The sequence below is a fragment of the Streptomyces silvae genome, assembly GCF_016745505.1.
Taxonomy (GTDB): Bacteria; Actinomycetota; Actinomycetes; order Streptomycetales; family Streptomycetaceae; genus Streptomyces; species Streptomyces silvae.
The window spans coordinates 1-57,254 of record NZ_JAERUC010000162.1; the positions used below are offsets into that span (position 1 = coordinate 1).

49 protein-coding genes and 2 pseudogenes (1 of these 51 running past the window's edge) are annotated in these 57,254 nt (G+C 71.4%); 30 read left to right on the forward strand and 21 right to left on the reverse strand.

All coding sequences use genetic code 11. From position 1 onward, the window contains the following. Positions 1 to 264 precede the first annotated feature (264 nt). Together afsR and JKV81_RS25495 are read right to left on the reverse strand one after the other, a co-directional pair. A complete protein-coding gene (gene afsR / locus JKV81_RS25490; protein WP_202077985.1) occupies positions 265 to 3,237 on the reverse strand; it encodes an SARP-family global regulator AfsR in 2,973 nt (990 codons plus the stop codon). 152 nt (positions 3,238 to 3,389) lie between these two features. After that, positions 3,390 to 3,593 (reverse strand): annotated as a pseudogene (locus JKV81_RS25495) (MurR/RpiR family transcriptional regulator); the annotation flags it as partial. A 7-nt stretch (positions 3,594 to 3,600) separates the two neighbouring features. On the opposite strand from JKV81_RS25495, the gene JKV81_RS25500 reads away from it, so the two are divergent. Continuing rightward, positions 3,601 to 4,425, forward strand: a complete 825-nt coding sequence (locus JKV81_RS25500) for an ABC transporter ATP-binding protein (protein WP_129265006.1) — start codon at positions 3,601 to 3,603, stop codon at positions 4,423 to 4,425. A gap of 146 nt (positions 4,426 to 4,571) precedes the next feature. On the opposite strand, the gene JKV81_RS25505 is transcribed toward JKV81_RS25500, so the two are convergent. Next, positions 4,572 to 4,775 carry a cold-shock protein gene (locus JKV81_RS25505; RefSeq protein WP_003967102.1) on the reverse strand — a complete coding sequence of 68 codons (204 nt, stop codon included), beginning with the start codon at positions 4,773 to 4,775 and terminating at the stop codon, positions 4,572 to 4,574. A gap of 298 nt (positions 4,776 to 5,073) precedes the next feature. Here JKV81_RS25505 and JKV81_RS25510 point away from each other — a divergent pair, with 298 nt between their 5' ends. The 4 genes from JKV81_RS25510 (at position 5,074) to JKV81_RS25525 (ending at position 10,043) form a co-directional block, all read left to right on the forward strand. Beyond that, positions 5,074 to 5,952, forward strand: coding sequence for a menaquinone biosynthetic enzyme MqnA/MqnD family protein (locus tag JKV81_RS25510; RefSeq protein WP_129265007.1), 879 nt, complete (start codon positions 5,074 to 5,076; stop codon positions 5,950 to 5,952). Between the two features lie 487 nt (positions 5,953 to 6,439). Further along, positions 6,440 to 8,116, forward strand: coding sequence for a serine/threonine-protein kinase (locus tag JKV81_RS25515; RefSeq protein WP_129265008.1), 1,677 nt, complete (start codon positions 6,440 to 6,442; stop codon positions 8,114 to 8,116). Positions 8,117 to 8,188: 72 nt separating this feature from the next. Continuing rightward, positions 8,189 to 9,388 (forward strand): cyclic dehypoxanthinyl futalosine synthase, encoded by a 1,200-nt coding sequence (mqnC, locus tag JKV81_RS25520; RefSeq protein ID WP_099173936.1) that lies wholly within the window; start codon positions 8,189 to 8,191, stop codon positions 9,386 to 9,388. 7 nt (positions 9,389 to 9,395) lie between these two features. After that, the gene (locus JKV81_RS25525; RefSeq protein ID WP_129265009.1) at positions 9,396 to 10,043 is read left to right on the forward strand and encodes an amidohydrolase family protein; all 648 of its coding nucleotides are present in this window, start codon (positions 9,396 to 9,398) and stop codon (positions 10,041 to 10,043) included. 22 nt (positions 10,044 to 10,065) lie between these two features. Here the strand turns inward: JKV81_RS25525 and JKV81_RS25530 are convergent, their stop codons facing one another. Next, positions 10,066 to 11,001 carry a DUF3152 domain-containing protein gene (locus tag JKV81_RS25530; RefSeq protein ID WP_202077987.1) on the reverse strand — a complete coding sequence of 312 codons (936 nt, stop codon included), beginning with the start codon at positions 10,999 to 11,001 and terminating at the stop codon, positions 10,066 to 10,068. A 244-nt stretch (positions 11,002 to 11,245) separates the two neighbouring features. Between JKV81_RS25530 and JKV81_RS25535 the strand changes: the two genes are divergently transcribed. Next, positions 11,246 to 11,938 (forward strand): demethylmenaquinone methyltransferase, encoded by a 693-nt coding sequence (locus tag JKV81_RS25535; protein WP_129265011.1) that lies wholly within the window; start codon positions 11,246 to 11,248, stop codon positions 11,936 to 11,938. Positions 11,939 to 11,959: 21 nt separating this feature from the next. Here the strand turns inward: JKV81_RS25535 and JKV81_RS25540 are convergent, their stop codons facing one another. After that, positions 11,960 to 12,478, reverse strand: a complete 519-nt coding sequence (locus JKV81_RS25540; protein ID WP_129265012.1) for a GNAT family N-acetyltransferase — start codon at positions 12,476 to 12,478, stop codon at positions 11,960 to 11,962. A gap of 97 nt (positions 12,479 to 12,575) precedes the next feature. Between JKV81_RS25540 and JKV81_RS25545 the strand changes: the two genes are divergently transcribed. Next, positions 12,576 to 13,859 carry a geranylgeranyl reductase family protein gene (locus JKV81_RS25545; protein WP_129265013.1) on the forward strand — a complete coding sequence of 428 codons (1,284 nt, stop codon included), beginning with the start codon at positions 12,576 to 12,578 and terminating at the stop codon, positions 13,857 to 13,859. Between the two features lie 64 nt (positions 13,860 to 13,923). After that, on the forward strand, positions 13,924 to 15,399 hold the full coding sequence (mptB, locus tag JKV81_RS25550) for a polyprenol phosphomannose-dependent alpha 1,6 mannosyltransferase MptB (protein WP_202077991.1): 1,476 nt from the start codon (positions 13,924 to 13,926) through the stop codon (positions 15,397 to 15,399). A gap of 107 nt (positions 15,400 to 15,506) precedes the next feature. Here mptB and JKV81_RS25555 read toward each other — a convergent pair whose 3' ends face one another. After that, a complete protein-coding gene (locus JKV81_RS25555; protein WP_129265015.1) occupies positions 15,507 to 16,325 on the reverse strand; it encodes a C40 family peptidase in 819 nt (272 codons plus the stop codon). A 777-nt stretch (positions 16,326 to 17,102) separates the two neighbouring features. Between JKV81_RS25555 and JKV81_RS25560 the strand changes: the two genes are divergently transcribed. The 15 genes from JKV81_RS25560 to recQ all read left to right on the forward strand — a co-directional run bounded on the left by JKV81_RS25560 (position 17,103) and on the right by recQ (position 35,254). Continuing rightward, entirely contained in the window at positions 17,103 to 17,462 is a 360-nt protein-coding gene (locus tag JKV81_RS25560; RefSeq protein ID WP_003992243.1) for an NADH-quinone oxidoreductase subunit A, read from the forward strand. Between the two features lie 18 nt (positions 17,463 to 17,480). After that, the gene (locus JKV81_RS25565; protein WP_069171248.1) at positions 17,481 to 18,035 is read left to right on the forward strand and encodes a NuoB/complex I 20 kDa subunit family protein; all 555 of its coding nucleotides are present in this window, start codon (positions 17,481 to 17,483) and stop codon (positions 18,033 to 18,035) included. Then, positions 18,032 to 18,748, forward strand: coding sequence for an NADH-quinone oxidoreductase subunit C (locus tag JKV81_RS25570; protein WP_202077993.1), 717 nt, complete (start codon positions 18,032 to 18,034; stop codon positions 18,746 to 18,748). Before JKV81_RS25565 ends, JKV81_RS25570 begins: the two co-directional genes overlap by 4 nt. Then, a complete protein-coding gene (locus JKV81_RS25575) occupies positions 18,748 to 20,082 on the forward strand; it encodes an NADH-quinone oxidoreductase subunit D (protein WP_202077994.1) in 1,335 nt (444 codons plus the stop codon). The genes JKV81_RS25570 and JKV81_RS25575 overlap by 1 nt, the downstream gene beginning before the upstream one ends. Positions 20,083 to 20,111: 29 nt before the next feature. Next, positions 20,112 to 20,942, forward strand: coding sequence for an NADH-quinone oxidoreductase subunit NuoE (nuoE, locus tag JKV81_RS25580; RefSeq protein WP_129267092.1), 831 nt, complete (start codon positions 20,112 to 20,114; stop codon positions 20,940 to 20,942). Continuing rightward, positions 20,939 to 22,315, forward strand: a complete 1,377-nt coding sequence (nuoF, locus tag JKV81_RS25585) for an NADH-quinone oxidoreductase subunit NuoF (RefSeq protein WP_202077995.1) — start codon at positions 20,939 to 20,941, stop codon at positions 22,313 to 22,315. The genes nuoE and nuoF overlap by 4 nt, the downstream gene beginning before the upstream one ends. Beyond that, positions 22,312 to 24,819 (forward strand): NADH-quinone oxidoreductase subunit G, encoded by a 2,508-nt coding sequence (locus tag JKV81_RS25590; RefSeq protein WP_202077996.1) that lies wholly within the window; start codon positions 22,312 to 22,314, stop codon positions 24,817 to 24,819. The genes nuoF and JKV81_RS25590 overlap by 4 nt, the downstream gene beginning before the upstream one ends. After that, a complete protein-coding gene (gene nuoH / locus JKV81_RS25595) occupies positions 24,816 to 26,234 on the forward strand; it encodes an NADH-quinone oxidoreductase subunit NuoH (RefSeq protein ID WP_202077997.1) in 1,419 nt (472 codons plus the stop codon). The genes JKV81_RS25590 and nuoH overlap by 4 nt, the downstream gene beginning before the upstream one ends. Further along, positions 26,227 to 26,823, forward strand: coding sequence for an NADH-quinone oxidoreductase subunit NuoI (gene nuoI / locus JKV81_RS25600; protein ID WP_099173922.1), 597 nt, complete (start codon positions 26,227 to 26,229; stop codon positions 26,821 to 26,823). The genes nuoH and nuoI overlap by 8 nt, the downstream gene beginning before the upstream one ends. Continuing rightward, complete coding sequence (locus tag JKV81_RS25605; RefSeq protein WP_129265019.1) at positions 26,820 to 27,686, forward strand: NADH-quinone oxidoreductase subunit J; 867 nt, start codon at positions 26,820 to 26,822, stop codon at positions 27,684 to 27,686. Before nuoI ends, JKV81_RS25605 begins: the two co-directional genes overlap by 4 nt. Beyond that, a complete protein-coding gene (gene nuoK / locus JKV81_RS25610) occupies positions 27,683 to 27,982 on the forward strand; it encodes an NADH-quinone oxidoreductase subunit NuoK (protein WP_099173920.1) in 300 nt (99 codons plus the stop codon). The genes JKV81_RS25605 and nuoK overlap by 4 nt, the downstream gene beginning before the upstream one ends. A gap of 12 nt (positions 27,983 to 27,994) precedes the next feature. Continuing rightward, positions 27,995 to 29,890 (forward strand): NADH-quinone oxidoreductase subunit L, encoded by a 1,896-nt coding sequence (nuoL, locus tag JKV81_RS25615; protein WP_202077998.1) that lies wholly within the window; start codon positions 27,995 to 27,997, stop codon positions 29,888 to 29,890. A 4-nt stretch (positions 29,891 to 29,894) separates the two neighbouring features. After that, entirely contained in the window at positions 29,895 to 31,466 is a 1,572-nt protein-coding gene (locus tag JKV81_RS25620) for an NADH-quinone oxidoreductase subunit M (protein ID WP_202077999.1), read from the forward strand. After that, complete coding sequence (nuoN, locus tag JKV81_RS25625) at positions 31,463 to 33,127, forward strand: NADH-quinone oxidoreductase subunit NuoN (protein WP_187281804.1); 1,665 nt, start codon at positions 31,463 to 31,465, stop codon at positions 33,125 to 33,127. Before JKV81_RS25620 ends, nuoN begins: the two co-directional genes overlap by 4 nt. A 117-nt stretch (positions 33,128 to 33,244) precedes the next feature. Next, positions 33,245 to 35,254: a DNA helicase RecQ gene (gene recQ, locus JKV81_RS25630; protein WP_202078000.1), complete on the forward strand. Its 2,010-nt coding sequence runs from the start codon at positions 33,245 to 33,247 to the stop codon at positions 35,252 to 35,254. Positions 35,255 to 35,301: 47 nt separating this feature from the next. Here the strand turns inward: recQ and JKV81_RS25635 are convergent. The 5 genes and pseudogenes from JKV81_RS25635 to JKV81_RS25655 form a co-directional block, all read right to left on the reverse strand. Continuing rightward, a pseudogene (locus JKV81_RS25635) lies at positions 35,302 to 35,427 on the reverse strand (GntR family transcriptional regulator); the annotation flags it as partial. Positions 35,428 to 35,583: 156 nt separating this feature from the next. Further along, the gene (locus JKV81_RS25640) at positions 35,584 to 36,246 is read right to left on the reverse strand and encodes a GOLPH3/VPS74 family protein (protein ID WP_129265023.1); all 663 of its coding nucleotides are present in this window, start codon (positions 36,244 to 36,246) and stop codon (positions 35,584 to 35,586) included. Further along, a complete protein-coding gene (gene fahA / locus JKV81_RS25645; protein ID WP_202078002.1) occupies positions 36,243 to 37,472 on the reverse strand; it encodes a fumarylacetoacetase in 1,230 nt (409 codons plus the stop codon). Before fahA ends, JKV81_RS25640 begins: the two co-directional genes overlap by 4 nt. A gap of 110 nt (positions 37,473 to 37,582) precedes the next feature. Then, positions 37,583 to 39,577 (reverse strand): CocE/NonD family hydrolase, encoded by a 1,995-nt coding sequence (locus JKV81_RS25650; RefSeq protein WP_129265025.1) that lies wholly within the window; start codon positions 39,575 to 39,577, stop codon positions 37,583 to 37,585. A 9-nt stretch (positions 39,578 to 39,586) separates the two neighbouring features. Further along, complete coding sequence (locus JKV81_RS25655) at positions 39,587 to 41,086, reverse strand: peptide MFS transporter (RefSeq protein ID WP_129265026.1); 1,500 nt, start codon at positions 41,084 to 41,086, stop codon at positions 39,587 to 39,589. 156 nt (positions 41,087 to 41,242) lie between these two features. On the opposite strand from JKV81_RS25655, the gene JKV81_RS25660 reads away from it, so the two are divergent. The 5 genes from JKV81_RS25660 to JKV81_RS25680 all read left to right on the forward strand — a co-directional run bounded on the left by JKV81_RS25660 (position 41,243) and on the right by JKV81_RS25680 (position 46,614). Further along, the gene (locus JKV81_RS25660) at positions 41,243 to 42,253 is read left to right on the forward strand and encodes a polyprenyl synthetase family protein (RefSeq protein WP_129265027.1); all 1,011 of its coding nucleotides are present in this window, start codon (positions 41,243 to 41,245) and stop codon (positions 42,251 to 42,253) included. A 199-nt stretch (positions 42,254 to 42,452) separates the two neighbouring features. Then, positions 42,453 to 43,679 carry a LolA family protein gene (locus JKV81_RS25665; protein ID WP_202078004.1) on the forward strand — a complete coding sequence of 409 codons (1,227 nt, stop codon included), beginning with the start codon at positions 42,453 to 42,455 and terminating at the stop codon, positions 43,677 to 43,679. 155 nt (positions 43,680 to 43,834) lie between these two features. Next, positions 43,835 to 44,833 carry an ABC transporter ATP-binding protein gene (locus JKV81_RS25670; protein ID WP_202078006.1) on the forward strand — a complete coding sequence of 333 codons (999 nt, stop codon included), beginning with the start codon at positions 43,835 to 43,837 and terminating at the stop codon, positions 44,831 to 44,833. After that, entirely contained in the window at positions 44,820 to 45,707 is an 888-nt protein-coding gene (locus tag JKV81_RS25675) for an ABC transporter permease (RefSeq protein WP_129265030.1), read from the forward strand. Before JKV81_RS25670 ends, JKV81_RS25675 begins: the two co-directional genes overlap by 14 nt. A gap of 241 nt (positions 45,708 to 45,948) precedes the next feature. Next, positions 45,949 to 46,614, forward strand: coding sequence for a TetR/AcrR family transcriptional regulator (locus JKV81_RS25680; RefSeq protein ID WP_202078009.1), 666 nt, complete (start codon positions 45,949 to 45,951; stop codon positions 46,612 to 46,614). Here JKV81_RS25680 and JKV81_RS25685 read toward each other — a convergent pair. From JKV81_RS25685 to JKV81_RS25695, 3 genes are all read right to left on the reverse strand, one after another. Beyond that, positions 46,607 to 47,152, reverse strand: coding sequence for a flavodoxin family protein (locus JKV81_RS25685; RefSeq protein ID WP_202078011.1), 546 nt, complete (start codon positions 47,150 to 47,152; stop codon positions 46,607 to 46,609). The two genes, JKV81_RS25680 and JKV81_RS25685, sit on opposite strands and share 8 nt — an antisense overlap. A gap of 124 nt (positions 47,153 to 47,276) precedes the next feature. Then, positions 47,277 to 48,086: an HAD-IIB family hydrolase gene (locus JKV81_RS25690; protein WP_202078013.1), complete on the reverse strand. Its 810-nt coding sequence runs from the start codon at positions 48,084 to 48,086 to the stop codon at positions 47,277 to 47,279. Positions 48,087 to 48,152: 66 nt separating this feature from the next. Next, a complete protein-coding gene (locus tag JKV81_RS25695) occupies positions 48,153 to 48,602 on the reverse strand; it encodes a VOC family protein (protein WP_202078015.1) in 450 nt (149 codons plus the stop codon). A 22-nt stretch (positions 48,603 to 48,624) separates the two neighbouring features. Here JKV81_RS25695 and JKV81_RS25700 point away from each other — a divergent pair, with 22 nt between their 5' ends. Beyond that, positions 48,625 to 49,257: a CGNR zinc finger domain-containing protein gene (locus JKV81_RS25700; RefSeq protein WP_202078017.1), complete on the forward strand. Its 633-nt coding sequence runs from the start codon at positions 48,625 to 48,627 to the stop codon at positions 49,255 to 49,257. Between the two features lie 30 nt (positions 49,258 to 49,287). On the opposite strand, the gene JKV81_RS25705 is transcribed toward JKV81_RS25700, so the two are convergent. The 4 genes from JKV81_RS25705 to JKV81_RS25720 all read right to left on the reverse strand — a co-directional run bounded on the left by JKV81_RS25705 (position 49,288) and on the right by JKV81_RS25720 (position 53,412). Then, positions 49,288 to 49,737: a hypothetical protein gene (locus JKV81_RS25705; protein ID WP_202078019.1), complete on the reverse strand. Its 450-nt coding sequence runs from the start codon at positions 49,735 to 49,737 to the stop codon at positions 49,288 to 49,290. A gap of 12 nt (positions 49,738 to 49,749) precedes the next feature. Next, positions 49,750 to 51,366: an FAD-dependent oxidoreductase gene (locus JKV81_RS25710; RefSeq protein ID WP_202078021.1), complete on the reverse strand. Its 1,617-nt coding sequence runs from the start codon at positions 51,364 to 51,366 to the stop codon at positions 49,750 to 49,752. 69 nt (positions 51,367 to 51,435) lie between these two features. Further along, positions 51,436 to 52,425, reverse strand: a complete 990-nt coding sequence (rarD, locus tag JKV81_RS25715; RefSeq protein ID WP_202078023.1) for an EamA family transporter RarD — start codon at positions 52,423 to 52,425, stop codon at positions 51,436 to 51,438. Positions 52,426 to 52,551: 126 nt separating this feature from the next. Then, entirely contained in the window at positions 52,552 to 53,412 is an 861-nt protein-coding gene (locus JKV81_RS25720) for an SDR family oxidoreductase (RefSeq protein ID WP_129265038.1), read from the reverse strand. 106 nt (positions 53,413 to 53,518) lie between these two features. Between JKV81_RS25720 and JKV81_RS25725 the strand changes: the two genes are divergently transcribed. Beyond that, positions 53,519 to 53,941, forward strand: a complete 423-nt coding sequence (locus JKV81_RS25725; protein WP_129265039.1) for a winged helix-turn-helix transcriptional regulator — start codon at positions 53,519 to 53,521, stop codon at positions 53,939 to 53,941. Positions 53,942 to 53,948: 7 nt separating this feature from the next. Here JKV81_RS25725 and JKV81_RS25730 read toward each other — a convergent pair whose 3' ends face one another. The 3 genes from JKV81_RS25730 to JKV81_RS25740 all read right to left on the reverse strand — a co-directional run. After that, a complete protein-coding gene (locus JKV81_RS25730; RefSeq protein WP_129265040.1) occupies positions 53,949 to 55,007 on the reverse strand; it encodes a 2-oxoacid:ferredoxin oxidoreductase subunit beta in 1,059 nt (352 codons plus the stop codon). Next, positions 55,000 to 56,955, reverse strand: a complete 1,956-nt coding sequence (locus JKV81_RS25735; RefSeq protein ID WP_129265041.1) for a 2-oxoacid:acceptor oxidoreductase subunit alpha — start codon at positions 56,953 to 56,955, stop codon at positions 55,000 to 55,002. The genes JKV81_RS25730 and JKV81_RS25735 overlap by 8 nt, the downstream gene beginning before the upstream one ends. Positions 56,956 to 57,230: 275 nt before the next feature. Then, positions 57,231 to 57,254 carry the end of a response regulator transcription factor gene (locus JKV81_RS25740; RefSeq protein ID WP_129267094.1) on the reverse strand. It continues 636 nt past the right edge of the window, so 24 of the gene's 660 nt are visible here — the last part of the coding sequence; its start codon lies beyond the right edge, outside the window; the stop codon is at positions 57,231 to 57,233.

The following is a 57,254-nucleotide window of genomic DNA, read 5'->3' on the forward strand; positions in this document are numbered from 1 at the left end:
CGTCCTGGGTGGTGATCTCCTCGCCGGTCGCGTGCGCGTCTGCGGGCTTGAGGATGTCGCTCTTGTCGGCCATGAAGTTCAGCTCCTGAAAACGGTGGTGACTGATGGGGAGCCCGCCCGGCGGTTCCCCCGTGGATCGCCGGGCGGGCCTCCTGGGGCCGATCACCCTAACGGTGAGGCCACTCGCCGATCCGTCTGCCCCCCGACGCGACGGATCGATGAGTAGAGAGTGCCGTCAGGCGATAAACGATTGATGAACGCCGGTCAGGAGGCCCTGGCGACAGGGGCCGGGGCCAGCAGCTCACGTACGGACGCGGCCTCGGGCGAGCCGAGTTCGTCGAAGATCGAGAGGGCTTCCTCCCAGCAGACCTGGGCGCGGTCGGTCTGGCCGATGCCCGCGAGCCCACGGCCCAGTGTGGTGAGCACGTTCGCGCGCCGCCATTCGCCACCGATGCCGCGCAGGATCGCCAGCGCCTGCTCGGCGTGCGACGCCGCGTGGGCGGGCTGACGGATGGCGAGGTGCAGTTCGGCCAGCCGGAACAGCGTCATGCCGTGCCAGAGCTGCTGGCGGCTGTCGCGGAATATCGACATGGCCTCGGTGAGCGCCTCCTGTGCGGAGGCGGTCCGCCCGGTGCCGGTGAGCGCCAGCCCCAGGGCGTACTTCCCGTTGGCGAGGCGCAGGGCCAGGCCGGAGGTGTCCGCCTCGTAGATGCCCACACCCTGCTGGGCGAGGTCCACGGCGCTCGCCGTCCTCCCCGTGGCCAGATGGACCCGGGAGAGGTTGCACAGGGCGGAGGCCTCGCCCGGCTTGTTGCCGTCCGCGCGGAAGGCGGCCAGCGCCTCGCTCAGGTGGTTCTCGGCGTCGGCGTGCCGGTTCTCGTACAGGGCGATGATCCCCCGCTGATTGGGGACCTGGCCGAGGGAGACCGGGTCGTCGGCCAGCCGGCCGAGCTCCAGCGCCCGCCGGGCCTCGGTCTCGGCCTCCGCGAAACGCCCGGAGACGCTGAGGGCATGGGTCAGCATCGTCCGCGCCCGGCCCTCGGCCTGTGCGTCCCCCGCTGTCCCCGCCGCGTCGCTCACGGCCTTCGCCGCCGTGGCGAACTGGTGGGAGTTCGCACCGGATTCGCCCAGGTCCACCATGGCCATGAGGAGGTCGGCGGCGCGCCGGGGCATACCGATCCCGGCGGACTGGGCCACGCAGGCCAACAGCCCGCTGGACTCCGAGAAGAGCCAGTCCAGCGCGGTCTCACGTACCTGGAACGTGAGACCGGGGTACTCGGTGTGCGCGAAGTGGTCGAGCACCCGCTCACCGGGCCGCTCCAGCGCGTACACCCCCGCCGCCGTCGCCAGGTAGAAGTCCAGCAGGCGCGAGAGCGCCAGTTCCCTTTCGACCGGCGGCTGTTCGTCGCGCTCGGCGCAGGCACGCGCGTAGAGCCGCACCAGGTCGTGGTAGCGGTAGCGGCCCGGGGCCGCGGACTCCAGGAGGCTGGTGTCGACCAGGGTCTCCAGGAGGTCCTCCGCCGTGTGGAGGTCCAGGTTCAGCAGGGCGGCCGCCGCGGCGAGGGAGATGTCCGGGCCGTCCGCGAGGCCGAGCAGGCGGAAGGCGCGGGCCTGGGCCGGCTCCAGCTGCCCGTAGCCGAGCTCGAAGGTGGCCTTCACCGCGAGGTCGCCGGCCTGGAGTTCGTCGAGGCGGCGGCGCTCGTCGGCGAGCTTCGCGGCCAGCACCGAGACCGTCCAGGTGCGGCGGGAGGCCAGCCGGGAGGCGGCGATGCGGATGGCCAGCGGCAGGAAGCCGCACGCGGCCACCACGTCCAGGGCCGCCTCGCGCTCGGAGCGCACGCGTTCGTCGCCGACGATCCGGGTGAAGAGCTGAAGGGCCTCCTCGGGCGACATCACGTCCAGGTCCACGAGGTGCGCGCCGGCCAGGTCGACCATGCGGACCCGGCTGGTGACCAGCGCCGCGCAGCCCTCCGTGCCGGGCAGCAGGGGCCGGATCTGGGCCGCGTCATGGGCGTTGTCGAGCAGGACCAGGATGCGGCGGCCGTCCAGCGTGGAGCGGTAGAGCGCGGCCCGCTCGTCCAGCGAGTCCGGGATCGCGGAGTCCGGTGTGCCCAGCGCGCGCAGGAACGCCCCGAGGACGGTCTCGGGTTCGGCGGCCCTGGCGCCCGCGCCCTGGAGGTCGACGTACAGCTGGCCGTCCGGGAAGTGCGGGCGCGCCCGGTGCGCGACGTGCACGGCGAGGGTCGTCTTGCCGACGCCGCCGATGCCGGCCAGCGCGGACACCGCCATCACGGAGCCCTCGGCGGTCGCGAGCCGGTCGCCCAGCTCCCGTACGAACGGGGCGCGGCCCGTGAAGTCCGGGACGGTGGCCGGGAGCTGGGCCGGGCGCAGCGGCGCGGAGGCGGGGGCCGGCTCGTCGGCGGGGCGGGCCAGCTCCTCGTCGGCCCGCAGGATCCGCTGCTGGAGCTGGGCGAGTTCGGGGCGCGGGTCGACGCCCAGCTCCTCCGCGAGCAGGCGGCGGGTGTCGGCGTACACCGCGAGGGCCTCGGCCTGCCGGCCGCTGCGGTACAGCGCGACCATGAGCAGCTCGCGCAGCCGCTCGCGCAGGGGGTGCGCCGCGGTGAGCGCGGTGAGTTCGGAGACCGCCTCCGCGTGGCAGCCGACCTCCAGGTCCAGGTCCAGCCGGGTCTCGGTGAGCTGGAGGCGCCACTCCTCCAGGCTGGTGCGCTGGTTCTCCGCGTACGGGCCGGGCAGGGAGGCCAGCGCCTCGCCGTCCCAGAGGCCCAGCAGCTTGTTGATCAGGGTGCGGGCCTGGCAGCGGTCACCGCCGCCCCGGGCCTTCTCCGCCTCGGCGGCCAGGTCCTGGGCCAGCGTCAGGTCCAGGGCCTCGCGCGGGATCCGCACGGCGTAGCCCCCGGACTCGCTGACCAGGGTCTCCTGCCCGAGGATCTTGCGGAGCCTGGAGGCGTACGTCCGTACCGTGGCCAGCGCCTGGGACGGGGGGTCCTCGCCCCAGAGGGCGTCGATGAGTTCGGCCGCGGTGGCGGTGCGGCCGTCCCGCAGGAGCAGGGCCGCCAGCAGCGCCCGCTGCTGCGGGGAACCGGACGGCAGGAGCTCGCTGCCGCGCCACGCGCGTACGGGGCCGAGCACGGTGAAGCGCAGGTCGGTGCCGGCCGCCCGTTCCCGTGGAGCGCGTTGCTCCGGAACGCGCACGCCAGGTCCGTTGTCGCGGTCCATGATGCCCCCTGTCCTGCTCGCCCCGCCGGTGCCGGTTCCGCTGCGCCCGGTACCGCTGGTATCGCGCTCAACAGTCTGCCTTGTTATGGGCGGGCTCGTCAGCATCGGGTGGAGCTCTGCACAGGCCCTCGACAAGGTTGGGGGCTACACGCTCAGCCGCGGCGCTTCGGGTCGAGCAACTGCTCCCGCAGCGCGGTGAGCTGGTGCGAGGACTCCACGGCCCGGGTCTCGTCCAGGGTGGCCAGGGCCAGGAGCAGCGCGTCGGCGACGAGCAGGCCCGTCAGGGACTCCGCCGTGATGCCGGTGGGGGTGTGCGGCGCGGTCAGCACCGCCTCGACGCGGTCGGCGTACGCCTCGCACCCCATGACCACGACCGAGGACGCGCCGCTGCCGGCCGTGGACGGGCTGCGCAAGACGTACGCGCTGCCCGGCGGCGGCCGGCACACCGCCGCCGACGGCGTCACCTTCACCGTCCCGGCCGGCGGCTCGCTGGGGATCGTGGGGGAGTCCGGGTCGGGCAAGACGACCGTGGCCCGGATGCTGGTGGGGCTCGTACGCCCCGACGCGGGCACCGTCACCGTCTCCGGGCGGCCCCGCGCCCCGCGCACCCCGCGCGGCCGGGCCGCCCGGCTGGCCAGGGCCCGGGAGATCCAGATCGTCTTCCAGGACCCGTACGTCTCGCTCGACCCGCGCCTCACCGCCCGCCGGTGCCTGACCACGGCCCTGCGGCTGCACGGCAGGGACGAGGCGCTCGCCGACGGCCTGCTCGACCGGGTGGGCCTCGGGCACCGCGAGGCGGGGGCGCTGCCGCACGGCCTCTCCGGCGGGCAGCGCCAGCGCCTGGCCATCGCGCGGGCCCTGGCGGTCGACCCCAGGGTGCTGGTCCTCGACGAGGCCGTGGCCGCGCTGGACGTCTCCATCCAGGCGCAGATCCTGGCGCTGCTCACCGAGATCCGGCGGGACACCGGGGTCGCGCTGGTCTTCGTCAGCCATGACCTGGCGGTCGTCCAGCACCTCACGGACGAGGTGCTGGTCATGCGCCGCGGCACCGTCGTGGAGCAGGGGCCGACGGCCGGGGTGCTGGCCGGCCCGCAGGACCCCTACACCGGGCTGCTGCTGGCCTCGGTGCCACGGGAGGGCTGGGACCCGGCGGACGCCGTCAGGGCCCGGGCGGCCTCGGGGCTCTGACACGGGCCCTCGCGAAAAAGGCCGGGCCCTTTCGCGACACCGGGACACCGGGACGGAAAAGGCAGGAGCCCCGTTCCTCCGCCGAAGCGGGGGAGCGGGGCTCCTTGGGTACTGCTCACTCGGCCGCGATCGGCCGACCCGGGCAACTAGGCCGGGGTGACGTTCTCAGCCTGCGGACCCTTGGGCCCCTGAGTGACGTCGAAGTTCACGACCTGGTTCTCCTCGAGGGAGCGGAACCCGGACGCGTTGATCGCGGAGTAGTGGACGAAGACATCCGGGCCGCCGCCGTCCTGGGCGATGAAGCCGAAGCCCTTTTCAGCGTTGAACCACTTGACGGTTCCGGTAGCCATAAAGCCCTCCTTGGGCCAAAGGGTTGCCCTGCTCCAGAACCTGCAAACAAGTCTGAAAACTACAAAAGCCTGCGGGTTACATGCTCCGCAGGCTCTGTACTGCAAGGGAAACCAAACTGCAACTTGCGGGCGAGCCTAGCACGCAGTGTGCGGGGAGCGGTAGAGGGAAAGATCTCTTCACCCGGATGTTTGATTGAGCCGCCGGAGTGCTGACGGACATAGCCCGCGCCGCACTCGGGCACCCCCTCCGGGCGCCCCCGATGGTGCCGGCCGGCGAGGGCAGGTCTAGCCTCGCGATGTGGACAATTCAACCGTCTCTCCTGCAGAAGGCGACGACCGTCGCACCAGGCCGCGCGTCGGCCACATCCAGTTCCTGAACTGCCTCCCCCTCTACTGGGGCCTGGCGCGGACCGGAACCCTGCTCGACCTGGAGCTCTCGAAGGACACCCCGGAGAGACTCAGCGAGCAGCTGGTCAGGGGGGATCTCGACATCGGTCCCGTGACCCTGATCGAGTTCCTGAAGAACGCCGACGAGCTGGTCGCCCTTCCCGACATCGCCGTCGGCTGCGACGGGCCGGTCATGTCGTGCGTGATCGTGTCCCAGCTCCCGCTGGAGCAGCTGGACGGGGCCCGGGTGGCCCTGGGCTCGACCTCGCGCACCTCCGTGCGGCTGGCCCAGCTGCTGCTCGCCGAGCGCTACGGCGTCACCCCCGACTACTACACCTGCCCGCCGGACCTCGGCCTGATGATGCAGGAGGCCGACGCGGCCGTCCTCATCGGCGACGCCGCGCTCCGCGCGAACCTGCACGACGCCCCCAGGCTCGGGCTGCAGGTCCACGACCTGGGCCAGATGTGGAAGGAGTGGACGGGGCTGCCGTTCGTCTTCGCGGTCTGGGCGGCGCGCAAGGACTATCTGGCCTCCCACCCCGATTACGTGGAGAAGGTCCACGAGGCGTTCCTGGCCTCCCGCGACCTCTCGCTGGAGGAGGTCACCAAGGTGGCCGAGCAGGCCGCGCGCTGGGAGTCCTTCGACGCGGAGGTGCTGGAGCGCTACTTCACCACCCTGGACTTCCGCTTCGGCCCGGACCAGCTGGCGGGCGTGCGCGAGTTCGCCCGGCGGACCGGCCCGACGACCGGCTTCCCCGCGGACGTGAAGGTCGAACTGCTCGGGGGCTGACACCACCGGCGTACGGGAATGGTGCGGGAGGGAGAAGGTGAATCCCGCACCATCCCCGTACCTTCCCGGGCCCTTCCCTCGCCTTCTTCCGCCTTCCCGCCCGTTCCTTCCGGCGCCTTCCCCGGCCTGCCTTCGGAGGCCTTCCTTCCGCGGGCGCCCTTCCCGGGCCGCTTTCCCCCTGATGCACGGCCGCGGCATTCCGTTCCCTTGAATGGGGACGAATACCGGGAGTTCTGTCCCGGAGTGCCCGGGTGGCTCTCCCCGGGGGCGCGGGAGCGAATAGCCGGTGTCTCCCGGAACGCCTTCCGGTTTCCGCCCGGTGAACCCGCGGACGGTGCGGACGGACGACGTATTCACGCCTTTCCGTGTGGCGAAATCCCTGCTTCGTGCCCATAGGGGCGATATCGGCGGAAGGGGTCTCCGTGACCGTGCGACCCGCGCCGCCTAGGCTGCCGTCCGAGTCCCGGGGACCACAGGGGGAGACCGCATGCAGCCGCTGGAAGCCGGCGAACCGCACACCATCGGCGCCTACCGGCTGCTCGGCAGACTCGGCGCCGGCGGGATGGGCCGGGTCTACCTGGGCCGCAGCGCGGGCGGACGCACCGTCGCGGTCAAGGTCGTGCACCCCCACTTCGCCCTGGACGAGCAGTTCCGGGCACGGTTCCGCCGCGAGGTGGAGGCCGCGCGGCGGCTGGGCGCGCAGTGGACCGCCCCGGTCCTGGACGCCGACCCCGACGCGGCCGTGCCGTGGGTCGCGACCGGTTACGTCGCCGGGCCCCCGCTCTCCGACGCGGTCACCCGCCACGGCCCGCTCCCCGAGTACGCGGTACGGACCCTGGGGGCCGGGCTCGGCGAGGCGCTCGACGCCGTACACGCGCACGGCCTGATCCACCGTGACGTGAAGCCGTCCAACGTCCTGCTCGCCCTCGACGGCCCCCGGCTGATCGACTTCGGCATCGCCCGGGCGCTCGGCGCCACCGTCTCCCTCACCTCCACCGGAGTCTCCGTCGGGTCGCCGGGCTACATGGCGCCGGAACAGATCCGCGGCCTGGACATCTCCGGCGCGGCCGACGTCTTCTCGCTCGGCGCGGTCCTCGCCTACGCCGCGACCGGCCTCGCGCCCTTCCCGGGCGACTCCTCCGCCGTACTCCTCTACAAGGTGGTGCACGAGGAACCCGAACTCGGCGACCTGGAGGGCGATCTGCGGGAGCTGGTCGCCGCGTGCCTCGCCAAGGACCCCGCCGAGCGGCCCGCCCCCGTCGAGATCGCCCGCAGGCTCGCGCCCGGCGGAGCCGCCGCACTCGTGGCGCCCGGCTGGCTGCCCGGCCCGCTGGTGCGGGAGGTCAGCCGCTCGGCGGTGGCCCTGCTGGACCTGGAGCCCCAGGACGCACCCGTGCAGTCGGGGCCGGTGCCGTTCAGCAGCGCGTCCCTGGGCAACGCGGCGCCCGGCGCCTTCGGCCCGCCCCTGCCGCCCCGGCCGTCCGGACCGCCCGCCCCGTCGTCCGTACCCCCGGCCGGCGCGGACACCCCGGGGAAGCCCGGCCCCGGCGCCCGCCTCGCCGTCACCATGGGCACCGGCCCGCAGCCCGGCGCGCGCCGCGGCCGGCGGGTCAGCTGCACGGTCGCCCTGGCCGTCGCGGGCGCGCTTGCCGCGGTCACCGTGGGCGCCGCGACCATGGGGGACCTGTTCACCGGCGGCGACGAGAACGGCCACGGCAACGACGCCGCGGCCGGCCGGTCGCAGAGCCCGTCGGACGCCGCCTCGGAGGCCCCCGCGGGCTCCGTACCGGTGAGCGCGCTGCCCAGGGCCTTCGCCGGTACGTGGAAGGGGGCGGCCACCGAGCGCACCGGGCTGCCGCACGGCACGGTCACCGCCGTGTTCACGGAGGGGGCCAAGGGTGAGGACGTGGTCCGGCTGACCCACCAGCTCGACGCGTTCGGGACGAGCGTCGTCTGCAAGGGCGTCGGGAAGCTCGTCTCCGGCACGGCGAAGGAGGTGAAGATCCGCGAGCGCACCGACCCGGACCACCCCGACAGTTCCCTGTGCACCGGCGGCGACGCCGATCTCGTCTTCACGCTCACGGGGTCCGGCACACTTCGCTACCAGTCCCACGAGGAAGCGGCCGGCAACCCGAAGGGCACGCTCAGCCGGTCCGGCGGCTGACCCCGGCAGGGGCTGGCGTACGCTGGATCGGTCCGTAGATCCGTTGAAAAACCGCCGAAAGGTGACAGCCCGGTGACCGAGAAGGCCGACCTCCAGCCCATCCTCGACCGAGCCGCCGAAGGCGGCCGGATCACCCCGGAAGAGGCCCTCGACCTGTACCGGTCGGCACCGCTGCACGCCCTGGGATCCGCGGCCGACGCCGTACGCCGCCGCCGTTACGCCGGTACGGAGCACATCGCGACGTACATCATCGAGCGCAACATCAACTACACCAACGTCTGTGTCACGGCGTGCAAGTTCTGCGCGTTCTACGCGCCGCCCAAGGACACCGCCAAGGGCTGGTCCCGCGACCTCGACGACATCCTGCGCCGCTGCGCGGAGACCGTCGAGCTCGGCGGCACCCAGATCATGTTCCAGGGCGGACACCACCCGGACTACGGCGTCGAGTACTACGAGGAGCACTTCTCCGCGATCAAGAAGGCCTTCCCGCAGCTGGTCATCCACTCGCTGGGCGCCTCCGAGATCGAGCACATGGCCCGGATCTCCGGCGTCTCCGCCGAAGAGGCCATCAGCCGGATCCACGCCGCCGGTCTCGACTCCTTCGCCGGTGCCGGCGCCGAGCTGCTGCCCGCCCGGCCGCGTACGGCGATCGCCCCGCTCAAGGAGTCCGGCGAGCGCTGGCTGGAGATCATGGAGATCGCGCACGGCCTCGGCGTCGAGTCCACCTCCACCATGCTGATGGGCACCGGCGAGACCAACGCCGAGCGCATCGAGCACCTGCGGATGATCCGCGACGTCCAGGACCGTACGGGCGGCTTCCGCGCCTTCATCCCGTACACCTACCAGCCGGAGAACAACAAGCTGAAGGGGCAGACGCAGGCCACGCTCTTCGAGTACCTGCGGATGATCGCCATCGCCCGGCTCTTCCTCGACAACGTCGCCCACATCCAGGGCTCCTGGCTGACCACCGGCAAGGAGGTCGGCCAGCTGTCCCTGCACTACGGCGCCGACGACCTCGGCTCGATCATGCTGGAGGAGAACGTCGTCTCGTCGGCCGGTGCCAAGCACCGCTCCAACCGGCTGGAGATCATCGACCTGATCCGCAAGGCGGGCCGCGTCCCCGCCCAGCGCGCCACGACGTACGAGCACCTGGTCGTCCACGACGACCCGGCGAACGACCCGGTCGACGAGCGCGTCGTCTCGCACATCTCGTCCACCGCGATCGCGGGCGGCACGGCGCACCCCGAGCTCAAGCTCCTCGACGTCAACTGATCCGCCCGTGCTGACCGTTCACGCCGCGCCGCTGGTCCTCCCGGTCGGCGCGGCAGGCGTCGAGGGCGGCGCCGTCGCGGTGGACGGCGACCGGATCGTGGCCCTCGGACCGTACGACGAGGTGACGGCCGCGCACCCCACGGCCCGGGTCCGGCGGTGGCCGGGCGTCCTCACGCCGGGCCTGCGCCAGTGGGACGGCGTGCCCCTGCTGACCCGCTGCTACCACCCCGACCCGCGCGAGGCGGACGAGCTCGGCGAACAGCCCCTCACCGGGGCGGACTTCGAGGCCCTGGCCGGGCGGATGGACGAGCCGCGCCGGGCCGGCAGCGTACGCCGGGGGCTCCAGCGCATGCTGCGCCACGGCACCACCCACGTGGCGGGCCCGTTCGACGACCACGCCGTACGCACCGCCGTGGCCCGCTCGGGCCTCACGGCGGTCCCCGGGCCTCCCGGCGGGCTCCTGGACGCGCCGGACCTCGATCCGTTCGTCCACGGGGGCGACCTGCCGGGATCCGTGCACGGCCCGCTCACCGTCGGCGGCCGCGCCGACCTCGCGGTCTTCGACGTACCCGACGAGGCGGCGCTGGCCGCGGCCGGCGCCGGGACCTGCGTCGCCACGGTGCTCGGCGGGCGGCTGGTCCACCGGCGGCGGTGAGCGCGGCCGGCGCCGGGGCGGTCTACGGCGCGGACGGGCCGCCCAGGTAGCGGCCCTTGTCGTCGTACGGCCAGGCGTTGGAGACGCAGCCCTTGAGCCCCTTGATCTGCTGCATCATCGCGGGGGCCGGCTTGCCGGCGCCGGGGCAGGTCTCATGGCCGTGCCCGAGCCAGTGGCCCACCTCGTGATTGATGATCAGGGCGCGGTACTCGGTCGCCGGACCGTCGAAGGTGGGGGAACCCAGCTGCCACCGGGCCAGGTTGACCATGACGTTCTTCCCGCCCCGGCAGTTCACCTCGCCCCCGGTGTTCAGTCCGTACTGCCCGCAGAGCCGGTCGGTGGTCTTCGGCGTCCCTATCTTGATGACCAGCCCGGCCGAGCCGTCGTCGACCTGACGGAAGGTGCGGGTCCCGCCCTTGCTCCAGCCCCGGGGGTCGGCGAGTATCGCCGCCACGTCCTCGGCGGCGCTGTCCGGGTCCACGCCGATGCCGTCCTCGACCTCCACGCGGTAGCGGCTGCCGCCGCCGGAGGAGACGCCCTCGCGGGCCACGGTGAAGGTGCCGGGACCCGACTGCGGTACGGAGTCCGGGTCGACGGGTTCCTCGGTGTCCGCCGGGGCCTCGGCGGACACCGAAGCCCCGGGGGACACCGACGCCTTCGGTGCGGCCGCCTCCGGAGAGGCCCGGGCCGGGGCGGGCGACGAGGTGGCCCGGTCGGCCGCGACCGCCGCGCCGTCGTCCTGCCACGGCGGGTCGGCCTGGAGGAACGCCGCCACGGCCGCCACCACGACCACCGCGCCCCCGGTGAGGGTCGCGCGCCTGCGCCGTATCTGTCTTCGGCGTGCCACGGAACGCCTCCGGGACCGTGTGCGGGAGGGCCCGGAACCCGCGGCGCGCCTCCCGGCCGCCCGGCGTGGGCCTGTCGTGCTCCGTGTTCGATGTGTGTCGTCACTGTGCATGTTCTGGTGAGTATCCGTGGTCGCGGTGTGGTCGTCCAGGGCGGATGATCTTCCGCCCCGCCCGGGAGCCGCCGGGTGGGCACCGTGACGGAAACCCCTTTCTCCTCGCCCGGTGAGACGTCGATCAGGGCGGTGCTGTTCCCGGAATCGGCGACGAGGACGGAGAGGAGGGCGCGGGCGGCCCGGCACGCCCCGGCCGCACGCCGCCTCAGGGGACCGGGAGGGGGGCTGCTTGAATGGGAGGGTGACCCGAGCCTCCCTGGACAAGCAGCCGCACGAAGTCGCCTCGATGTTCGACGACGTGGCGGCGAACTACGACCTCACCAACGACGTGCTGTCGCTCGGCCAGGCACGGCTCTGGCGCAAGGAGGTCGCCCGGGCCGTCGACGCCCGCCCGGCCCAGAAGATCCTCGACCTGGCGGCCGGCACGGCCACCTCCTCGCAGCCCTTCGCGCGGGCCGGCGCCTACGTGGTGCCCTGCGACTTCTCCATCGGGATGCTCCGGGTCGGCAAGGAACGCCACCCGTGGATGCCCTTCACCGCGGGCGACGGCACGAAGCTCCCGTTCAAGGACGAGACGTTCGACGCGGTCACGATCTCCTTCGGGCTGCGCAACATCCAGGACACCGGCGCCGCGCTGAGCGAGCTGTACCGGGTCACCAGGCCGGGCGGGCGCGTGGTGATCTGCGAGTTCTCCCAGCCGACCTGGACGCCCTTCCGGACCGTCTACACGGAGTACCTGATGCGCGCGCTGCCGCCGGTGGCGCGGGCCGTGTCCTCCAACCCGGACGCCTACGTCTACCTCGCCGAGTCGATCCGCGCCTGGCCCGACCAGGCCGGCCTCGCGACACTGCTGCAGAAGGCCGGCTGGTCGGACGTGGCCTGGCGCAACCTCACCGGCGGAGTGGTGGCGCTCCACCGGGGCGTACGCGCCTGACGCGCCCGGCCCCGCGAGGGTTCAGAGCTCCAGCCGGAAGCAGTACGCCTCCTGCTTCGAGACCGGGGAGGTGTACGTCTCGGCCTGCCGCATGCCGAGGCGTACGGCCACCGCCACCGAGCGGGCGTTCCGTGTGTTGATCATCGCCACCACCTCCGGCACCCCGAGCGCCCTCATCCGCTCCAGCGTGGCCCGCCCGGCGGCCGTCGCGTAACCGTGCCCCCACGCGGACCGGCCCAGCCGCCAGCCGATCTCTATCTCACCGACCGGCCCGAACGACTCGTGCGGCCACGGCTGGGCGCCCGTGAAGCCGAGCACCGCACCGGCGTCGTCCAGCACGGTCCACAGACAGTGGCCCAGCTCCGCGTCGTGCCGGCGCTGGCGGGCGGTCAACTCCTCGTACACGGAGTACTCCGCCGCGCGTCCGCCGTGGAACTCCATCACCTCCGGGTCGTCGAAGACGCGGTACCAGGCCAGGGCGTCCTCGTCGGTGGGGACACGCAGATGTACGGACGGGGCGGTGTCAGGCACGAGCGGCATCGGGGAGCCCTTCGGGAGGTTGATCAGCAGGCACCCATAGACTGCACGCGACATGTGCCGCGCGGCACGCGAATTCGAGTCTTCGGGAGATCCGACCGTGACCGAGCCCCTCTCCGAGCACAGCGCGGACGTGATCGTCGTCGGAGCGGGCCCAGCCGGCTCCACGACCGCGTACTACCTCGCCAAGGCCGGACTCGACGTCCTCCTGCTGGAGAAGACGGCCTTCCCGCGCGAGAAGGTCTGCGGCGACGGCCTCACGCCGCGCGCCACCAAGCAGCTCGTCTCCATGGGCATCGACATCTCCGAAGAGGCCGGCTGGCTGCGCAACAAGGGCCTGCGCATCATCGGCGGCGGCGTCCGCCTCCAGCTGGACTGGCCGGACCTCGCCTCGTACCCGGACTACGGTCTGGTCCGCAAGCGCGACGACTTCGACGAGCAGCTGGCCCGGAACGCGCAGAAGGCCGGCGCCCGGCTGTACGAACGCTGCAACGTCGGCGAGCCGGTCAAGGACGAGCGCACCGGACGCATCACCGGCGTCCACGCCAAGCTCGGCGAGGAGAAGACCCCGGTCACCTTCCACGCCCCGCTGGTCGTCGCCGCCGACGGCAACTCCACCCGGCTCTCCCTCAACATGGGCCTGCACCGCCGTGAGGACCGCCCGATGGGCGTGGCCGTCCGTACGTACTTCACCTCGCCCCGCCATGACGACGACTACCTGGAGTCCTGGCTGGAGCTGTGGGACCGGCGCGGCGCCGAGGACCGTCTGCTGCCCGGCTACGGCTGGATCTTCGGCATGGGCGACGGCACCTCCAACGTCGGCCTCGGCATCCTCAACTCGTCCTCCGCCTTCAAGGAGCTCGACTGGCGCGAGGTGCTCAAGGCCTGGTGCGCCTCGATGCCGGAGGACTGGGGCTACACCCCGGAGAACATGACGATGCCGATCCGCGGGGCCGCGCTCCCGATGGCCTTCAACCGGCAGCCGCACTACACCAAGGGCCTGCTGCTCGTCGGTGACGCGGGCGGCCTCGTCAACCCGTTCAACGGCGAGGGCATCGCGTACGCCATGGAGTCGGGCCAGATCGCGGCGGACGTCATCGTCCAGGCGCACGCCCGCGCCACCCCCGCCCAGCGGGAACTGGCCCTCCAGCACTACCCGAAGATCCTGAAGGACACCTACGGCGGCTACTACACGCTGGGCCGCGCCTTCGTGAAGATGATCGGGAACCCGAAGGTCATGAAGATCGCCACGCAGCGCGGTCTGACCCACCCCCTCCTGATGAAGTTCACGCTGAAGATGCTCGCCAACCTCACCGACCCCACGGGCGGCGACGCGATGGACCGCATCATCAACGGCCTCTCGAAGGTCGCCCCGAAGGCCTGAACACCCCCCGGCGGTCCGGGCGGTCGGGGAGGCCGCCCGGATCCCTGCGATAGGTTTGCGGACCATGCGGGCACCGGGGACAGGGAACGGCGGAAGGTACCGCCTGCTGGGGGCGGCAGGAGCGACGGCGGCCGTCGCGGGCGGCTGGGCCGTCGGCACGCTGCCCGCCCGCGACCCGTGGGGGCTCTGGGTGCCGCACGGCACCGCGGTCACGGCGGCGGGCTACGCCCTGGCGTACGGCGGGCTGACCGTGCTCGTCGTCGCCTGGTGGCTGTACGGCCGGACGGGCGCCGGTGTACGGGACAGCCTGGTCACCCTGGTGTGGTGGGCCGCGCCGTTCGTGGTGGCGCCCCCGCTCTACAGCGCCGACGTCTACAGCTACATCGCCCAGGGCGCGATGGTCCTCGAAGGCCATGACGTCTACGAGGCGGGCCCGTCCGTGCTGGATCCCGCCGGACCGGGCGGGGACGCGGCGGCGAGCGTCGGCGGCCACTGGACCGACACCCCAGCGCCGTACGGCCCGTTCTTCCTCCTTCTGGCGCGCGGTGTGGCCTGGGCGATCGGCGGCACGATCGTGCCCGCCGTCCTCGCGATGCGGCTGATCGCCCTGGCGGCGCTGGCACTGATCGCCTGGGCGCTGCCGCACCTGGCGCGGGAGCACGGCCGCAGCCCCGGCGCCGCGCTGTGGCTGGGCGCGCTGAACCCGCTGCTGCTGATGCACGTCGCGGGCGGCCTCCACAACGACGGGCTGATGATCGGTCTGATGCTGGCGGGCGTCGTGCTGGCGCTGCGCGGGAGATGGGTCAGCGGGTCCGTGCTCATCGGGCTCGCCATGATGGTCAAGACCCCCGCGGCGGTGGCGCTGCTGTTCGTGGCCGTCCTGGTGGGCCGGGCCGCCGGCGGAGGGCTCGTACGCCGGGTGGCGAAGGGACTGGCCGGGCCGGGGGCCGTGGCCGGGGCCGTCGTGGTGCTGATGACGCTGCTCGGCGGGACCGGCTTCGGCTGGGTGGGGACGCAGGGCGTCGCGGGGCGGATCCACACCGCGCTCTCGGTGAGCAGCGACCTGGGCCTCGGGCTCGGCCATCTCCTGCGGCTGCTCGCCGGGACCGACCCGGACCCGGTGAAGGCCGCCGTGCAGAACGCGGGCCTCGCCGCGGCCGTCGCCGTGATCCTGCTGCTGGCCCGGCGCTCCGCCGCCGGACGGCTGGAGGCCGCGCACGGGCTGGGCCTCGGTCTGGTGGCCCTGGTGGCGCTCTCCCCGATGGTGCAGCCGTGGTACCTGCTCTGGGGCACGGCCGTGCTCGCCGCGACGGCGGCCGACGGCAAGGTCCGGGACGTCCTCGTCGTGCTCTCGGCGGCCCTCGTCTACGAGACCCAGCCCTCGGGCTCCACCCCGCCGTACGGCTTCGTGCTCGCCGGACTCACCTGTGTGGCCGGGGCGCTGCTCCTGCGCCGGGAGGCTGCCGGGCTGGGGAAGCCCCTGCTGCCCGGTCAGCGCCGGGCCGCGGACCGGGCGGCGGGCCTCCGTACCGGGGTGTGACGCGCACCTGGGCATGACGACGGGCCGTCACCTGAGCGTGGGTGACGGCCCGTGGCCGTGCGCGGGGCCGCGGAGCCGGTGGACCGGGCCGCGGGCCGGCTTGTGAATCAGAGAACGCGGACGGCGCCCGACGGCGGGTCGTAGTCCAGGGACTTCTGCACGACGCCCGTGCTGGAGTTCTGCGCGCCGACGAACTGGCCGCCGCCCACGTAGATCCCGACGTGGTACGCGCTGCCGGCGCCGCCCCAGTAGAGGATGTCGCCGGGCTGGAGGTTGTCGAGCGAGACCTGGGTCCCGGCGGTCGACTGGCTCTGCGAGACGCGCGGCAGGTCGATGCCCACCGAGCCGAAGGCGGCCTGGACCAGACCCGAGCAGTCCCACGAGTTCGGGCCGGTGCCGCCGGAGACGTACGCGTCGCCGATCTGGGACTGCGCGAACGCGATGACGGACGCGGCGGACCCGGTGGCGCTGCTGGACGACGACGAGGAGGACGAGCCGGAGGAGGCCGTGGAGGCGCTGAGCGTGGTGCGCTCGGCGGTGCGGGAGGCGCGCTCGGCGGCCTCCGCCTTGGCCTTGGCGGCTGCTTCGGCCTTCTTCTTGGCCTCGGCCTTGCGGACCGCCTCGGCCTTGGCCTTCTTGGCGGTCTTGGCTGCGGTGGCGGCCGCGGCGTCCTCGTGAGCCTGCGTCTCGAGGTCGAGAGCGACCGCCTGGGTTGCCTGCGCGGACGCGGCGACGGAAGTGGAGAGCCCGGCCGTGATGGTGGGCATCTCGATGGTCTGGGTCACCGGCTCGGCCTGGGCCGGGCCCGCGGCACCTGCGACCGCGATGGTGCTGAGGACGCCACCGGCAACTCCTGCCCGCAGCGCCGTCTTCGAGGCACTCTGGCGGGGCTTCCGGTGGCTGGGTATGTGAGCGGTGTGGGACATGAGTACTAGCGCTATCAGGGCTGTAGGGGTCCCATCAAGAAACGTGTGTTGCGACACAGTTACGTTCGGAATCTGTGAATCCGCTTATTGGGGGCCCTTATTGACGCCCTAACGGGCAAAACGGGCATGGCTGTGCACCCCTGTGATCACGGCGTTCTTTCAATACGCCCGAATTGCCCGTCGCTTACCATCCGTTCACACGGTTGGCCAAGCCCGCTTTTCTTGAAGCCGGTATGGAGTGGCGCAGGTCACAGCATGAGTCTTCCGTGAGAGGCAACCGCGCGACCGCGCCCCGCGTGCGGAGCGGGACCTGCCCGCCGCGCGCCCGCCCTGCGTCCGGCGGCCGTCCGGAAGTTCGTGAATGCGTGCGCATTGTCCACATCGGTACCGGAGACCCCTCGTCCGGGTGGCCCCGAACTGCGGCCGGTCCCTATATCACCGGCTCGGTGTCCATCGCCAATTTGCTTGTAGTGGCCGTCCATTGATAGAGCCGGACGCCTTTGACCAGCGGTAACGCCGCGAGATGTCACGTCTCGTAACCGCACGGCCGCTTCGCGTACGAAGATCACCGCTCATCCGACTTCATGATCGTTCGTCAGGTGGTGGAGATCACAAAGACGTTGCTGTACCCCGTGTCGCAGATCACAGGACGGCAGGCATAGGATGCGGGGCAGTCGGGCTTGTGAACTGCCTCACATGTGCACGATCTTGATGAGGTGGCGAGCCGGTCGCCCGATGCGGTCCAACGGTCAAGGACGACTGGAAGGAGCGAGGAGCGTGAATGCCTACGCGCCCATCCTCGTGCTCGGCGCCCTCGGGGCAGGGTTTGCGATCTTCTCCGTGGTCATGGCCACGCTTATCGGCCCCAAGCGGTACAACCGGGCAAAGCTCGAAGCGTACGAGTGCGGTATCGAACCCACCCCCACTCCAGCCGGAGGCGGCCGTTTCCCCATCAAGTACTACCTGACGGCGATGCTGTTCATCGTCTTCGACATCGAGATCGTCTTCCTCTATCCCTGGGCGGTCACCTTCGACGCCCTGGGGATCTTCGGGCTCGTGGAGATGCTGCTCTTCGTGCTCACCGTCTTCGTCGCCTACGCGTATGTGTGGCGCCGGGGCGGCCTGGAATGGGACTGAGGGGCTGAGGGGCACACCATGGGACTCGAAGAGAAGCTGCCGAGCGGCTTCGTGCTGACCACCGTCGAGCAGGCCGCCGGCTGGGTACGGAAATCCTCCGTCTTCCCCGCCACCTTCGGCCTCGCCTGCTGCGCCATCGAGATGATGACGACCGGCGCGGGACGGTACGACCTGGCCCGTTTCGGGATGGAGGTCTTCCGCGGATCGCCGCGGCAGGCGGATCTGATGATCGTGGCAGGGCGGGTCAGCCAGAAGATGGCACCCGTCCTGCGGCAGGTCTACGACCAGATGCCCAGCCCCAAGTGGGTCATTTCCATGGGGGTTTGCGCGTCATCGGGTGGAATGTTCAACAATTACGCCATTGTTCAGGGTGTTGATCATATTGTCCCGGTAGACATCTATCTGCCGGGGTGCCCGCCGCGCCCCGAGATGCTGATCGACGCCATTCTCAAGCTCCACCAGAAGATCCAGGGCTCCAAGCTCGGGGTCAACGCGGAGGAGGCCGCCCGCGAGGCGGAGGAGGCGGCGCTCAACGCACTCCCCCTGATCGAGATGAAGGGGCTGCTGCGATGAGCGACGAGCAGAACGACAACAGCGGGCAGGTGCCCGTCCCGCGCGACGACTCCGGTGAGGTCATCGGCGTACGCAAGGGCATGTTCGGCGCCAACAACGGCGGTGACACCTCCGGCTACGGCGGACTCGTCCGCACGGTGACCCTGCCGGGGGCCACCTCCCGGCCGTACGGCGGCTGGTTCGACGAGGTCGCCGACGAGCTGGAAGGGGCCCTGGAGGAACAGGACCTGCTGCCGGCCAACGCCATCGGGAAGACGGTCGTCGACCGGGGCGAGATCACCTTCTTCGTCGCCCGCGAGCACCTGGTCCAGGTCGCCCGCACCCTGCGCGACGACCCCGCCCTGCGCTTCGAGCTCTGTACGGGTGTCAGCGGCGTCCACTACCTGGGCGACAAGGGACGCGAACTGCACGCGGTCTACCACCTGCGCTCGCTCACCCACGGGCGGCTGATCCGCCTGGAGGTGTCGGCGCCGGACAGCGACCCGCACATCCCGTCCCTCGTCGGGGTCTACCCGACCAACGACTGGCACGAGCGCGAGACCTACGACTTCTTCGGGCTGATCTTCGACGGGCACCCCGCCCTGACGCGGATCATGATGCCGGACGACTGGCAGGGCTTCCCGCAGCGCAAGGACTACCCGCTCGGCGGCATCGCCGTCGAGTACAAGGGCGCCCAGATCCCGGCTCCGGACCAGCGGAGGTCGTACAGCTGATGACCACTCCCCACGCAACTCCCCACGCCACGCCCCGCGCCACGACCGAGGGGACTGTATATACGGTCACCGGCGGCGACTGGGACGAGGTCGTCGAGTCCGCCGCCACGTCGGACGACGAACGCATCATCGTCAACATGGGTCCCCAGCACCCGTCCACGCACGGCGTGCTGCGGCTGATCCTGGAGATCGACGGCGAGACCGTCACCGAGGCCCGCTGCGGCATCGGCTACCTCCACACCGGCATCGAGAAGAACCTCGAATTCCGGAACTGGACGCAGGGCACCACCTTCGTGACCCGCATGGACTACCTGACCCCGTTCTTCAACGAGGCGGCGTACTGCCTCGGGGTCGAGAAGCTCCTCGGCATCGAGGACCAGATCCCGGACCGGGCCACCGTCCTGCGCGTGCTCCTGATGGAGCTCAACCGGATCTCCTCGCACCTGGTGTGCATCGCCACCGGCGGCATGGAGCTCGGCGCCACGACGATCATGATCTACGGGTTCCGCGACCGTGAACTCGTCCTCGACCTCTTCGAGCTGATCACCGGCCTGCGGATGAACCACGCGTTCATCCGGCCCGGCGGCCTCGCCCAGGACCTGCCCATGGGCGCGATCGACCGGCTCCGCGAGTTCGTGAAGACCATGAAGAAGAACCTGCCGGAGTACGACAAGCTCGCGACCGGCAACCCCATCTTCAAGGCCCGCATGCAGGACGTCGGCTATCTCGACCTGACCGGCTGCATGGCGCTCGGCGCCACCGGTCCGGTCCTCAGGTCCGCCGGCCTCCCGCACGACCTGCGCAAGACCGATCCGTACTGCGGCTACGAGACGTACGACTTCGACGTCCCCACCGCGGACACCTGCGACGCCTACGGCCGCTTCCTCATCCGGCTGGAGGAGATGCGCCAGTCGCTCAGGATCGTCGAGCAGTGCCTGGAACGGCTGGAGCCGGGCCCGGTCATGGTCGCCGACAAGAAGATCGCCTGGCCCGCGCAGCTCGCGCTGGGACCCGACGGACTCGGCAACTCGCTGGACCACATCAAGAAGATCATGGGCACCTCCATGGAGGCCCTGATCCACCACTTCAAGCTGGTGACCGAGGGCTTCCGGGTCCCGGCCGGGCAGACGTACACCGCCATAGAGTCCCCCAAGGGCGAACTCGGCGTGCACGTCGTCTCGGACGGCGGCACGCGCCCCTTCCGGGTCCACTTCCGCGACCCGTCCTTCACCAATCTGCAGGCCATGGCGGCGATGTGCGAGGGCGGCCAGGTCGCCGACGTCATCGTCGCCGTCGCGTCCATCGACCCCGTGATGGGAGGCGTCGACCGGTGACCGCATCCAACCAAGAAGTCAGCCTGGGGATGCCGCAGCTCCCCGCCCCCGCCTACCCGGCCGAGGTCCTCGCCCGGCTCGAGGCGGACGCGAAGGAGGTGATCGCCCGCTACCCCGGCAGCCGTTCCGCGCTCCTGCCCCTGCTGCACCTGGTGCAGTCCGAGGAGGGATACGTCTCCCGTACGGGCATGGCGTTCTGCGCCGACCAACTCGGCCTCACCACCGCCGAGGTCACCGCGGTCGCCACCTTCTACACGATGTACCGCCGCCGGCCGAGCGGCGACTACCAGGTCGGGGTCTGCACCAACACCCTGTGCGCGGTCATGGGCGGCGACGCCATCTTCGACCAGCTCAAGGATCACCTGGGCGTCGGCAACGACGAGACCACCGAGGACGGCAAGGTCACCCTCGAACACATCGAGTGCAACGCGGCCTGCGACTTCGCACCCGTCGTGATGGTCAACTGGGAGTTCTTCGACAACCAGACGCCCGAGAGCGCGACCCGCCTGGTCGACGACCTGATCGCCGGCCGCACCGTCGAGCCCACCCGTGGCGCGCCCCTCTGCACGTACAAGGAGACCGCCCGGATCCTGGCCGGCTTCCCCGACACGCGCCCCGGCGCCGTCGAGGCGAGCGGCGGGGCGGGGGCCGCCTCGCTGGTCGGGCTGAAGCTCGCCCGGGGCGAGGCCGGACCGCAGGCACGCGTGGTCGGACAGCGGGGCGAGCGGGCGGGCGACGAGGCACCGCGCGACGAACCGCAGAAGGGCGCCGAGCACCTCAGCTCCCATGACGCGCCACAGCAGACCTCGGCCTCCGACCCGGACAACCCGGCCGGGCCCGCCGCCGAGGAGGGGGAGTGATGACCTTGGCAGCCGAGATCGACAAGAACGGGACCAGCCCGGAGAAGCTCCTGGCCCCCGTCCTCTCCTCCTTCTGGGACGAGCCCGAGTCCTGGACGCTGGACACCTACCGCCGCCACGAGGGGTACGAGGGCCTGCGCAAGGCCCTGGCCATGGAGCCCGACGACCTCATCGCGTACGTCAAGGACTCCGGTCTGCGCGGACGCGGGGGCGCGGGCTTCCCCACCGGGATGAAGTGGCAGTTCATCCCGCAGGGCGACGGCAAGCCGCACTACCTCGTGGTCAACGCCGACGAGTCGGAGCCCGGGACCTGCAAGGACATCCCGCTCCTCTTCGCCAACCCGCACAGCCTCATCGAGGGCATCGTGATCGCCTGTTACGCGATCCGCTCCTCCCACGCCTTCATCTATCTGCGCGGTGAGGTCGTCCCCGTACTGCGGCGGCTGCACGAGGCCGTGCGCGAGGCGTACGAGGCGGGCTACCTCGGGACGAACATCCTGGGTTCCGGGCTCGACCTGGAACTCACCGTGCACGCGGGCGCGGGCGCCTACATCTGCGGTGAGGAGACCGCGCTGCTCGACTCGCTCGAAGGACGGCGCGGCCAGCCCCGGCTGCGCCCGCCCTTCCCCGCGGTCGCCGGTCTGTACGCCTGCCCCACCGTGGTGAACAACGTCGAGTCCATCGCCTCGGTTCCCGCGATCCTGAACAAGGGCAAGGACTGGTTCAAGTCGATGGGCAGCGAGAAGTCCCCGGGCTTCACGCTGTACTCGCTCAGCGGACACGTCACCAGCCCCGGCCAGTACGAGGCCCCGCTCGGCATCACCCTGCGCCAGCTGCTCGACATGAGCGGCGGCATCCGGGCCGGGCACCGCCTCAAGTTCTGGACACCGGGCGGCTCCTCCACCCCGATGTTCACCGACGAGCACCTCGACGTCCCCCTGGACTACGAGGGCGTCGGCGCCGCCGGATCCATGCTCGGCACCAAGGCGCTGCAGTGCTTCGACGAGACCACCTGCGTGGTGCGCGCCGTCACCCGCTGGACCGAGTTCTACGCCCATGAGTCCTGCGGCAAGTGCACACCCTGCCGCGAGGGGACGTACTGGCTCGTCCAGCTGCTCCGCGACATCGAGGCCGGCAAGGGACAGATGGCCGACCTCGACAAGCTCAACGACATCGCGGACAACATCAACGGCAAGTCCTTCTGCGCGCTCGGCGACGGCGCCGCCTCGCCGATCTTCTCCTCGCTGAAGTACTTCCGGGAGGAGTACGAGCAGCACATCACCGGCAAGGGCTGCCCCTTCGACCCGGCCAGGTCGACCCTCTGGGCCGACGGCACAGACGACAAGAACGCTCACCGGGGGGTGAACGCATGACAGTCACCACGAGTGCGCCCTCCGGGGGCGGCGAGGCGGCCGTTCCGCCCGAGGACCTCGTCACGCTCACGATCGACGGCATCGAGATCAGCGTGCCCAAGGGCACCCTGGTCATCCGCGCCGCCGAGCTCCTGGGCATCGAGATCCCGCGCTTCTGCGATCACCCGCTCCTCGACCCGGCCGGCGCCTGCCGGCAGTGCATCGTCGAGGTCGAGGGCCAGCGCAAGCCGATGGCGTCCTGCACCATCACGTGCACCGACGGCATGGTCGTGAAGTCGCAGATCACCTCGCCCGTCGCGGAGAAGGCCCAGAAGGGGGTGATGGAGCTCCTGCTCATCAACCACCCGCTGGACTGCCCGGTCTGCGACAAGGGCGGCGAGTGCCCCCTGCAGAACCAGGCGATGTCGCACGGCGGCGCCGACTCCCGCTTCGACGGGAAGAAGCGCACCTTCGAGAAGCCCGTCCCCATCTCCACCCAGGTGCTGCTGGACCGCGAGCGGTGCGTGCTCTGCGCGCGCTGCACCCGGTTCTCCAACCAGGTGGCGGGCGACCCGATGATCGAGCTGATCGAGCGCGGCGCGCTCCAGCAGGTCGGCACCGGCGAGGGCGACCCCTTCGAGTCGTACTTCTCCGGGAACACCATCCAGATCTGCCCGGTCGGGGCGCTGACCTCGGCGGCGTACCGCTTCCGCTCCCGGCCCTTCGACCTGGTGTCGACGCCCTCCGTGTGCGAGCACTGCGCCGGCGGCTGCGCCACCCGGACCGACCACCGGCGCGGCAAGGTCATGCGGCGGCTCGCCGCCAACGACCCCGAGGTCAACGAGGAGTGGCTCTGCGACAAGGGCCGCTTCGGCTTCCGCTACGCCCAGCAGCGCGACCGGCTCACCACTCCGCTCGTACGCAACGCGGACGGTGTGCTGGAGCCGGCGAGCTGGCCCGAGGCGCTGGAAGCCGCGGCGGCCGGACTCTCGGGGGCGCGCGGCAGGTCCGGGGTGCTCACCGGCGGCCGGCTGACCGTCGAGGACGCCTACGCGTACAGCAAGTTCGCGCGGGTCGCCCTCGACACCAACGACATCGACTTCCGGGCCCGGGTCCACAGCGCCGAGGAGGCCGACTTCCTCGCCGCGCGGGTGGCCGGCCGCGGCCGTGACCTCGACGGCAGCGGCGTCACCTACACCGCGCTGGAGAAGGCCCCGGCCGTCCTGCTGGCCGGCTTCGAGTCCGAGGAGGAGGCGCCCGGCGTCTTCCTGAGGCTCCGCAAGGCGTTCCGCAAGCACGGGCAGCGGACCTTCGCCCTCGCCTCGCACACCAGCCGGGGCCTGGAGAAGGCGGGCGGCACCCTGCTCCCCGCCGCACCGGGCACCGAGACCGAGTGGCTGGACGCCCTCGCGGGCGGTGTCGGCCTGGAGGCCGAAGGGGCCGCCGCGGCCGAGGCGCTGCGCGGCGAGGGCGCCGTGATCGTGGTGGGCGAGCGGCTCGCCGCCGTGCCCGGCGGGCTGACCGCCGCGCTGCGCACCGCCACGGCGACCGGGGCCGCACTCGTGTGGATCCCGCGCCGGGCCGGCGAGCGCGGCGCGCTGGAGGCGGGCGCGCTCCCGTCGCTGCTGCCCGGCGGCCGTCCCGCGACGGACCCGCGGGCCCGGGAGGAGGTGGCGTCCGTCTGGGGCGTCGCCGAACTCCCCACCGGTTTCGGCCGCGACACCGGCCAGATCCTGGAGGCCGCGGCCTCCGGTGAGCTGGCGGCGCTGCTGGTCGCGGGCGTCGACCCGGAGGACCTGCCCGACCCGGCGGGCGCACTGCGCGCGCTGGACGAGGTCGGCTTCCTGGTCTCGCTGGAGCTGCGGCCCGGCGCGGTCACCGAGCGCGCCGACGTGGTCCTTCCCGTCGCGGCCGTCGCGGAGAAATCCGGCACCTTCCTCAACTGGGAGGGCAGGGCGCGGATGTTCGAGGCCGCGCTGAAGCCCGAGCAGCTGCCGAGGACGCTCTGCCCGACCGACGCGCGGGTGCTGCACATGCTGGCCGACGCACTCGACGTACGCCTCGCGCTGCCCGACCTGAAGGCGGCCCGGCGCGAGCTCGACCGGCTCGGCGGACGGCAGGACGGCTTCGCCGACGACCCGCGTGCGGCGTCCCGCCCGGTGCCCCGGCCCGGTGACGGCGAGGCGGTCCTCGCGGGCCACCGGATGCTGCTCGACCGGGGCCGGCTCCAGGAGGGCGACGAGGCGCTGGCAGGCACCCGGCACGCGGCCGTCGCCCGGCTCTCCCCGGCCACCGCGGCCGAGTCCGGGGTGAAGGACGGCGATCTGCTGGCCGTCACCGGCCCCGCCGGCACCACCGAACTCACGCTGGCCGTCACCGAGATGCCGGACCGGGTGGTGTGGGTGCCGCTCAACTCCGTCGGCCGGGGCGTTCCCGCCGACACCGGCGCCCAGCCGGGCGGACTGGTCCGGATCGGTCCCGCCGCCCCGGGCTCCCACGTCGTGACAACGGAGGTAGGAGAGTGACCGGCCTCGCCCAACTCGCCGCGGCGCCGCAGGGTGCCGTCCTCGCAGCCGAGGACCTCTCGATGTTCGGCACGGACCCCTGGTGGCTCGTCGTCGTCAAGGCGGTGTTCTGCTTCGCGTTCCTGATGGTGACGGTGCTCTTCTCCATCGTGTGGGAGCGCAAGGTCGTCGCCTGGATGCAACTGCGCATCGGCCCCAACCGGCACGGCCCCTGGGGCATGCTCCAGTCGCTCGCCGACGGCATCAAGCTGATGCTCAAGGAAGACGTCGTCGTCAAGCGCGCCGACAAGGTCGTCTACATCCTGGCCCCGATCGTCGCCGCCGCACCGGCGTTCATGGCGATCGCGGTGATCCCGTTCGGCCCGGCCGGCAACGAGGTCTCGATCTTCGGCCACCGTACGACGATGCAGCTGACCGACCTGCCGATCGCGATGCTGTACATCCTCGCCGTTGCTTCGGTCGGCATCTACGGCATCGTGCTGGCCGGCTGGTCCTCCGGATCGACGTACCCGCTGCTCGGCGGTCTGCGCTCCTGCGCCCAGATGATCAGCTACGAGATCGCGATGGGCGCCGCGTTCGCCTCGGTGTTCCTCTACTCGGGCTCGATGTCGACGTCGGAGATCGTGGCCGCGCAGGAGGACCGCTGGTTCGTCCTGCTGCTGCCGGTCTCCTTCATCATCTACATCGTCACGATGGTCGGGGAGACCAACCGCGCCCCGTTCGACATGCCGGAGTCCGAGGGCGACCTGGTCGGCGGCTTCAACACCGAGTACTCGTCGATCAAGTTCGCGATGTTCATGCTCGCCGAGTACGTCAACATGGTCACCGTCTCCGCGGTCTCCGTGACCCTCTTCCTGGGCGGCTGGCGGGCTCCGTACCCGATCAGCACCTTCTGGGAGGGCGCGAACCACGGCTGGTGGCCGATGCTCTGGTTCGTCGTCAAGGTGCAGCTGCTCCTCTTCTTCTTCATCTGGCTGCGCGGCACGCTGCCCCGCGTCCGCTACGACCAGCTGATGAAGCTCGGCTGGAAGGTCCTGATCCCGGTCTCCGTGGTCTGGCTGATGCTGGTCGCCACGGTCAGGGCGCTGAACAACGAGGGCTACGACTACTCGAAGATCCTGCTGTACGTCGCCGGAGCCGTGATCGCGGTCCTGCTGATCTCCTTCGTCGCCGACACGTTCCGCGACCGCAAGGCCAAGGCCGCCGAGGAGGCAGCCGGACCGGAGCCGGCGTTCGACCCGATGGCGGGCGGGTTCCCCGTGCCGCCGCTGCCCGGCCAGACGCTGCCGCCGGTGCCCCGGCGGGGACCGCGACGCGAGCGGGAGCTCGTTGTCAGTGGCGGGCCGGATGCTCAGAGTGACGACCATGTGGGTGCCGGAAGTGCGAGTGACGGAAGGGAGGCCGACGGTGTCTGAGCCATCAGACCCCTCAGGGGAGAAGTTCCAGAATCCTGTGGCCGGCTTCGGCGTGACCTTCAAGGCCATGTTCAAGAAGCGGCTCACCGAGCAGTACCCGGAAACGCAGAAGGTGACAGCACCGCGCTTCCACGGCCGGCACCAGCTCAACCGTCACCCGGACGGGCTGGAGAAGTGCGTCGGCTGCGAGCTCTGCGCCTGGGCGTGTCCGGCGGACGCCATCTACGTCGAGGGCGCGGACAACACCGAGGAGGAGCGCTACTCCCCGGGTGAGCGCTACGGCCGCGTCTACCAGATCAACTACGCGCGCTGCATCCTGTGCGGGCTCTGCATCGAGGCGTGCCCCACCCGGGCACTGACCATGACCAACGAGTTCGAGCTCGCCAACACCACCCGCGAGAGCCTCATCTACACCAAGGACGAGCTGCTCGCGGGGCTGGAGGAAGGCATGGTCGACAGCCCGCACGCGATCTTCCCCGGCATGGACGAACAGGACTACTACCGGGGCCTGGTGACCGAGGCCGCTCCCGGTACGGAGCGCCAGGTCGCCGTGTCCAAGGGAGAAGCGGACAAGGAGGTGGACGCATGACCGCCGGCCTGGCCGCAGCGGCCACCACCACCTCGACCGGCGAGGCCGTCCAGTTCTGGATCCTCGGCACCGTCGCCGTCATCGGCGCCCTCTCCACCGTCCTGATGAAGAAGGCGGTGCACAGCGCGCTGTCGCTGGCCGGCACCATGATCGTGCTGGCGGTCTTCTACCTCGCCAACGGCGCCTACTTCCTGGGCATCGTCCAGGTCGTCGTCTACACCGGCGCGATCATGATGCTCTTCCTCTTCGTGGTCATGCTCGTCGGCGTCACCGCGGCGGACTCCCTGAAAGAGACGCTCAAGGGGCAGCGCTGGCTGGCCGCCGCCTGCGGAATCGGCTTCGGCATCCTGCTGATCGCCGGCATCGGGCAGGCCTCTCTGAAGACCTTCAACGGCCTGGGGACGGCGAACGCCCGGCACGGCGGCAACGTCGAGGGCCTCGCCAACCTCATCTTCACCAAGTACGTCTTCGCGTTCGAGATCACCGGCGCCCTGCTGATCACGGCGACCGTCGGCGCGATGCTGCTCACGCACCGCGAGCGCACCGAACGCGCCAGGACACAGCGCGAGCTGTCCCAGGACCGGGTGCGCAGCAGCCACGTACCGCCGCTGCCCGCCCCCGGTGTCTACGCCCGGCACAACGCCGTGGACATCGCGGGACTGCTCCCGGACGGCACCCCGTCCGAGCTCACCGTCATGCAGACCCTGCGGCAGCGCGGTCAGATCCGCGATGTGTCGGACGAGTCGCTCGCCGACCTCAAGGCGCTGGAGCAGCGTTCGGGGGAGCGGCTCGGCCGCGGACCGGCCCCCGACCGCGGACCGGCCCGTGACCAGGCGGAAGAAGAGGAGGAGGTCACCCAGTGAATCCCGTCAACTACCTCTACCTCGCGGCCCTTCTGTTCACGATCGGCGCCTCCGGTGTGCTGATCAGGCGGAACGCGATCGTGGTGTTCATGTGCATCGAGCTGATGCTCAACGCCTGCAACCTCACGCTCGTCGCCTTCTCCCGGATGCACGGCAACCTCGACGGCCAGATCATCGCCTTCTTCACGATGGTCGTCGCCGCCGCGGAGGTCGTCATCGGGCTCGCGATCATCGTGTCGCTGTTCCGCTCCCGCCACTCGGCCTCGGTCGACGACGCCAGCCTGATGAAGCTGTAAGGGGTCGGAATCGTGGAAAACCTGATTGCGCTGCTGGTCGCGGCGCCCCTGCTCGGAGCGGCGGTCCTGCTCTGCGGCGGCCGCCGGCTGGACCGCGCCGGACACTGGATCGGCACGGTGCTCGCCGCCGCGTCGTTCGTCGTCGGCGTCGTGCTCTTCACCGACATGCTCGGCAAGGGTGCGGAGGACCGCGCCCTGCACCAGAAGCTGTTCAGCTGGATCCCCGTCGAGGGGTTCCAGGCCGACGTGGCCTTCCAGCTCGACCAGCTGTCGATGACGTTCGTCCTGCTGATCACGGGTGTGGGCACGCTGATCCACATCTACTCCATCGGCTACATGGAGCACGACGAGCGGCGCCGCCGCTTCTTCGGCTATCTGAATCTGTTCCTCGCGGCGATGCTCATCCTGGTCATCGCCGACAACTACCTCCTGCTGTACGTCGGGTGGGAGGGCGTCGGTCTGGCGTCGTACCTGCTCATCGGCTTCTGGCAGCACAAGCCCAGCGCGGCGACCGCCGCCAAGAAGGCCTTCCTGGTCAACCGGGTCGGTGACATGGGCCTGTCGATCGCGATCATGCTGATGTTCACCACCTTCGGCACGTTCGCCTTCGGGCCGGTGCTCGAAGCGACCGGGGAGACGAGCGAGGGCAAGCTGACGGCGATCGGCCTGATGCTGCTCCTCGCCGCCTGCGGCAAGTCGGCCCAGGTGCCGCTGCAGTCCTGGCTCGGTGACGCGATGGAGGGCCCGACCCCGGTCTCGGCCCTCATCCACGCCGCCACGATGGTGACCGCGGGCGTCTACCTCATCGTCCGCTCGGGCGCCATCTTCAACGCGGCGCCCGACGCCCAGCTGGTCGTCGTGGTCGTCGGTGCCGTCACGCTCCTCTTCGGTGCGATCGTCGGTTGCGCGAAGGACGACATCAAGAAGGCCCTCGCCGGGTCGACGATGTCGCAGATCGGCTACATGATCCTCGCCGCGGGCCTCGGCCCCATCGGCTACGTCTTCGCGATCATGCACCTGGTGACGCACGGCTTCTTCAAGGCCGGGCTCTTCCTCGGCGCCGGTTCGGTCATGCACGGCATGAACGACGAGGTGGACATGCGGAAGTACGGCGGTCTGCGGAAGTTCATGCCGGTCACCTTCGTCACCTTCGGCCTCGGCTACCTCGCGATCATCGGCTTCCCCGGCCTGTCCGGCTTCTTCTCCAAGGACAAGATCATCGAGGCGGCCTTCGCCAAGGGCGGCACCGAGGGCTGGATCCTCGGCGCGGTCACCCTGCTGGGCGCCGCGATCACCGCGTTCTACATGACGCGCGTGATGCTGATGACGTTCTTCGGCGAGAAGCGCTGGCAGCCGGACGCGGGGGGCCACGAGCCGCATCCGCACGAGTCACCGAAGTCCATGACGATCCCGATGATCGTGCTGGCCTTCGGGTCGGTCTTCGCCGGTGGGTTCTTCTCCATCGGGGACCGCTTCCTGCACTGGCTGGAGCCCGTCACCGGCCACGACCACGGACACGCCCCGGTCAGCGCGACCACCGTCACCGCCGCCACCATGGTGGTGCTGGTCATCGGTGTCGCCATCGCCTGGGCGATGTACGGGCGCAGGCCCGTCCCCGCCGTCGCCCCGCGCGGCTCCCTGCTCACCAGGGCGGCCCGCCGGGACCTCCTCCAGGACGACTTCAACCATGTGGTCCTGGTCCGCGGCGGCGAACACCTCACCCGCTCCCTGGTCTACGTCGACCACACCCTGGTCGACGGCGTCGTCAACGGCACGGCCGCTTCCATGGGCGGGCTCTCCGGCCGGCTGCGCAAGCTGCAGAACGGCTACGCCCGCTCCTACGCGGTCTCGATGTTCGGCGGTGCGGCGGTCCTCATCGCCGCGACCCTGCTGATGAGGGCGGTCTGATCCCATGTCCTTTCCCCTCCTGACAGCGACGGCGGCGCTCCCGGCGATCGGCGCGATCGCCACCGCCGCCGTCCCGGCCGCCCGGCGTACCGCGGCCAAGTGGCTCGCCCTGGCCGTCTCGCTGGCGACGCTGGTCCTGGCCGGCATCGTCTTCGCCCGTTTCGAACCGGGCGGAGACCGCTACCAGCTCACCGAATCCCACGCCTGGATCAAGGACTTCGGTGTCCGGTACGAACTGGGCGTCGACGGCATCGGGGTGGCGCTCCTCGCGCTCACCGCGCTGCTGATCCCGTTCGTGATCCTGGCCGGCTGGCACGACGCCGATCCCCTGGAGACCAACTCCAGCCGCTGGCGCCCCACCCAGGGCTTCTTCGCCCTGATCCTCATGGTGGAAGCGATGGTGATCCTCTCCTTCACGGCCACCGACGTCTTCCTCTTCTACATCCTCTTCGAAGCCATGCTCATCCCGATGTACTTCCTCATCGGAGGCTTCGGGGACCGGGCGCACGCGGGCAGCGACGAGAACGCGGCGGCGCAGCGCAGCTACGCGGCCGTGAAGTTCCTCCTCTACAACCTGGCCGGCGGCCTCATCATGCTGGCCGCCGTCATCGGGCTGTACGTCGTCGCGGGGAGCTTCTCGCTCTCGGAGATCGCCGAGGCCCGGGCCAACGGCTCGCTGGACATGGCGACCTCCACCGAGCGCTGGCTGTTCCTCGGGTTCTTCTTCGCCTTCGCGGTGAAGGCCCCGCTGTGGCCGCTGCACACCTGGCTGCCCAACGCCATGGGGGAGGCGACCACCCCGGTGGCCGTCCTGATCACCGCGGTCGTCGACAAGGTCGGCACCTTCGCGATGCTCCGCTTCTGCCTCCAGCTGTTCCCGGAGGCCAGCAAGTGGGCCACGCCGGTGATCCTCGTCCTGGCGCTGATCTCCATCGTCTACGGCGCGCTGCTCGCCGTCGGCCAGCGCGACATCAAGCGGCTCATCGCCTACGCGTCGATCTCGCACTTCGGGTTCATCGTGCTCGGCATCTTCGCGATGACCAGCCAGGGCCAGTCGGGCGCCACGCTCTACATGGTCAACCACGGGATCTCGACGGCCGCGCTGATGCTGGTCGCCGGATTCCTGATCACCCGGCGGGGCTCGCGGCTCATCGCCGACTACGGCGGGGTGCAGAAGGTGGCGCCCGTCCTGGCGGGGACCTTCCTCATCGGCGGTCTGGCCACCCTCTCGCTGCCCGGACTCGCGCCGTTCGTCAGTGAGTTCCTGGTCCTGGTCGGGGCGTTCAGCGCGTACCCGGTGGCGGGGATCATCGCGACCGTCGGCATCGTGCTCGCCGCGCTCTACGTCCTCGTCCTCTACCAGCGGACGATGACGGGACCGGTCAGGGAGGGGATCGGGTCCATGCCCGACCTCAAGGTCCGTGAGCTGGCGGTGGCCCTTCCGCTGATCGCCCTGCTGATCTTCCTGGGCGTCTTCCCGAAGCCGCTCACCGAGGTCGTCAACCCGGCGGTCCAGCACACCATGCACGACGTACAGAAGAAGGACCCCCAGCCCGAGGTGGAGGCCGCCAAGTGAGCGCAACAGCTGTCCACAGCCTGTGGACGACGGCGGGCGGGGTGACATCGGCCGCCCCGGGCGACAGGTTCACCGCTCCGACAATCGAGTACGCCCAACTGGCGCCCGTCCTCATCGTCGTCGGTGCCGCCGTCCTCGGGATCCTGGTGGAGGCCTTCGTCCCGCGACGGGCCCGCTACACCACCCAGGTGTTCCTGACGATCGTCGCGATCGCCGCCGCGTTCGCCGCGGTGGTGGGGCTCGCCGCCGACGGGTACGCCACGAAGAACGCCCACATCGCCGCGATGGGCGCCGTAGCCGTCGACGGACCCGCCCTGTTCCTCCAGGGCACCATCCTGCTGGTCTCCATGGTCTCCGTCTTCACGTTCGCCGAGCGGCGCCTCGACCCCGCCGCCGGCGGCAACCGGGTGGACTCCTTCGCCGCGCAGGCCGGTTCGGTGCCCGGCAGCGACAGCGAGAAGGCGGCGGTCAAGGCCGGGTTCACCACGACCGAGGTCTTCCCGCTGGCCCTCTTCTCCGTGGCGGGGATGCTGGTCTTCCCGGCGGCCAACGACCTGCTGACGCTGTTCATCGCGCTGGAGGTCTTCTCGCTCCCGCTGTACCTCCTGTGCGCCGTCGCCCGCCGCAAGCGGCTGATGTCGCAGGAAGCCGCCGTGAAGTACTTCCTGCTCGGCGCGTTCTCCTCGGCGTTCCTGCTCTTCGGGATCGCTCTGCTCTACGGATACGCGGGCACCGTCTCGTACGCGGGCATCGCGAACGTCGTCGACGGCTCCGTCCAGCAGATCGACCCGGCCCTCGCCGGGACCATGGGCAACGACGCGCTGCTGCTGATCGGCGGGGCGCTGCTCCTGATGGGGCTGCTGTTCAAGGTCGGCGCCGTCCCGTTCCACATGTGGACCCCGGACGTCTACCAGGGAGCCCCGACCCCGGTCACCGGCTTCATGGCCGCCGCCACGAAGGTCGCCGCGTTCGGCGCGCTGCTCCGCCTGCTGTACGTGGTGCTGCCCGGCCTCACCTGGGACCTGCGCCCCGTCATGTGGGGCGTGGCGATCGTCACGATGCTGGGCGGGGCGGTCGTCGCGATCACCCAGACCGACATCAAGCGGCTCCTGGCCTACTCCTCGATCGCCCACGCGGGATTCATCCTCGCCGGTGTCATCGCGGCGAGCCCGGAGGGCATCTCCTCGGTCCTCTTCTACCTGGGGGTGTACTCCTTCGTGACCGTCGGCGCCTTCGCCGTCGTCACCCTGGTGCGGGACGCGGGCGGCGAGGCCACCCACCTCTCGAAGTGGGCCGGTCTCGGCCGGCGCTCACCGCTGACCGCGGCGGTCTTCGCCGTGTTCCTGCTGTCCTTCGCCGGGATCCCGCTCACCTCGGGCTTCTCCGGCAAGTTCGCCGTCTTCAAGGCGGCGGCGGACGGCGGGGCGGGCGGTCTCGTCGTGGTCGGTGTGATCTCGTCGGCCATCGCCGCGTTCTTCTACATCCGGGTCATCGTCCTGATGTTCTTCAGCGAGCCGAAGGCGGACGGCCCCACGGTCGCCGTCCCGTCCCCGCTGACGATGACCACGATCGCGGTCGGCGTCGCCGTGACCCTGGTGCTGGGCCTGGCCCCGCAGTACTTCCTCGACCTGGCGAGCCAGGCGGGGGTGTTCGTGCGGTAACGGCACGAGCACACCGCGACGCCGGACGGGCCTTGGAAAGTCAAGCCCGTCCGGCGTTGTCGTAGGCGGCGCCTATGGTTGCCGGTGACGGGTGAAGACGGACGGACGGGCGCGACCATGAGTGTGACGACCGAGAGTGCGGCGCAGCAGACACTGCACCGGGTGTTCGGGTACGAGGCGTTCCGCGGCGAGCAGGGCGCGGTGATCGACCATGTCGTCGACGGCGGCGACGCCGTCGTGCTCATGCCCACCGGCGGCGGCAAGTCCCTCTGCTACCAGATCCCCGCCCTGGTCAGGCCCGGTACCGGCGTCGTGATCTCCCCGCTGATCGCGCTCATGCAGGACCAGGTGGACGCCCTGCGCGCCCTCGGTGTCCGCGCCGGCTTCATGAACTCCACGCAGGACTTCGACGAGCGCCGCTCGATGGAGGCCCAGTTCCTCGCCGGTGAGCTCGACGTGCTGTATCTGGCCCCCGAGCGGCTGCGCCTCGACTCCACGCTCTCGCTGCTGGCCCGCGGGGAGATCTCCGTCTTCGCCATCGACGAGGCGCACTGCGTCGCCCAGTGGGGCCACGACTTCCGCCCCGACTACCTGGCCCTGTCGGTGCTGGGCGAGCGCTGGCCCGGCGTCCCCCGCATCGCGCTGACGGCCACGGCGACCGACGCCACGCACCAGGAGATCACCCAGCGCCTGGGCATGCCCGAGGCCCGTCACTTCGTGGCCAGCTTCGACCGGCCGAACATCCAGTACCGCATCGTGGGGAAGTCCGACCCGAAGAAGCAGCTGCTGACCTTCCTCAAGGAGGAGCACGCGGGGGACGCCGGGATCGTCTACTGCCTCTCGCGCAACTCCACGGAGAAGACCGCCGAGTACCTCTGCCGCAACGGCATCGAGGCCGTGCCGTACCACGCGGGGCTGGACGCCTCCACGCGCGCCGCCCACCAGTCGCGGTTCCTGCGCGAGGAGGGCCTGGTCGTCGTCGCGACGATCGCCTTCGGCATGGGCATCGACAAGCCGGACGTGCGCTTCGTCGCCCACCTGGACCTCCCCAAGTCCGTCGAGGGGTACTACCAGGAGACGGGCCGCGCCGGGCGTGACGGGGCACCGTCCACGGCCTGGATGGCGTACGGACTCCAGGACGTCGTCCAGCAGCGCAAGCTGATCCAGGGCGGCGAGGGGGACGAGGCGTTCCGGCGCCGGGCCGCCTCGCACCTCGACTCGATGCTGGCGCTCTGCGAGACCGTCCAGTGCCGCCGGGCCCAGCTCCTGACGTACTTCGGCCAGGAGCCCGGCGAGCAGACCTGCGGGAACTGCGACACCTGCCTGAGCCCGCCCGAGACCTGGGACGGCACGGTCGTCGCCCAGAAGCTGCTGTCCACCGTGGTCCGGCTGAAGCGCGAGCGGAACCAGAAGTTCGGGGCCGGCCAGATCATCGACATCCTGCTGGGCCGCCGGACGGCGAAGGTCATCCAGTTCGACCACGACCAGCTCTCGGTCTTCGGCATCGGCGAGGAGCTGGCCGAGGCGGAGTGGCGGGGCGTGGTGCGCCAGCTGCTGGCGCAGGGGCTGCTGGCCGTCGAGGGCGAGTACGGCACGCTGGTGCTGACCGAGGAGAGCGGTTCCGTGCTCGGCCGGGAGCGCGAGGTGCTGCTGCGCAAGGAGCCGAAGCGGCCGACGACGCGGTCCGGCGGGTCGGGCGAGCGCAAGGCCAAGTCGGCCGCCGCGGTGGCCGACCTCCCCGCCGAGGCCGTCCCGGTCTTCGAGGCGCTGCGCGCCTGGCGCGGCGCCACGGCCAAGGAGCTGGGCCTCCCGGCGTACGTGATCTTCCACGACGCGACGCTGCGGGAGATCGCCGCGCTGCGCCCGGCGACCCTGGCGGAGCTGGGCGGGGTCAGCGGGCTCGGCGAGAAGAAGCTCGCGACGTACGGCGAGGGGGTGCTGGAGGTGCTGGCAGGGCTGGGAGACACGGCCCCGGACGCCGCTCCGGAGCCGCAGCCCCAGGCGTCCGCCCCGAAGCCGGAGCCGAGGCCCGAGGCGTCCCCCGCACCGATGCCGCCCGCCCGGACCCCGGTCCAGGACGCGGACCCGGAGTTCGGCTGGGACGAGGAGCCGCCGGAGTTCGACTGAGCGGGGGGCCGGGTCTATTCCGGCTTCGCCGCCCGGCGGCGCGAGACGCGCACCTGGTGGCGCAGCAGGTCGGCGAGCAGCCGGGCATGGTCCGCGCGCAGCCGGCGCCGGCGGGCGGCGGCGACGGGCACGGTGTGCTCACGGGTGCGTTCGGCTGGCATGCGCTGGACCATACCGACGGGGTCCGCGCGATGGTGTTGCCGCAGTGTTGCGCCACCTGAGGCGGCCGCGCCCACCGCTGTGACCAGGGGCGTTCCGTCCGGGCGACGAAGATCTGCCACCGGGACGACCGCCCCTCGGACGCCCGGCGGCCTCGGACGCCAGGGGACTCAGCTCCCGGCACCCCCGTCGCCGCCCCCGGCCTGTGCCGCCTTGTCCTGGCGCACATTGCGGTGCACGGCCAGCGCCGGCCACTCCTCACGGGCCAGGGCCCTCGCCGCCCTCCGCGTGCGGCGGTCGCCCTGCCGCACCACCGACGGCAGCTCCACCGCCGCCGCCAGCGCCGCGAGCATCCGGCCCCGCGGGTCCGGACGGCCCGCCGCACGGGACGCCTCGAACCGCTGCCGCACCTCCTGCGCCGGGGACGCGGCGCCCGCCGGGTGGCGGTGGTACGGGAACAGGCCGAGGAAGCGGCGGGTCTCCCTGCGCAGGACACCGCGCTCCACCAGGGCGTCCAGATACAGCCCCTCCGCCTGCCGCGCGGACCGCCGCACCCACCGCCGGGCCGGGACCCCCGACCCGGATCTGCCCTTGCCCGCCGGCGGAAGGCTCCGCAGGAACACCGCCAGCAGCGGGTCCGGCGGGTCCAGCGGCTTCACGACCACCACCCGGCCGCGCTCCTCGGCTATCCACCCCTGGAGCTCCAGCTCCGCCAGGGCCGCCCCCGCGATCCCGTACTCCAGGAACCGGCCCCGGCAGTACGGCTTGCCGCGTACGGGATCGAGGGCGAGCAGCAGCAGCTCCTCGGGGAGCGTGAGCGCGGCCCCGCTCACGGCGCCGGGACGATCCGGCCGGTGACCTCGCCGAGGCCGACCCTGGTGCCGTGCGGGCCGGGCGCCCAGGCGGTCAGGGTGACGGTGTCGCCGTCCTCCAGGAACGTCCGCTTGCCCTCGGGCAGGTCCAGCGGATCGCGGCCGTTCCAGGTGAGTTCGAGCAGGGAGCCGCGCTGGCCGGGCTCCGCGCCGCTGACCGTGCCGGAGCCGTACAGGTCGCCCGTGCGCAGCGAGGCGCCGTTCACGGTCATCTGCGCCAGCTGCTGCGCCGCCGTCCAGTACATGGAGGCGAACGGCGGCTCCGAGACGGCCTGGCCGTTGATCTCCACCGAGATCCGGATGTCGAAGCCGCCCGGCTCCTCGTCGTCCGCGTCCTCCAGATACGGGAGCAGCTCGGCGTCCCGCGCGGGCGGCGCCGTGCGGGCCGCGTCCAGGGCCTCCAGCGGGGTCACCCACGCCGACACGGAGGTGGCGAAGGACTTGCCGAGGAACGGGCCCAGCGGCACGTACTCCCAGGCCTGGATGTCCCGCGCCGACCAGTCGTTCAGCAGGGACAGCCCGAAGACATGGTCGCGGAAGTCGCCGAGCGCCACCGGGGAGCCCTGCTCCGAGGGGACGCCGACGACGAAGCCGACCTCGGCCTCGATGTCCAGCTTCACCGACGGCCCGAACACCGGGACGGGGTCGGACGGCGCCTTGCGCTGCCCGGAGGGGCGCACCACGTCCGTGCCGGAGACGACGACCGTGCCGGCCCGCCCGTGGTAACCGATCGGCAGGTGCTTCCAGTTGGGCGTGAGCGCCGCGCCGTCCGGACGGAAGATCCTGCCCACGTTGGTCGCGTGGTGCTCGCTGGCGTAGAAGTCGACGTAGTCCGCGACCTCGTACGGCAGGTGCAGGGTCACCTCGTCGAGCGGATACAGCAGCGGCTCCAGGTCCGGCCGGTGGGACGGCACCGTCACCCACGCCGTCAGGGCCCGCCGCACGTCACGCCACGCGGTGCGCCCCGCCGCCAGCAGCGGCGTCAGGCTCGGCTGCGCGAGCAGTCTGGCGTACGGCGAGCCGAGCGCGTGGGCCGCCGCCCCCGCGTCCAGCACGTGTTTTCCTACACGGACTCCGATCCTTCGGTCCTCGGGGTGTCCGGGGGTGGAGAACACGCCGTACGGAAGGTTGTGCGGACCGAAGGGATCGCCCTCGGCCAGGTCGAGCGGGCTGCTCTGCTCGGGCATCTGTCGCTGCCCCTTTCCAGTCGCTTGAGGAACACGGTACGTCGGCGTCGCCGGTCGGCGGCAGTGCCTCAAGTAGGCGTAATGCCCGGAAAGTTACGCGATAACCCTGGTCAGCCCGCCGTGCGGGGGATCCTCTTCTCCCAGGTCCGGTGGAAGACGATCTCCTCGCCGTCCCGGCACACGACCTCGTTGGACGTGATGAAGTCGTCCGCGTCCGCGCTCGTCTCCGAACGCGTCTCGATCCGTACGTCCCAGGACATCTCGGGCCGGTGCAGCCTGATCGTCCAGTCCGAACGGGCTCTCGCCGAGAGCGGGTCGTCCTCCTGGATCGTGTACGTCTCCAGGGCGTCCTCGGTGAACTCCAGCCCGTCGGGGTAGACCCGCGTGCCGCCGTAGCGCGGATCGACCTCCAGCCGCCACTCGCCCTTGGCGACGTCCCGGACCACCAGGCGCTCGGGGCGCTGCTCGTCGAGCGTGACCGGGTAGGCGACGCCGAGCGGCTCGGCCTGCTCCGGTTCGCCGAAGGTGATGCCCGGGTCCTCGGTGTGCCTGCGCACCGGAAGCTCGACGAGGCTGCCCTCCGCCTCCAGCGTGAAGCCCGCCGAACCGGCCTGGGGCCAGATCCACGGCCAGTACGAGGACGAGAGGGCGATCCTGATCCGGTGGCCGGGCGGGAAGGTGTGCCCGATGCCGTTCAGCTCGAAGGTCACGTACTCGGCCTCCCCGACGGGCCAGTCCTCCGCCCGGTCGCGCCCGTGACGGGTGGCCAGGTTGAGGGCCCCACGGGTCACCAGGGTGGAGGCCCCGTCCGGGGCCACATCGCAGAGCCGGGCGATCACCTGGCCGCGCGGTACGTCCATCCGGAGCAGGAGCGTCACCCCGGGGCGGCCGAGGATCTCGATCGGCGCGTCCTCGACGGGGAACTCGAAGCACACCGACTTGGCGTCCTCGTCCCGCTGGTCGGGCGGCAGGTCGGCGTCGTTGCCGAACGGGAAGAAGCGGCCCGCGTCGAGCCCCGTCTGCTGCGGCGAACGGACGATCTGCGACCCGCCCCCCAGGGCGTACGTGACCGCGGCGACGTTCTCCGACGGCCAGGACGCGTCACCGACCCAGCGGCCGGGCAGCGTCTCGTAGACCGTGGCAGGGGGGTGCGAGCCGGTGATCCAGGACCGCAGCAGGGGCTCGTTCATCACCCCGGTGTCCTTGTCCTTCAGGTGCTGGTCCCACCAGCGCAGCGTCTCCTGGAGGAAGCCGATCGCCGGCCCCGGCGGCAGCCCGCGGTCCGGGTACTGGTGCGACCAGGGGCCGATCAGCCCGCGCACCTGCCCCGGGTCCAGATGCTCGACCAGCCGCAGCACCGTGTCGCGGTACGGGTCGTGCCAGCCGCCCACCGCCAGGACCTTCGCCTTGACGGCGCCGTAGTCCTCGCAGACGCTGCCGTGCTTCCAGTAGTCGTCGCGGGTCTGGTGCGCCAGCCACGTGTGGATGAACGGCTCCACCTTCTCCAGCCGCCGCAGCCACATCTCCCGCCAGTCGTCACCGACGTCCGCCGGGTCCGGGGGCCGGCAGACGAACGCCAGCATGGTGGAGGCCCAGGCGTGCATGTCCACACCGAGGACGGATCCGCCCATGTAGTGGACGTCGTTGTCGTAGCGGTCGTCGGCCGAGCACACGGTGACGATCGCCTTCAGCGGCTCCGGGGCGAGCGCCGCGATCTGGAGCGAGTTGAAGCCGCCCCAGGAGATGCCGAACATGCCGACCCGGCCCGAGCACCACTCCTGCTGCGCCAGCCAGTGCACGACCGCGACCCCGTCGGCGAGCTCCTGCGCGTCGTACTCGTCGCCCGGCATGCCCTCGCTGTTGCCGTGCCCGCGGACATCGACGCGTACGGAGGCGTAACCGTGGCCCGCGTACCAGGGGTGGCGCTGCCAGTCGCGCGGCGCCGTCCAGTCGCTGAGCCGGTAGGGCAGGTACTCCAGCAGCGCCGGCACCGGTTCGTCGGTGACCGGCCGCCAGATCCGGGCGTACAGCTCGGTGCCGTCCGCCAGCGGGATGTAGAGGTCCTCGTGGGTGGTCTCGTACGGGAAATCGGTGCGGATGTGCATGGCGGTACCTCAGTGGACGGGGTGCATGGTGCGCTTGAGCCAGGGAGCGGCGGCGATGACGGCCACACCGGCCGCCACCGCGATAGCGCCATTGACACCGAAGTAGGCGGGGTTGGAGACCTCGCCGTAGAGCTTCACGATCTGTGCCTGGATGCCGTTGGCCAGGGCCAGCGACAGGAACCACAGCGCCATCGTCTGGCTGGCGAAGGCCTGGGGGGCGAGCTTGGTGGTGGCCGACATGCCGGAGGTCTCCAGCAGGATGTCGCCGAGACCGAGCAGCAGATAGGAGCCGACGATCCACCAGGCGGCCATCCGGTACGTCTCGCCGGAGTGGCCCGAGGTGGGAATCACCATCAGCAGGAAGGAGAGGCCGCCGAGGATCACCCCGATCGCGATCTTGTTGGAGACATGGGGCTGGCGCGGCCCCATCCGGACCCAGACCGCGGCCACCACGGGCGCCAGCGCGACCTCGAAGGCGCCCAGCGCGGAGGCGTACCAGCTCGCCGGGAAGTGGAAGCCGAAGATCTCCGTACGGGCGTTCGTCGAGGCCAGCAGCATCATCGTCGAGTACGCCTGGAAGAGGATGAAGTTGAAGACGACGGAGGCCAGGAACAGCACGACGTACGGCCGGAGCCTGCCGCGCTCCTCCGGGGTGACCCGGGGGCTCCTGAACATCACGGCGAAGTACACGACCGGCGCGATCACCGAGACGAGGGTGAGCAGGTCGACGAAACGGTCCATCGTGAGCCAGCCGGCCAGTGCCAGGGCCGTCGCCACCAGGGCGGCCACCACGATGCCGCCCACGATCACCAGGACGGCGCGGCGCATCGGGCCGGGCGCGAGCGCGTACTCCGCCGTGTGCTTTCGCCCGGCCAGGTGACGCCGGCCCGCGACGTACTGGATCAGGCCGAGCGTCATACCGAACGCGGCGGCCGAGAAGCCCCAGTGCCAGCCCGCGTGGTCACCGAGCCAGCCGGTGACCAGCGGACCGGCGAAGGCACCGATGTTGATGCCCATGTAGTAGAGCGCGAAGCCGGCGTCGCGGCGCTGGTCCTCCGTGCGGTAGAGCTTGCCGACCATCGAGGCGACATTGGGCTTGAGCAGTCCCGTTCCCGCGCTGATCAGGCCGAGGCCCACCCAGGTCATCGTGGCGGTCGGCACCGCCATGGCGTAGTGGCCGCAGGCGATGAGGATGCCGCCGTACAGGACGGCGCGGTACGAGCCGAGGATCCGGTCGGCCAGCCAGCCGCCCGCGACGGACACCAGATAGACGAGCGTGCCGTAGGCGGCGGAGACCGACGCGGCGGTGCCCGGGTCCATGCCCAGGCCGTCGTTCGAGACCTTGTCGGCGAAGAAGAGGACCAGGATCGCCTGCATCCCGAGGAACGAGAAACGCTCCCAGACCTCCAGGCCGGACAGGGTCATCAGACCCCGTGGCTGGCCGAAGAAGGCGTGATCGTCTCCGGGCGGCGGCTGGGCCGGTTCGGTACCGGCCGGGGCGTGGGACAAAGCGGCAACTCCTGATCGTATGAGCTGATGCCGAACATACCGGCGGTGGCGGGAAGGCGCCCACGGTGATCCAAAGGGGACCGGATACGCTGAGTTGAGTGAGGACAGCGACACATCGACATTCCGTGTGATCGTCAGCAGACAGGAGATCCCCTCGTGACCGTCGTCGGGCCGTTCGGACTGAGCGTGCGGGACCAGGCTCTTGAGGCCGATGTCCAGGCCGGTTTGGCCGCTGTCGAGGCGGGGCTGCTGGATGCCACCAAAAGCGAGGTCCCGTTCATCACGGAGGCCGCGCAGCACCTCGTCAGCGCGGGGGGCAAGCGCTTCCGGCCGCTGCTGGTGATGCTCGCGTCGCAGTTCGGTGACCCCGACGCGCCGGGCGTCGTCCCCTCGGCCGTGGTCGTCGAGCTGACGCACCTGGCGACGCTGTACCACGACGACGTGATGGACGAGGCGGACGTACGCCGCGGGGTGGACAGCGCCAACACCCGCTGGGGCAACTCCGTCGCCGTCCTGACGGGCGACTTCCTCTTCGCCCGCGCCTCGCACATCCTGGCCGACCTCGGGCCGGAGGCCGTCCGCATCCAGGCGGAGGCGTTCGAGCGCCTGGTCACCGGTCAGATCCTGGAGACCGCGGGCCCGCGCGACGGACGCGACCCCGTCGACCACTACATGGACGTGCTCGGCGGCAAGACCGGCTCGCTGGTCGCCGTGTCCGGCCGGTTCGGCGCGCTGATGGCGGGGGCCGACGAGTCGGTCGTCGACATCCTCACCCAGTACGGCGAACGGCTCGGCATCGCCTTCCAGCTCGCCGACGACGTCCTGGACATCGCCTCCGACTCCCACGAGTCGGGCAAGACGCCCGGCACCGACCTCCGCGAGGGCATCCCCACCCTGCCGGTCCTCCACCTGCGCGCGCGGGCGGCGGCCGAGGGCCGTCCGGAGGACAAGGAGCTCGTGGAGCTGCTCGACGGCGACCTCGCCGACGACGCCCGGCTCGCCGAGGCCCTGGGTGCCCTGCGCGCCCACCCGGCCCTGGAGCAGGCCCGCCGCGACACCGTCCGCTACGCCGAGGAGGCACGGGCCACGCTGGCACCGCTGCCCGAGTGCTACGCGAAGGCCGCGCTCGAGGAGCTGTGCGACGCTGTGGTGCACCGGGCGGGCTGACCCCTAAGGGCCCGGCGGACCGTGCGCCCCCGGGGTCATCCCGGAGAGGTACGCCCAGTTGCTCCCGTGGGCTGACGCTTGTCACCGCCCGATTTGGTCAGATGGATATCAACCACTCCTGACCACATCGGGTGAGAATGGCGGCGGGGAGTGGACGTGCAACGGGATGGCAGCCGCCGACCACGGAGGTAGAGCACACATGGCACCGAACGACAGCGCAGAGACCAACGGCGAGGCCACGGGCACTGTCGTGGGCCGTCGGAAGGCGGCACGCTACATCGTCCCGTTCGCGGTGGCGGGCGTGGCGGCGGCGACGATCGGACTCGTCCCGGCACTGGCGGACTCCGGCGACCCGGAGCTCCCGGACATCACCGCGCAGGAACTCATCGAGAAGATCGCCGCGTCGGACCAGGAGCAGCTCTCCGGCACGGTGAAGGTCACCACCGACCTCGGCATCCCGTCGCTCGGCGGGCTCGCCGGCTCCTTCGCACCGGGCGCCGGCTCCGGATCGGGCGGGTCGGGCGCGTCCCCCGACGCCAAGCTGATGGAGCTGGCGTCCGGGACGCACACGCTCCGCGTCGCGGCCGACGGCCCCGACAAGCAGCGCCTCTCGATCCTCGGCGACGGCTCCGAGTACAGCCTCGTCCACAACGGCGACGACGTCTGGGGCTACGACAGCGAGAGCAACGAGGTCTACCACGCGGAGTCCGACGGCAGCGGCAAGGCCGGGGAGCACAAGGCCCCGAAGGGCGTCCCGGCCACCCCGAAGGAGCTCGCCGAGGAGGCACTCGCCGCCGCCGGCGACACCACGTCGGTCACCGTCGACGGCACGGCGCAGGTGGCGGGACGCGACGCCTACAAGCTCGTGATCAAGCCCAAGCAGTCCGGTTCGACGATCGGCTCCGTCACCGTCGCGGTCGACGCCTCGACCGGCGTACCGCTGAAGTTCACGCTGGCCCCGAGCAGCGGCGGCAAGGCCGCGGTCGACGCCGGCTTCACGAAGGTCGACTTCGGCAAGCCCGACGCCTCGTCGTTCTCCTTCACCCCGCCCAAGGGCGCCGAGGTGACCGAGGCCGACGAGCTGGAGGCCGAGGCGGGCAGGAGCGGCTCGGCGGACAAGGCGCGGAAGGACCTCGGCGCGCTGGAGGACTTCAAGGGCCTCAACGTCATCGGCGAGGGCTGGAACGCCGTCGCGCGGATCGAGGTCCCGGGCGGGGCGGGGCTGCCCACCGAGGGCTCCGGCGACGCACCGGCCCAGGCGCAGCAGTTCCTGGACGCGCTCGGCGACAAGGTCACCGGTGACTTCGGCTCGGGCACGGTCTTCAAGACGCGCCTGGTCAACGCCCTGCTGACCGACGACGGCAAGGTCTACGTCGGCGCGGTCACCGAGGACGCGCTGGTGAAGGCGGCCGGTACCGCCAAGTAGGACCGACCGGCCGGACCCCGCCGGTGAAGGCGGCCGACACCGCCCGGTCAGGACGCACCGTCCGCCCCGCCCCGTCGTACGCTCCGTACGGCGGGGCGGAGCCGTTGCTGCGGGGCGCGGGCGCCGGAGACGGCGGGAGAGGACCGGGAGTGCGCATGACCGACACAGCGGCCGCGGCAGCGGCGCCGGACACGGGGCCGGACACGGGACCGGAGCCCGGCACGGTGATCCGGACGCGAGGGCTCACCAAGCGCTACCGCGGCGGGCAGTTGGCCGTGGACGGGCTCGACCTCGCCGTGCCGGCCGGAAGCGTCTTCGGCTTCCTGGGCCCCAACGGCTCCGGGAAGACCACCACGATCCGGATGCTCCTGGGGCTCATCGACCCGACGTCCGGCACCGCGCACGTCCTCGGCCGCCCCATGCCCGCCGCCGCCCGTACGGTGCTCCCGCAGGTCGGCGCGCTCATCGAAGGACCCGCGCTGTACGGGTTCCTGACCGGCCGCGACAACCTCGTACGCTTCGACTCCGCCGACCCGACGGCCGATCCGCGCACCCGGCGCGCACGGGTGGAGGACGCCCTGGACCGGGTGGGGCTCGCCGCAGCGGCGGGCCGGAAGGCCAAGGCGTACTCGCTCGGGATGAAGCAGCGCCTCGGGCTGGCCGCCGCCCTCCTCCAGCCGCGCAGCCTGCTGGTGCTGGACGAGCCGACCAACGGCCTCGACCCGCAGGGCATGCGCGAGATCCGCACCCTGGTCCGGGAGCTGGCGGGCGAGGGCACCACCGTCTTCCTCTCCTCCCATCTGCTCGACGAGATCGAACAGGTCTGCACCCACGCGGCGGTGATGGCCCGTGGCCGGCTCCTCGTCCAGGGACCGGTCGCCGCGCTCTCCGCCGGTGCCCGGGGACGGCTCACGGTGACCACCCCCGACCCCGCCGACGCGGCCCGGGTCCTCGCGGAACACGGGGCGACGGTCCTCGTGACCGACGGGGACCGGGTGAGCACCGACGCACCGCAGGCCGGGGTGGAGCTCGGGGACGTCAACGCGGCGCTGGTGCGCGCCGGTGTACGCGTACGGGCCTTCGGCGTCGAACGTGCCTCGCTGGAGGACGCCTTCGTCGCACTCACCGGAGAGGGATTCGATGTCGCAGGCTGAACTCACGGCGGTCCCGGTATCCCGCGCACCGCGCCGCGCGCTGTGGAGCCTCGGGATCCTCCGCTCCGAACTGGCCACCACCTTCCGCCGCTGGCGCACGCTGTCCCTGCTCGGGGTGCTCGCGGCCGTGCCCGTCCTCATCGGGATCGCCGTCCGGATCGAGACGGGCGACGGTGCGCGCGGCGGGCCCGGCGGCGGGGGCGGCCCCGCCTTCCTCTCCCAGGTCACCAACAACGGGCTGTTCCTGGTCTTCGCGGCCCTCTCCGCGACGCTCCCCGTCTTCCTCCCGATGGCCGTCGGCGTCATCGCGGGGGACTCCGTCGCGGGCGAGGCGAGCGGCGGCACGCTGCGCTATCTGCTGGTGGCCCCGGCGGGCCGCACCCGGCTGCTGCTCGCGAAGTACGCGTCCGTGCTGGTGTTCTGCCTGGTCGCCACCCTGGTCGTGGCGGCATCCGCGCTCGCGGCCGGCGCGCTGCTCTTCCCCGTCGGTGACGTCACGACGATCTCGGGGACCCGGATCGGCTTCGGCGAGGGACTCGTGAGGGCCGGGCTGATCGCGGTCGCGGTGGCGGTCTCCCTCACCGGCTTCGCGGCGCTGGGCCTCTTCGTCTCGACGCTCACCGACAGCGGGATCGCGGCGATGGCGGCCACCGTCGGGGTGCTGATCACCGTGCAGATCCTGGACGCGATGCCGCAGCTGGACGCGGTGCACCCGTATCTCTTCCCGCACTACTGGATGTCCTTCACGGACCTGCTCCGCGACCCGGTGTACGGGGACGAGGTGGCCAGGAACCTGGGCCTTCAGGCCCTGTACGCGGCGGTGTTCGGCTCCGCGGCCTGGGCGCGCTTCACGACGAAGGACATCACCGTCTGAGACGGGGGACGTCGTTCTCCGGTGCGAGGGACGCCGGCGTCCGAGGGGCCCGGCACGGTCCGTCCGTACCGTCGGCCGGTCGAGCCGTCCCCCGATCGGCTCGTCGCGGCACGAACGGCACGAACGGTGCGCTGCGCGGAACGTCACGACACGGTACGTTCCGTTTCCAGCCTGGTCATTGTTCGACTTTTGGCGACGACCTGTCAATAAGCGGTGGGCGGAATCCCCCTATGCTCACCGAATGATCACATCGCCGAGTTCCCTGCGTCGTAGCGAGAGGTCACGACGGGCGACCCTGGACGCTGCCCTGGAACTGTGCACGGAGAAGGGGTACGGCCGGGTCACCGTGGAGGCCATCGCGGCCCGGGCCGGCGTGAGCAAGAAGACGATCTACCGCTGGTGGCCGTCGAAGGTCGCCGTGATACTGGAGGCCTTCACCCGGGTGGTCGTGGGTGTCACGCCGTTCGTGGAGACGGGTGACATCGCCGCCGACCTCCGGGCGCACATCAACGGTCTGGTGAGGCTGCTGTCGACACCGCCGTACGGCCCGGCCTACTCCGGGATCCTGTCGGAGATGCATCACGACGAGGGGCTCGCCCGGGCGGTCCGTGAGCAGCTGGTCACCCCCCGCTTCGAGGCGGCCGTGGAGCGCCTGCGGCGCGCGCAGGAGCAGGGGCAGGTGCCGGCCGGCGCCGATCTGCCGCTCGCGGTGGAGCTGCTCTACGGCCCGGTCTACTACCGCCATGTGCTGCGCAAGCCGCCGCAGGACGAGTCGACCGTCGCCGCGCTGGTGGCCCACGTCCTGCGGTCCCTCACCGCCGGTGACCCTCCGGCGGACGCTCCGGAGGGCAGCCCCGGCCGCGTCCCCGGTCAGGGGCGCGCTCCCGGTCAGGGGCGCGTCAGCTGAAGAAGACCTTCGCCCGGGCCGCCGCCCCGGTGTCGGTCAGCACGTCGCCCGGCCTGGTGCCGTTGCCCAGCAGCACCCCGCCCCAGTGCATCCCGAGGTAGCGCGCCGAGTTCCGCAGGGTTCCGGCCAGGGGGTCGGCGACCTCCGGTTCGGTGTCCGCGAGCGCGGTGACGCCCCACAGGGTCTTCCCGGCCATCCGCTGCTTGAAGTCGACGCCCGGGGCCTCCAGCCAGCCCGACCAGTGGTCCAGGTAGCGCTTGGTGGAGGTGGAGACCGCGTACCAGTACAGCGGTGAGGCGATGACCACGTCGGTGGCGGCCAGCGTGGCCTCAAGCAGCGTCGCCGCGTTGCCCGTCGGGGTGTAGTGGCCGTCCGCGTGCCGCCGGTCCTCGAAGTCGGGCAGCGGCAGTTCCCGCAGATCCAGCCACTGCTGCTCCGTACCGGCGGGGAGCTGCTCGGCCGCGAGCCTGGCCAGCGTCTCGGTGTTGCCGCCGGTGCGGCTGCTGCCGAGCAGGAAGAGGAAGTTGCGCGTGGTCATGCCATGCCCCCAATTGAATGCATACGGCTTTTACCGGCGTACGCATCATATGCATGTGCATGAAGTTTTGGCAGATGTTTTTCGGACGTCCGCCCCGTGGGTCGCTCAGGCCGGTGCCCCGCGCTCAGGCGAACAGCCGCTCCAGGACCACCGCGACACCGTCGTCCGCGTTCGAGAGGGTGATCTCGTCGGCGGCGGCCCGCAGCTCCGCGTGCGCGTTCGCCATCGCCACCCCGTGGCCCGCGCGGCGGAACATGGGCAGGTCGTTGGGCATGTCGCCGAACGCCACCGCACCGGCCGGATTGCGGTCCAGCAGCCCCGCCGCCAGGTCGATGCCGGTGCCCTTGTCCACGCCGAACGGCGCCAGCTCCACCGTGCCCGGGCCGGCCATCGTGACGGACGCCAGATCGCCCACCGCGCCACGGGCCGCGCCCGCCAGTTCGTCGTCCGTCAGCTCCGGGTGGCGTATCAGGACCTTGATGACGGGCGCCGCCCACAGCTCCGCCCGATGCCCGGCGCGCTGGGCGGGGAGCGAGGGGTGCGGCATGCGGTAGCCGGGCTCGATCAGGGTCCGGCCGTCGGCGCCGTCCTGGTCGACCGCCGCGAACACCTGGCCCACCTCGGCCTCGATCTTGCCGAGCGCGGTGTCGGCCAGCTCCCGGTCCAGCGTCACCGAGCGCACCATCCGGCCCGCCCCGGCGTCGTAGACCTGCGCGCCCTGCCCGCAGACCACCAGCCCGTCGTAGCCGAGGTCCGCGAGCAGGGCGCGTATGCCGGGCACCGCGCGGCCCGTGACGATCAGGTGCTGTGCGCCGGCCGACGCGGCGCGGGCGAGAGCGGCGCGGGAGCGGGCGCTCACGGTGTCGTCGGAACGCAGCAGTGTGCCGTCCAGATCGGTGGCGACGAGGGTGTGTGCGGCGGGTGGCGTGACCATGGGGTCAGCCTAGAGAGATCGCCTTTCCGTCGTACGCCGCTGACCTGCGCGGACGGTCGGCTCCCGTCACTGGACGCAGAATTCGTTGCCCTCCGGGTCCAGGAGCACGTGCCACGTCCCGCCGGGCTCCTCGACGGTCCGCAGCGCGCTCGCGCCCAGCCGGACCAGCCGTTCCGCCTCCGCGTCGCGCTGCCCGGGGGCCGCGTGGACGTCCAGGTGCAGGCGGTTCTTCACCGTCTTGACCTCCGGTACGCGCTGGAAGAGCAGCCTGCGGCCGTGTCCGGCGCCGCTCTTCTCGTCGTACGGGTCGTCCGGGTGCCGCACCGCGGCGAGATCGCGCCACGCGCGGCGCCCGTGCGACTCGACCGTGAGGGCCTCGGGCACCGCCCCGGCGCCGAGCAGTTCCACGATCAGCGGGCTGTTGTCCTCCACGACGTAACCGAGGGCCTCGGCCCAGAAGTCGGCCTGGGCGTGCGGGTCTCCGGCATCGATGACGAGCTTCCAGTGCAGAGTCATGGAAACCGTTTATACTGGTTACATGAATGAGGGGGCAACGGGCACGCCGGAACCGGGACTGATTCTTCGTACACCCAGGGGCCGTGCTTTCCGCTTCGACCCGGGCGCCCTCTGTCTGGAGCTGCTGCTCACCAGCGATCCCGGCGGGCTGCCGTGGAGCCTGGAGACCCTGCGCGAACCCGCCGACCTGCTGCGGTGGGCGGGGGAGAGCCGGCTGCCGGACGGGCCCCGGCTCTCCGTGGACGCCGCGGATCTGGACCGCGCCCGTGAGCTGCGGGGCGCGCTCTGGCGGATGACGATCGCCCGCGCCCGGGGCGAGGAGCTCGCGCCGGGCGACACGGACGTGGTGAACGAGGCGGCGGCCAGGACCCCGCTGGTGCCCGCCATGACCCCCGGCGGGGAGCGGACCTGGGCTGCGGCCGGAGCGACAGGCACCGCGATGCTGTCGGTGGTCGCGCGGGACGCGGTGGACCTGTTCACCGGGCCGTACGCCCACCGGATCAGGGTCTGCGAGGCCCACAACTGCGCCCTGCACTTCGTCGACACCTCACGCCCCGGCCGGCGCCGCTGGTGCGCGATGGGCCGCTGCGGGAACCGCAACAAGGTACGGGCGCACCGCGCCCGGACGGCCGGGCCCGGCGACGCCGGGGAGTGAGGGGAGAGCCGTCACGCCGGCCCTCCGGGTTCAGCGCGGCGGGCAGGCCGCGCAGACGTGTTCGCCGCACGCGGCCAGCAGTTTCCCGGCCGCCGCGCTCACCGCCGGATCGGCGTCCGCGGCCAGCCGCTCGGCCGTCGCCCGGCCGGCCAGGACCGCCCGGTGCGCGTCCCTGGTCCACTCCGGGTGGTGCGCGTGACCGTGCGCCAGGATCGTCCCCAGCAGCGCCAGCACCCCGGCGCGGTCCTTCACGGTCTCCATGGCGGCGAGTTCCCACAGGAACGGCACCGTGGCGACCGTCGCGTCGAACGCGGCCATCGCGCCGATCCACCGCCCCAGGTCGCTCAGCGCGTCCTCGGCCGACTCGCTGTCGCCCCACGCGATCCGTGACAGCGTCCCGGGGACCTGGGACGCGGAGCCCTGGGCATGGCGGAGCTCATGCCACGGAACGTGCCTCATGTCCTTCAGGATCGTCCCCATCCGGGCACTCAATCAGCCTTTGCGGGTGCCGTCCACCATGCCTGCGGTACTCATCGGATCGGCTTCCACCGGCCCGTTCAGCACCGCCAGACACCGCCGCACCGCGTCGCCGTCACCGGCGTGTGCGATCAGCCCCACATGGTTGTCGGGCCGGACCACGACGACGGTGTCCCCGTCGACGCCGTACGCCGCACGGGCGAGCCCCTCCCGGTCGTGCAGGGCGCCCTGTGCGGCGGCCGCCGTTCCGGGTTCCGGGGCGTCGGGCCCGTACACCTGGAAGGTCCGCACCGCGTCGCCGTGCGCGGCGGCCGCCTCCCGCAGTGCGCGTTCCGTGCCCGCCCCGAAGCCCAGCACCGTGATGTGCGGGCCCGCGAAGGCGCGGAACAGGCGGGTGGGCGCACCGGTCGCCGCCTCCGCGCAGGGCGCGTCCGGGGCGCGGTCGCCCGACCGTACGGGGCCGGTGTCGCCGGACCGCGCCAGGGAGCTCCACCGGTAGCCGCGGCCGGGCCCGGCCGCCGACGGGGTGACCGCGGTGTCCAGCCCGCCGCCCGGCTTCCTGATCGCCTCCAGCGTGGCCCGCAGCCGCTCCGAGGTGAGGTCCAGCGTCTGCGCCGCGACCGGCAGCCGCTCCTCCTCGTAGGTGTCCAGCAGCGCGGTGCCCGCCCGTCCGCGCAGCACCTGGGCGAGCTTCCAGCCGAGGTTGAAGGCGTCCTGGATGCCGGTGTTCATGCCCAGCCCGCCCGCGATGGCGTGCACATGGGCGGCGTCCCCGGCCAGCAGGACCCGGCCCACCCGGTAGCGCTCCGCCAGACGCACGTTGACCCGGTACGTCGAGAGCAGCGTTGCCTCGGTGAGGTGCGCCGCCGGGAGCCGGGTGTGCCGGGCGAAGAGCCGCCGGAAACCTTCGGGGGTGGGGGCGAGCGGCCGGCCGTCCGCGCCGCGCTCCGGGCCCGCCTGGAACCACCAGCCCGCCCGGGTGCCGGGGATGGGGCAGAGCATGACCGCGCCGTCCTCGTCGAACCACTGGTGCCAGATGCCCCGGTCCAGGACGCCCGGGGTGATCTCGACGTCGCCGCAGACCATGGCCTGCTCCTCGTCCGTCTCCCCGTCGAACGGGACGCCGAGCAGCTTCCGTACGCGGCTGTGGGCGCCGTCGCAGCCCACCACGTACCGCGCGCCGGCTACGGATCCGTCGGCGAAGGTGACGGTCACCGCGGCGCCGTCGTCGGTGAGGCCCAGGACCTCGGTGCCCGTCTCCACCGCCACGCCGTACCCGGCCAGACGGTCGCGCAGGATCTCCTCCAGCCGCCACTGGGCGATCAGCTGCCCCCGGTCGTACGGCGCGTCCGGCGTCGGCGAGGAACCGGCGTACGGGTCGGCGTCGGCGACCGGCACACCGTCGCGGTACTTGCGCATCGGCAGCGGCGGCGAACCCGCCGCCAGCACCGCGTCGAGCACCCCCAGGTCCTCCAGCACCTCCAGGGAGCGGGGGTCGGGGCCCTTGGCGCGCGAACTGCGCGGGTACTGAGGCGCCTTGTCCACGACCCGGACGGCGATGCCGCGCCTGGCCAGATCGCAGGCCAGGGTCAGTCCGGTCGGGCCCGCGCCCACGATCAGTACGTCGGTCATGCCTGCTCCTCGGTCGCGTCTCCTGGCACCCCAGGAGAACGCAACCGAGTTAAAAAAGCAACCGAGTAACTATTTGATGGCCGGAGTGTCCGCGTCCGGCGCCGAAGCGGAAGCCGTTCCGACGGGCGCTCCCGCCTCCGCCGCCCGTACGGCCAGCCGCAGGGCCTCCGCCCTCGTGCGCCGAGCCGTCCGCAGCGCGTCCCAGGTCAGCAGCATCAGCGCCACCCAGACCAGGGCGAAGCCGGCCCAGCGCTCGGGCGGCATCTCCTCATGGAAGTAGAGGATGCCGAGCGCGAACTGGAACACCGGCGCCAGATACTGCAGCAGCCCCAGGACGGAGAGCGGCACCCGGATCGCCGCGGCGCCGAAGCAGACCAGCGGGATCGCCGTGACGAGCCCGGTCGCGGCGAGCAGGGCCCCGTGCCCCGCGCCCCCGGCCAGGAACGTGGCGTCACCGCTCGCCCCGAGCCACAGCAGGAACCCGAGCGCGGGCAGGAACAGCACGGCGGTCTCGGCGGCCAGCGACTCCAGGCCGCCCATGTTGACCTTCTTCTTCACCAGGCCGTACGTCGCGAAGGAGAACGCCAGCACCAGCGAGATCCACGGCGGCTGCCCGTAGCCGATCGCCAGCACGAGCACCGCCGCGAAGCCGGTCGCCACCGCCGTCCACTGCACCGGCCTCAGCCGCTCACCGAGCAGCAGGACACCCATGGCGATCGTGACCAGCGGGTTGATGAAGTAGCCGAGGGACGCCTCGACGACATGCCCGTTGTTGACGGACCAGATGTAGAGGCCCCAGTTGACCGAGATGACCGTCGCGGCGAGCGCGATCAGCCCCAGCCTGCGGGGCTGCCGTATCAGCTCGCCGATCCACGCCCAGCGGCGCAGGAACAGCAGGGCGATGCCGACGACGCCCAGCGACCACACCATCCGGTGGGCGAGGATCTCCACCGCCCCCGACGGTTCCAGCAGCGGCCAGAACAGGGGCACGAGGCCCCACATCCCGTACGCGCCGATTCCGTACAGCAGGCCGGCCCGCTGTTCGTTCTTCCCCTTCACGGGCCCTCCCGGCGTTCCTGCGGCTTCTGCGACGGCGAGCCGCCGACTGCACGACGGTAGCGCCGGAAGAGCCCCCTGTCATTGCCGTCTCATGGAAACGGTCGTGACGGGCCGAGGGGTGCCCGCTCAGGCGGCGGCGACCGCCGAGGCGACCGTCTCGGCCAGCGGGGTGGTCGGCCGGCCGATCAGGCGGGCCAGGTCGCCGCTGGTGCCGGCGAGCAGGCCGCGTGCGACGGCCTCGTCGACGTCGACGAGGATCGCGGCGAAGGACTCGGGCAGCCCGGCCCCGACGAGGACCTCCTGGTGCACGGCGGCCGGGACCCGGTTGTACGTGATCTCCTTGCCGGTGGCCTCGGCGACCGTCGCCGCGTACTCGTCCAGAGACCAGGCGGTGTCACCGCTCAGCTCGTACGCCGCGCCGAGGTGGCCCTCGCCGGTGAGGACGGCGACGGCCGCGGCTGCGTAGTCCGCCCGGGTGGCGGAGGCGATGCGCCCGTCACCCGCGTTGCCGATGACGGCGCCGTGCTCCAGGACCGGGCCCAGGTTCGCCGTGTAGTTCTCGGTGTACCAGCCGTTGCGCAGGAAGGTGTGGGGGAGTCCCGAGTCGAGGATCAGCTGCTCGGTGGCCTTGTGCTCCTCGGCCAGCAGGAAGTCGGCGTCGGGGCCGCCCAGGATCCCGGTGTACGCGAGCTGCGCGACCCCGGCCTCGTTCGCGGCGTCGATCACCGCGGTGTGCTGCGCGACCCGCTTTCCGACCTCGCTGCCCGAGATCAGCAGGACGCGGTCACCGGACCGGAACGTGCCGGCGAGCGTCTCGGGGCGGTCGTAGTCGGCGACACGGAGCTCGACGCCGCGGGCGGCGAGCGGGGCGGCCTTCTCCTTGTCGCGGACGACGGCGACGACCTGGTCGGCCGGGACCGCGTCGAGCAGCTGCTCGATGACGAGGCGGCCGAGGGCTCCGGTGGCTCCCGTGACGACGATGCTCATGGGGTTCTCTCCTGGGGGGCGCTGATCATGCTGCGAGTGGAACAGGACTCACCCTAGGAGGTGTACTAACTCTGCGAAAGTACCCACTTTGAAGTAAGGTACTGGTATGATCGTAAGTATCCTGGACGAAGTGGGCGGCCGCCGCCCGGACGTCAACCAGCAGAACTGTCCCTCCCGGCTGGTCCTCGAACACGTCACCAGCCGGTGGGGTGTGCTCGTGCTGGCCGCGCTGCTGGAGCGCTCGTACCGGTTCAGCGAACTGCGCCGCACCGTCGGCGGCGTCAGCGAGAAGATGCTGGCCCAGACCCTCCAGACGCTGGAGCGCGACGGGTTCGTGCACCGGGACGCGAAGCCGGTGATCCCGCCCCGCGTGGACTACTCGCTGACCCCCCTCGGCAGGGAGGCCGCCGACCAGGTCTGGGCGCTGGCCCGCTGGGCGGAGCAGCGGCTGGACACGGTGGAGGACTCCCGCCGGGCATACGACGAGGCCCGGAACCAGTCGGCTCCGGGCCCCGGCGTGCGGGTGTGACGGCGGCTCAGCCGACCACGGTCCAGGTGTCACTGCCCGCCAGCAGCGTGCTCAGATCACCCTTGCCGTGCTGCTCGATCGCGGCGTCGAGCTGATCGGACATGAGGGCGTCGTACACCGGGCGCTCCACACTGCGCAGCACGCCGATGGGCGTGTGGTGCAGGGTGTCGGCATCGGCCAGCCGGGACAGCGCGAACGCCGTCGTGGGGCTGGGGTTGTGGGCGTCGTGGACGAGGACCTGCGACTGGTTCTCCTCGGTGACGGCGACGACGCTCAGGTCGCCCGTGATCGCGTCGCGCACGACCCCCTTGGAGTTGTCCGCGCCGAACAGGATCGGCCGGCCGTGCTCCAGGCGGATGACCGCCTCCTCCGCCCGCTCCTTGTCCTTGAGCACCTCGAAGGCGCCGTCGTTGAAGATGTTGCAGTTCTGGTAGATCTCCACCAGCGCGGTGCCCGGATGGTCGGCGGCCGCGCGCAGCACGCTCGTGAGGTGCTTGCGGTCGGAGTCCACCGTGCGGGCGACGAAGGAGGCTTCGGCGCCCAGGGCGAGGGAGACCGGGTTGAAGGGGGCGTCGAGCGAGCCCATCGGCGTCGACTTGGTGATCTTGCCGACCTCGGAGGTCGGGCTGTACTGCCCCTTGGTGAGCCCGTAGATCCGGTTGTTGAACAGCAGGATCTTGAGGTTGACGTTGCGGCGCAGGGCGTGGATCAGGTGGTTCCCGCCGATGGACAGCGCGTCGCCGTCACCGGTGACGACCCAGACGGACAGATCGCGGCGTGAGGTGGCCAGGCCCGTCGCGATGGACGGGGCGCGGCCGTGGATGGAGTGCATCCCGTACGTGTTCATGTAGTACGGGAAGCGGGACGAGCAGCCGATGCCGGAGACGAACGTGATGTTCTCCTTGGCCAGCCCCAGTTCGGGCATGAAGCCCTGCACCGCCGCGAGGACCGCGTAGTCACCGCAGCCCGGGCACCAGCGCACCTCCTGGTCGGACTTGAAGTCCTTCATGGACTGCTTGCCCTCGGCCTTGGGGACGAGCTGGAGGAGTTCGTTGGCGTCAGGCATCGATGGCCTCCTTGAGGGCGGTGGCGAGCTGCTCGGCCTTGAAGGGCATTCCGTTGACCTGGTTGTAACTCCGGGCGTCCACGAGGTACTCGGCCCGCAGCAGCAGGGCCAGCTGCCCGAGGTTCATCTCCGGGACCACGACCTTGTCGTAACGCCTCAGCACCTCACCGAGATTCCGCGGGAACGGGTTGAGATGGCGCAGATGGGCCTGCGCGATCGTCTCCCCGGCCGCGCGGAGCCGGCGCACGGCCGCCGTGATCGGCCCGTACGTCGAACCCCAGCCCAGGACCAGCGTCGTCGCGCCGGCCGGGTCGTCGACCTCCACGTCGGGGACCTGGATGCCGTCGACCTTCGCCTGCCGGGTGCGGACCATGAAGTCGTGGTTGGCCGGGTCGTACGAGATGTTCCCCGTGCCGTCCTGCTTCTCGATCCCGCCGATCCGGTGCTCCAGACCGGGGGTGCCGGGCACCGCCCAGGGGCGGGCCAGCGTCTCCGGGTCGCGCTTGTACGGCCAGAACACCTCGGTGCCGTCGGCCAGTTCGTGGTTCGGCCCGGTCGCGAACTGTGTCCGCAGATCCGGGAGGCTGTCGATCTCCGGGATCCGCCACGGCTCGGAGCCGTTCGCCAGGTAGCCGTCCGAGAGCAGGAACACCGGGGTCCGGTAGGTCAGCGCGATCCGGGCGGCGTCCAGAGCCGCGTCGAAGCAGTCCGCCGGGGTCCTCGGCGCCACGATCGGGACCGGCGCCTCACCGTTGCGCCCGTACATGGCCTGGAGCAGGTCGGCCTGCTCGGTCTTGGTCGGCAGACCCGTCGAGGGGCCGCCGCGCTGGATGTCGATGATCAGCAGCGGCAGCTCCAGCGACACCGCGAGACCGATCGTCTCCGACTTCAGCGCCACACCCGGACCCGACGTGGTCGTCACCCCCAGGGATCCGCCGAACGCCGCACCGAGCGCCGCCCCGATCCCGGCGATCTCGTCCTCCGCCTGGAACGTCCGCACACCGAAGTTCTTGTGCTTGCTGAGCTCGTGCAGGATGTCGGACGCCGGAGTGATCGGATACGACCCCAGATACACCGGCAGATCGGCCAGCCGGCCCGCCGCGATCAGCCCGTACGACAAAGCCAGGTTCCCCGAGATATTGCGGTACGTGCCCGTCGGGAAAGCCTGCGACGCGGGAGCCACCTCGTACGAGACGGCGAAATCCTCCGTCGTCTCCCCGAAATTCCAGCCCGCGCGGAAAGCCGCCACATTCGCCTCGGCGATCTCCGGCTTCCTGGCGAACTTCGACCGGAGGAATGTCTCCGTCCCCTCGGTCGGACGGTTGTACATCCAGGACAACAGCCCGAGCGCGAACATGTTCTTCGACCGCTCGGCCTCCTTACGGGAAAGCCCGAACTCCTTCAATGCCTCGATGGTCAAGGTCGTCAACGGCACAGGATGCACGTTGTACGCATCGAGCGAACCGTCCTCGAGCGGCGATTCGGCGTAACCGACTTTCGCCATCGGGCGTTTCGTGAACTCGTCCGTGTTCACGATGATGTCGGCCCCGCGCGGCACATCGGCGATATTCGCCTTCAGCGCCGCGGGATTCATCGCGACCAGCACATTGGGCGCGTCGCCCGGGGTCAGGATGTCGTGGTCCGCGAAATGCAGCTGGAACGAGGACACACCCGGCAGCGTGCCTGCGGGCGCCCGGATCTCGGCCGGGAAGTTGGGCAGCGTGGACAGGTCGTTGCCGAACGACGCGGTCTCCGACGTGAACCGGTCACCCGTCAACTGCATGCCGTCGCCCGAGTCACCCGCGAAACGGATGATCACCCGGTCCAGGCGGCGGATTTCCTTCTCGGTGGCACCCGTACGATCAATGTGCGGGGCGCGCTGCTCCCCGACGACAGCCTCGCTGGCCTCATCGGACTTTCCGGCTGGGCTACTGACCTGGCTGGTCACTGAACTGGACCTCCCTCGGGGCGGCGGCTCGGGACCCGCCGACCCGCCGGCGGTCCAGGCCCCACCCTACTTCTGTAAGGGTCGCCTTCCTCGGACCGGTCATATGGTGGACGCGTTTTCGGGACATGAATGCGTCACGCTTTGCCATATTTTTCCGGACCCTTCGGTCACTGGGCGAGCCGTCCGGCTCTCATCCTTTCGTCCTAGGCATCGGGGAAGCCTTCGCCACCCCGCCGGCGGATCATCCAGATCATCGCGAGTCGATCATCGCGTTGTCATGAGTTCAGATAAGTGAGAAC

Bases quoted from the DNA above. Each gene is read 5' to 3' on its own strand.
- afsR (WP_202077985.1), bottom strand. From the start codon at position 3,237: ATGGACCGCGACAACGGACCTGGCGTGCGCGTTCCGGAGCAACGCGCT.
- JKV81_RS25500 (WP_129265006.1), top strand. From the start codon at position 3,601: ATGACCACGACCGAGGACGCGCCGCTGCCGGCCGTGGACGGGCTGCGC.
- JKV81_RS25505 (WP_003967102.1), bottom strand. From the start codon at position 4,775: ATGGCTACCGGAACCGTCAAGTGGTTCAACGCTGAAAAGGGCTTCGGC.
- JKV81_RS25515 (WP_129265008.1), top strand. From the start codon at position 6,440: ATGCAGCCGCTGGAAGCCGGCGAACCGCACACCATCGGCGCCTACCGG.
- JKV81_RS25530 (WP_202077987.1), bottom strand. From the start codon at position 11,001: ATGCACAGTGACGACACACATCGAACACGGAGCACGACAGGCCCACGC.
- JKV81_RS25540 (WP_129265012.1), bottom strand. From the start codon at position 12,478: ATGCCGCTCGTGCCTGACACCGCCCCGTCCGTACATCTGCGTGTCCCC.
- mptB (WP_202077991.1), top strand. From the start codon at position 13,924: ATGCGGGCACCGGGGACAGGGAACGGCGGAAGGTACCGCCTGCTGGGG.
- JKV81_RS25555 (WP_129265015.1), bottom strand. From the start codon at position 16,325: ATGTCCCACACCGCTCACATACCCAGCCACCGGAAGCCCCGCCAGAGT.
- JKV81_RS25565 (WP_069171248.1), top strand. From the start codon at position 17,481: ATGGGACTCGAAGAGAAGCTGCCGAGCGGCTTCGTGCTGACCACCGTC.
- JKV81_RS25570 (WP_202077993.1), top strand. From the start codon at position 18,032: ATGAGCGACGAGCAGAACGACAACAGCGGGCAGGTGCCCGTCCCGCGC.
- JKV81_RS25575 (WP_202077994.1), top strand. From the start codon at position 18,748: ATGACCACTCCCCACGCAACTCCCCACGCCACGCCCCGCGCCACGACC.
- nuoE (WP_129267092.1), top strand. From the start codon at position 20,112: ATGCCGCAGCTCCCCGCCCCCGCCTACCCGGCCGAGGTCCTCGCCCGG.
- JKV81_RS25590 (WP_202077996.1), top strand. From the start codon at position 22,312: ATGACAGTCACCACGAGTGCGCCCTCCGGGGGCGGCGAGGCGGCCGTT.
- JKV81_RS25605 (WP_129265019.1), top strand. From the start codon at position 26,820: ATGACCGCCGGCCTGGCCGCAGCGGCCACCACCACCTCGACCGGCGAG.
- JKV81_RS25620 (WP_202077999.1), top strand. From the start codon at position 29,895: ATGTCCTTTCCCCTCCTGACAGCGACGGCGGCGCTCCCGGCGATCGGC.
- recQ (WP_202078000.1), top strand. From the start codon at position 33,245: ATGAGTGTGACGACCGAGAGTGCGGCGCAGCAGACACTGCACCGGGTG.
- fahA (WP_202078002.1), bottom strand. From the start codon at position 37,472: ATGCCCGAGCAGAGCAGCCCGCTCGACCTGGCCGAGGGCGATCCCTTC.
- JKV81_RS25650 (WP_129265025.1), bottom strand. From the start codon at position 39,577: ATGCACATCCGCACCGATTTCCCGTACGAGACCACCCACGAGGACCTC.
- JKV81_RS25665 (WP_202078004.1), top strand. From the start codon at position 42,453: ATGGCACCGAACGACAGCGCAGAGACCAACGGCGAGGCCACGGGCACT.
- JKV81_RS25670 (WP_202078006.1), top strand. From the start codon at position 43,835: ATGACCGACACAGCGGCCGCGGCAGCGGCGCCGGACACGGGGCCGGAC.
- JKV81_RS25675 (WP_129265030.1), top strand. From the start codon at position 44,820: ATGTCGCAGGCTGAACTCACGGCGGTCCCGGTATCCCGCGCACCGCGC.
- JKV81_RS25680 (WP_202078009.1), top strand. From the start codon at position 45,949: ATGATCACATCGCCGAGTTCCCTGCGTCGTAGCGAGAGGTCACGACGG.
- JKV81_RS25685 (WP_202078011.1), bottom strand. From the start codon at position 47,152: ATGACCACGCGCAACTTCCTCTTCCTGCTCGGCAGCAGCCGCACCGGC.
- JKV81_RS25690 (WP_202078013.1), bottom strand. From the start codon at position 48,086: ATGGTCACGCCACCCGCCGCACACACCCTCGTCGCCACCGATCTGGAC.
- JKV81_RS25695 (WP_202078015.1), bottom strand. From the start codon at position 48,602: ATGACTCTGCACTGGAAGCTCGTCATCGATGCCGGAGACCCGCACGCC.
- JKV81_RS25700 (WP_202078017.1), top strand. From the start codon at position 48,625: ATGAATGAGGGGGCAACGGGCACGCCGGAACCGGGACTGATTCTTCGT.
- JKV81_RS25705 (WP_202078019.1), bottom strand. From the start codon at position 49,737: ATGGGGACGATCCTGAAGGACATGAGGCACGTTCCGTGGCATGAGCTC.
- JKV81_RS25710 (WP_202078021.1), bottom strand. From the start codon at position 51,366: ATGACCGACGTACTGATCGTGGGCGCGGGCCCGACCGGACTGACCCTG.
- JKV81_RS25720 (WP_129265038.1), bottom strand. From the start codon at position 53,412: ATGAGCATCGTCGTCACGGGAGCCACCGGAGCCCTCGGCCGCCTCGTC.
- JKV81_RS25725 (WP_129265039.1), top strand. From the start codon at position 53,519: ATGATCGTAAGTATCCTGGACGAAGTGGGCGGCCGCCGCCCGGACGTC.
- JKV81_RS25730 (WP_129265040.1), bottom strand. From the start codon at position 55,007: ATGCCTGACGCCAACGAACTCCTCCAGCTCGTCCCCAAGGCCGAGGGC.